This is a genomic window from Actinopolymorpha sp. NPDC004070 (genome assembly GCF_040610475.1).
Classification (GTDB): Bacteria; Actinomycetota; Actinomycetes; order Propionibacteriales; family Actinopolymorphaceae; genus Actinopolymorpha.
Map to the genome: position 1 here is coordinate 171,629 of NZ_JBEXMJ010000009.1, position 57,671 is coordinate 229,299.

A 57,671-nucleotide genomic window follows, 5' to 3' on the forward strand; every position below is an offset into this window, starting at 1 on the left:
CGACGAGCAGGTCCTTCACGCCGGCGGGGTCGGCGGCGCCCACGGCGTCGTCGCGATCGAGCCGGATCTCCACGTGGAGGCCATGGTGCACAAGCACCACAGCCTCCGGCTCCCGTACCTGTCCGCGGTAGCCGACGAACTGACCCGGCTCGGCCAGACGGAGGACGTCGTCCCCGGCCGTGACGGCGAGACCATCGCTGTCGACGAAATAGGACGTGGCGTCGGCATGGGACCCGCCGGCGAGTCCGAAGTGCTCGTCCAGGAACGCCCGGCCGCGGGAGATCACCTCGGCGCCGCGGACCTTGTTGTACTCCCGGCCGGGAGCGAGGTCGCCCTCGCGCGGAACCACGTCCGTGCCGTACAGGGCGTCGTACAGGGATCCCCAGCGCGCGTTGACGGCGTTGGTGGCGAATCGCGCGTTCAGCAACGGGACAACCAGCTGTGGGCCGGCGATCCGCGTCACCTCGTCGTCGACGCCACTGGTCACCACCTCGACAGTCTCCGGCTCCTCGAGGAGGTAGCCGATCTCGCGAAGAAAGCGCTCGTACGAGGTCGGGTCGTCCATGCCGGGGTTCCGGCGGTGCCACTGGTCGATCGTGGACTGGAGCTCTCTCCGTCGCGTCAGCAAGTCACCGTTGCGGGGCGCGAACTCCTCGATCAGGTCAGCAAGCCCTGTCCAGAAGGCTTCCGGATCTGTGTCTGTGCCCGGCAGCGCCTCCACCTCGACGAACCGGTGCAGGGTAGGGGCGACGGTCAGTCCTCCCGGAACCGCGTGCGCTTTCATGAGGGCTCCCCATTCCACAGTGCGAAATCAAGATTCCTTATCTTGAAGTTCGAACATACAGGGCTTCGACACCTGCCGTCGCTCGGAGGACGAAGACGGCCGACCGCTCACAAGCGGGGCGCGTGGGAGGTTCTGCGGTTCGCCGGCCACGGCCGCCGTCGGCTGCTGGCCGTTTGTGGTCCGCTACTGGAGCTGTCGGTCGTGGAATCGAGGTTTTACGATACGAAATCAGTCCTCTAGGTCCGGCGGCTCCGCCGAGCACCGCGGAGCTCCTGTCGGCTCTCGACATGCCAAGACGTGCACGCTGACGACCCAGGAATGAGGAACAGCTGATGAGTGCTTCGGCCGGTCATGACGCTTCGACGGTCCTCGTTGTCGTGGACCCGGCGAGTTCGGCGGCAGGCGAGTCTCCGGTGCAGTGGTCGGTCGGCTACCTGACCGACGTGCTGGAGGGGGCGGGGGTCGTCGTGCGGCGGGTCGACGCCCAGGACACGGACCGGGCCGATGTCGTGGTTCAGATTGGTGGCGGAAACAGCGAGGGCCCTGCCGAGTCGTTCGAAGTACGCCGCCCGGACGGTGCCGACGGACCGGTGAGGGTGAGCGGGGCGGATGCGCGCGGTGTGGCGTACGGCGTGCTCGAGCTCGCCGACCGGGTGCGCTACGCCGACGACCCGGTGGCCCTGCTTCGCGGCACCGAACCGGAGAGCAAGCAGCCGGCGACGCCGGTGCGCAGCATCCTGCGTACGTTCACCAGTGACGTCGAGGACAAGCCGTGGTTCAACGACCGTGAGTTCTGGTCGGAGTACCTCACCGAACTCGCAGTCAACCGCGTCAACCGTTTCCAGTTGGCGTTCGGCATGCAGTACAACTACGGCCATCACCCGGCGACGGAGAACTACTTCTGCTTCCCGTACCCCTTCCTGCTCGACGTTCCCGGCTTCGACGTCAGCGTGGGCAACGTGCCGGCCGAGGAGCGCGACGCCAACCTCGCCATGCTGCGGTTCATCAGTGACGAGGCGAAGAAGAGGGGGATCCACTTCCAGCTGGGGCTGTGGAACCACGCCGACGACCAGGGCGAGGGATCGGCGCCGCGCTACCCCGTCAGCGGCATCACCCCGGACAACCACGCGGACTACTGCGCTGCCGCACTCAATCTCCTGCTGCGGGAATGTCCGTCGATCGACGGGCTGACGATGCGGGTGCACTACGAGGGTGGCATCCCGGAGCCGGACCATGAGGCGTTCTGGCAGACGGTGATGGGAGGTGTGGCCTCGGTGGGACGCCCGCTCGAGATCGACATGCACGCCAAGGGTGTGGACGAGGCGCTGCTCGACATTGCCCGCGGCACCGGGTGCCGAGTGGTCGTGTCGGCGAAGTACTGGGCAGAGCACCAGGGCCTGCCCTACCACCAGACGACGATCAGGGAACGCGAACGCGCCACCAAGGAACGCGGGACCGGGCTGATGGCGATCACCGCGCACCAGCGCCGGTTCACCCGCTACGGCTACGGTGACTTCCTGCGTGAAGGCAGCGACGTGGGACTGATCTTCCGCATCTGGCCGGGCACTCAGAAGGTGCTGCTGTGGGGAGATCCGGTGCTGGCGGCCGGGTACGGGCGGCTGGGCACCCTCGGCGGCGCGCTGGGGATCGAGTGGTGTGAGCCCCTCAGTTTCAAGGGCCGGAAGAACACCGGACACCTCGACGGCAGGGATCCGTACGCCGATCCTGCGTTGCGACTGGACGGACAGGACTGGCGGAAGTACCGCTACTCGTACCGGCTGTGGGGGCGGCTGCTCTACGACCCGGACGCCGATCCCGAGCAGTGGAGGCGGTTCCTGAGGTCGGAATTCGGCGACGCGGCCGAGGCGGTCGAGAACGCCCTGGCGCCGGCGAGCCGGGTGCTCCCGTTGGTGACCGTCGTGCACGGCATCGGCGCTTCCAACAACGGCTACTGGCCGGAGATGTACCTCAACATGCCGATTGCCGGTGGGCCGAACGCCGACCACTACCGCGGTGACACGGCGGCCCCGCCCACCTTCGGTGGAGTGAGCTCGTTCGACCCGAGTCTGTTCTACAAGGTGGACGAGTACGCCGACGACGTGGTCGCCGGCCGTCGCGACGGTCGGTACTCCCCGATGGAGGTGGCCGACTGGCTGGACAGGCTCGCCGAGGAGGCCGAGCAGAGCCTCGCCGCTGCCCGGGACAAGTCGGCCCGTGCCGAGGACCCGGAGTTCCGGCGGGTGGCGATCGATGTGGCGGCCCAGGCCGGGCTGGGCAGGTTCTTCGCCGGTAAGTTCCGGGCGGGTGTGGCGTACGCACTGCACGAGCGGACGGGCGACGCCCGGCACCTGGGGGAGGCGGTGGCGGCCTACCGGGCGGCGCGGGACGCCTGGGCGAACGTGGCGGAGGTGACCACGGGCACCTACCGGCCGGACCTCACCTTCGGCGATCTGCGCTCCGAGCACGGGCACTGGGCCGACCGGCTACCGGCGATCGAGGAGGACCTGGCCGACCTCGAACGGCGATTCGAACAGGCGAGGACAGCCGAAGTCGCCGCGGAGGGGAAACTTCCGCAGGTCCCGTCGGCCGAACGGGTCCGGTTCGAGCACACTCCACCGCCGCCGTTCGTCAGGGGCGAAGAGGTACGGATCGAGCTCACACCGAGTGCGTCGTTCGGCGGAACGGTGGTCTGCCATTACCGGCATCTCAACCAGGGCGAGGACTTCAGGACCGTCGACATGAGCCCGGAGAGCGGCGACGTCCTCGGAACGACTGTCGGCGGTGACTACACCGATTCCGACTATGCCCTCGTCTACTACTTCACCGTGCACCACCCGGGTGGCGACGCGTGGATTCTCCCCGGACTGGACCAGACGCTGGCCAACCAGCCGTATCACGTGGTTCGCCAGAAGCTCGACTGAGAAGGATCCGAGTGAATGGGCCCGGCGCCCCGTGGGGCGCCGGGCCCGCGCTTCAGCTCTCCCGTTCCTGGTAGCTGAGCTCGGCCGCGAGTTCGGTCGCTGCCTGTTGCAGGAGGGGTACGGCATTGGCGACCACGTCGTCGGTGATGCGTGCCTCGGGGCCCGACACCGACAGTGCCGTGGGTGTGGGGGTCCCGGCGACCGTCAGGGCCACGCAGCGCACCCCGACCTCCTGCTCGCCGTCATCGATGGCGTACCCGCGCGCGCGGATCGAGGCGAGCTCCTCGAAGAACTTCCGTCGCCTGGTGATCGTGCGCGGTGTCCGGGCCGGCATGCCTGTTCGGTCCAGGATGGCCCTGACCTCCTCATCGCTCTTCAGTGCCAACAGCGCCTTGCCCACCCCGGTGGAGTGCAGCGAGACGTGCCGCCCCACCTCGGTGAAGATCCGCATGGCGTGCTGGGACTGGACCTGCGCGACGTACACCGCCTCGTCGCCGTCGAGCAGGGCGAGGTTGGCGGTTTCGCCGAGGGCCTTCATCAGACTGCGCAGGTGCGGGGCGGCCCAGGTGCCGAGCATGCGGTTGGCGGCTTCGCCGAGCCGGATCAGCCGCGGGCCCAGGGCGTACCTGCGCGACTCCTCCTGGCGTACGTATCCGGCGGCGGCGAGAGTCCGCAGCAGGCGGTGAATCGTCGGCGCCGGCAGACCGGAGGAGGCAGCCAGCTGGCTGAGGGTTACATCCCCGCCCGCGTCGGCGAGCAGTTCGAGCAACTCAAGCGAGCGTTCGACCGACTGCACGCCACCGGTTCGCCGGCCAGAAGGCCCTGTCATCAGTTGTACCTCCGCATGGTTGACAGGCCTCACCCCGTGGTGCCGGCCGATGTCGACGGTGCCCGTATCCGGTCACCGGAGGCCTCAGTATCTCGTTGACGACGCGTGGCACGCCTCGTAACCTCGGCGCTACCAGTAGTTCCACTATGTGGAGTGTTCATTCCATCACTGGAACGGACCTCCAGCAGGTCTCGTTGCAGTTTTCGCGCGGACCGTGTGGCTGTTGACGAGCGCTCTCCACAATCCGCGGCTGCAACGCGACTCCCGAAGGGGGTCTGGTTGATGACTGGGAACCTTGGTTCGAGACGCGACATCTCCCGCAAGGACTTTCTCGCGCTGGGTGGTGTGCTGGCCGGTGCCAGCCTGCTCCCTGGATGCAGTGCCTTCTCCATGGATCCGGACACGGCCGACCGGTCCAGGTCCGGCCGCAAGGCGGGAGCCGCCCCGGCCAAGGGCAAGGAGGCCCCCATGCTGGCGGCGCGGGTGAAGGCGGGAAGCCTGCCGCCGGTGGACAAACGCCTGCCGGCGAACCCGAGAGTCATCCAGCCGCTGGAGCGAGCCGGAGTCTACGGCGGCACCTGGCGTACGGTCGAGGCCAGCACCGACCCGAGCTGGCTGTGGATGACCGTGTGCCACGACCACCTGATCTCGTGGGACCCGACGTGGAGCAAGATCATTCCGAACGTCGCCGAGTCCTACGAGATCAGGGGCGACGGACGGGAGTACGTCTTCAAGCTGCGGGCAGGCATGAAGTGGTCCGACGGTCAGCTCTTCACCGCCGACGACCTGCTCTTCTGGTACGAGAAGATCTACCTGAACAAGGAGATCACGCCCGTCCTCCCCTCCACGCTGCAGATCAACGGCAAGCCGCTGGTGGTGGAGAAGCAGGACGACCACACGGTGACGTTCAGGTTCCCCGAACCCAACGCGGTCTTCCTGCAGAACCTCGCCATCCACGGCCCGCCATTCCGGTTGCTCCCGCGGCACTACCTCGAGCAGTTCCACAAGGACTCCAACCCCGGACTCGGCGACGACTGGGCACAGAAGTTCCTGGAGAAGATCGACGAACTCAACAACGTCGATCTTCCGGTGATCACCGGATGGGTGCCGAAGAACCCGCACGGGGACGGCGACCGACAGGTCTGGGAGCGAAACCCCTACTACTTCAAGGTCGACCCGGACGGCAGCCAGCTTCCCTACATCGACAAGGTTGTCTTCACGTTCTTCCAGGAGCAGGGACCACTAATCCTCCAGGCGGCCAATGGCGACGTGGACCTCTACATGCGAGCGGAGGTGACCACGCCCAAGAACCGCCCCGTGCTGGCCAGGGGCCAGAAGAACGGCGGCTACAAGCTGGTCAAGGTGAAGGACCCCACGCACAACACGATCGGGATCTGCCTCAACCTCACCCACGAGGACCCCGACAAGCGGAAGATGTTCCAGAACAAGGACTTCCGCATCGGTCTGTCCCACGCGATCAACCGGCCGCAGATCATCGACCTGGTCTTCCTGGGCCAGGGTGTGCCGTGGCAGACCGCGCCCAGGCCCGAGGTGCCGTTCTACAAGTCCGACGACATGGGCAAGCAGTACACCGAGTACGACCTGGGCCTGGCCCGGCAGCATCTGGAGAAGGCCGGTTACGCACGGACCGATGCGAGGGGCCGGCGGCTCGGTGCCGACGGCAGGCCGATCGTCATCAGTGTGCTGATCCAGAGCCGGTACCCGGTGATGATCGATGCGATGGAGTTCGTCAAGGGGACCTGGGCCAAGGTCGGAGTCGAACTGCGCATCGACACCGCGAGCCCGGAACTCGTGGGCACCCGGATGGACGCCAACAAGTACGACTGCACCCTCGATGTCGGCGAGATCGGCTACGTGGACATGCTCACCGACCCACGCTGGCTGTTCGCCACCGGAGGCTCGTCGTACGCACCCTTGTGGTCGAGGTGGTACGAGGGCGGAGCCCCCAAGGAGGAGCCGCCCGAGGCGATGCGGCGACAGGCCGCGATCTACCGCCAGAAGGTGGTCGGGACCAGCGACGTCGACACGCAGTACGCCGGCATCCGGGAGATCATCGAGATCGCACGGGACGAGTTCTGGACGATGGGCATCAGCAGGCCGGCGTCGTCGTACGCGATCGTCAGCGACCGGATCCACAACGTGCCCGGCGACGACAAGATGTGGCTCGCCTTCAAGTGCCCCTATCCGGCCGTGACGAACATCAGTCAGTACTACCTGGAAGGGGAGTGATGCTCACCTTCGTACTGCGCCGTGTGCTCTACATGGTCCCCACGGTGTTCCTGATCTCGGTGGTGACGTTCGCGATCATCTCCCTGCCGCCGGGTGACTACCTGACGACCCTGGTCGCGCAGATGCGGGCGCAGGGTGTGCAGGTCGACGCCGGCCAGCTCGCCACGCTCGAACAGCGGTACGGGCTTGGCCAGCCTCTCTACGTGCAGTACCTCAAGTGGATCTCCGCCATCGGCCTGCACCTGGACTTCGGTCAGTCGTTCCAGTACAACCGGCCCGTGGCGGACCTGCTCGCGCAGCGGTTGCCGCTCACCATCGTGATGGCGCTCACGACGTTGGTGTTCACCTGGGTGATCGCGTTTCCGGTCGGCCTCTACTCAGCCGTACGGCAGTACTCTCTCGGGGACTATCTCTTCACCACGATCGGGTTCCTCGGCCTGGCCGTGCCGAACTTCCTGATCGCCCTGGTCCTGATGTATCTCGGGTACCGCTTCTTCGGTCTCAGCGTGGGCGGGTTGTTCTCCCCGACGTTCGCCGACGCGCGGTGGAACCTCGGCAAGGTGGTCGACCTGCTGGGCCATCTGTGGGTGCCGGTGGTGGTGCTTGGTACGGCCGGAACCGCGGGACTGATCAGGATCCTGCGGAACAACCTGCTGGACGAGCTGCGCAAGCCCTACGTCGTAGCCGCCCGGGCTCGCGGAATTCGTGAACGCAAGATCGTGGTGAAGTATCCCCTGCGGATCGCCATGAACCCGTTCGTCTCGACCATCGGGTGGATCCTGCCGCTGCTGGTGTCCGGGGAGGTCATCGTCGCGCAGGTTCTGTCGCTGCCCACCACGGGGCCGTTGCTGCTGAGCGCTCTGCTCAGCCAGGACATGTACCTCGCCGGGTCGCTCATCCTCATCGTGAGCGTCCTCACCGTCATCGGCACGCTGCTGTCCGACATCGCGCTCGCCTGGCTTGATCCGCGCGTACGGCTGGGCGACCGGTAGCAGGGGAGCGATCATGACCACACTGCCGGAGAACCCGCAGTCCCCACGCGCCGGGACCGCCTCCGCCGACCCACCCCCGCGGGCCGGAGCACAGCCGAGCCCGCCGCCCGGGAGCAGGCAACAGCGCGGGTCGGCGAGCCAGTCCCGGCTCGTGTGGCGGGCGTTCAGGAAACACCGCCTGGCCATGATCGGGGCGGTGGTCACCCTCCTGCTCTACCTGGTGGCAGCCTTCGCCGAATTCCTGGCGCCGTTCTCGGTCGCGAAGTTCGACCAGGCCCATCCCTACGCGCCGCCACAGCGCCTGCACGTGATCGACACCAGCCGCGGCGGATGGGAGTTCGGCCTGTACGTGAACGGCTACGTGGCGGGGAGGGATCCGGACACGCTGGCACGCGTCTACCGGGTCGATCCGTCGAAGAAGGTCGAGGTGCGGTTGTTCGACCGGGGAGAGGAGTACCGGCTGTGGGGGCTGATCCCGAGCCGGACGCACCTGATCGGGCCGGTGGACGACCGTGAGCCGATGTATCTCCTCGGCTCCGACCAGAGTGGACGCGACCTGTTCTCCCGCCTCGTCTACGGCACCCGGGTCTCGATGACGATCGGCCTGATCGGGGTCACCATGGCGTTCGTCCTGGGCGTGGTGCTCGGCGGGATCTCCGGATACTTCGGCGGCCGGACGGACACCCTGATCCAGCGTGCGGTCGAGTTCTTCATGTCCGTACCCACCCTGCCCCTCTGGCTCGGGCTCGCCGCCGCCGTACCCAGCGGGTGGGGTCCACTGCGGCGTTACTTCGCAATCACGGTGATCCTCGCGACGTTCGCCTGGACCGACCTGGCGCGGGTCACCCGGGGACGCTTCGTCTCGCTGCGGATGGAGGACTTCATCAACTCGGCAAGGCTGGACGGCAACCGGCCGGCGCGGATGATCCTGCGGCACATGCTCCCGCTGTTCACCAGCCACCTGATCGCCTCGCTCACGCTGTCGATCCCGGGCATGATCCTGGCCGAGACCGCACTTTCCTTCCTGGGACTGGGACTGCAGGCTCCGGTGGTCAGTTGGGGAGTGCTGCTGCAGGCCGCGCAGGACGTGCAGGTCGTCGCCACCGCCCCATGGTTGATGTTGCCGGGCGTGGCCGTCGTCCTCGCCGTACTTTCACTCAACTTCGTCGGGGACGGCCTTCGTGACGCGGCCGATCCCTATCGACAGTAGGAGAAACCCGATGGCGCCCGACGCACTGCTGACCGTCGAGGGACTCAGGACGCACTTCTTCACCGACGAGGGTGTCGTACGAGCGGTCGATGGTGTCAACTTGAGCCTGCCGGCCGGACGAACCGTCTGTGTGGTCGGGGAGTCGGGTTGTGGCAAGAGCATCACCGCGCGTTCCATCCTGGGCCTGATCGATCCGCCGGGACGGATCGTCGACGGCCACATCTGGTGGAAGGAAGAGACAGACCTCGCGGCCCTGAATTCCCACGGCGAACGCATGCGGCAGGTACGGGGTGGTCAGATCGCGATGGTCTTCCAGGAGCCGATGGCCACCCTCTCCCCGGCGTACACGATCGCGAACCAGTTGACCGAGGCGATCCTCGCCCATCGCGACCTGACCCGGGACGAGGCGTGGCGGCGCGGGGTCCAGTTGCTGGAGCGGGTGGGGATCCCGCGGCCCACCCAGACCATGAACAGCTTCGCGTTCCAGTTGTCCGGTGGCATGTGCCAGCGGGTGATGATCGCCATGGCCCTGTCCTGCGAGCCGAGTCTGCTGATCGCCGACGAACCCACCACCGCCCTCGACGTCACCACCCAGGCCCGGATCATCGACCTGCTGGTCGACATCCAGTCCGACACCGGCATGTCGATGATGTTCATCACCCACGACCTCGGGGTGGTGGCCGAGATAGCCGACGAGGTCGTGGTGATGTATCTCGGGACAGTCGTCGAACAGGGCAGCGTCGACGACATCTTCCACGACCCGAAACACCCGTACACCAAGGCGCTTCTCGCCTCCATACCCACCATGGGCCGGGGTGCACGCCAGCCGTTGAACTCCATCCGTGGACAGGTTCCGCACCCGCTCGACCGGCCGGCTGGCTGCCCCTTCCACCCGCGGTGCGACTACGCCGTACCAGGGCTGTGCGAGACGGTCGATCCTCCGGTGGTGGAGCTCGACGGTGGTCGGCGGGTTCGGTGCGTACGACACGACCCGGACGTGATGGCCGGCCATCTCCCCATGGTCGGAGAGCTCGGAGAGGACCCTCGATGACCTCTGCGCCACAGGAGCCGCTACTGCGGGTGGAGAACCTCCGGATGCACTTCCCCATCCGGGGGCGAGGGTTGTTCGCTCGTACGAAGGGCCATGTCCACGCGGTCAACGACGTGAGCTTCTCCATCAGGCCCGGCGAGGTGCTCGGGCTGGTCGGTGAGTCGGGCTGCGGCAAGACGACCCTCGGCCGGTGCATCGTCCGGAGCGTTCAGCCCACCGCCGGCCACCTTCACTATCGGACCGGGAGCGGCGGCACAGTGGACCTGGCCGCCCTGGGCAACCGTGAGTTGCGCCCGTACCAGCAGCGTATACGGGTCGTGTTCCAGGATCCGTTCTCCTCCCTGAACCCCCGGATGACGATCCTGCAGATCGTCGGCGATCCCCTGGTCGCCAACGGGCTGGCACGGGGTGCGGAGGTGGAGGACCGGGTCGCGGAGATGCTCAGGCTGGTGGGGCTGTCCCCGGGCCACATGCGCCGTTATCCGCACGCATTCTCCGGGGGAGAGCGGCAGCGGGTCAACATCGCCCGCGCACTCATCCTGCAACCGGAGCTTGTCATCGCCGACGAGGCTGTCTCCGCCCTGGACGTGTCCGTACGGGCACAGATCCTCAACCTGCTCAGGGAACTGCAGGATCAGCTCAACCTGACGTACCTGTTCATCTCCCACGACATGTCCGTGGTGGAGAGCATCTGCAACCGCGTAGCCGTGATGTACCTCGGCAGGATCGTCGAACTCGCCGACACCGACCAGGTGTACCGCCGGCCCGAGCACCCCTACACCGAGGCACTGTTGTCGGCAGTGCCCCGGCCCGATCCGCGGCTGCGCGGAACCGGCCGACGAGTTCGGCTGCCGGACAACTTCCCGGACCCCGCGAACCCGCCCGACGGGTGCTACTTCCACACCAGGTGCCGGTACGCCGACGAGGATCGATGCGTGAACGAAGCGCCGGGGCTTCGCTCGGTCCTTCCAGCACACCTGGCGGCGTGCCACCATTCCGAAGAACTGCGACTCGTCGGCGTGACCTCCGAACACGCCGAGGAGGCACACTGACTGCCGCGATCTCGGGAGTGAAGCTACCTGGGAATCAGCCCTCGGGTAGCCGCGCGCGACATGGCGGCCCTCGTCCTCGGGTAAAACGTACGTCATGGCGGTGATCGAGGATGTTCGTGCACTGGGCTCGGAGCTCGAGCGCTCCTACCCGGTCTACGTGCGCGGCCGGCTGAAGTTCCGGGTCAAGCAGATCGTCTACGTCGCGTTCTCCCTCGACGAGACGGTGATGGAGTTCGCGTTCCCGAAGGAGGAGCGCGCCGCGCTCGTCGCCGGGGAGCCGGGGAAGTTCCGGCTGCCGTCGGATGCGGACATGCGGTTCAACTGGGTCCGCGCCGAACTCGCTGCGCTGGAACCGACCGAGGCCCGCGAGCTCGTCGTGGACGCGTGGCGGATGGTGGTCCCTCAGAAGGTCTCGCGCGCCTACGACCTCACCCATCCCGGCGGCCCGGGATGACACCCCGGGAGCCGTCCTCTCGGCACCACCTCAGGCTGTGGCGGCCACCCCGTAGTACGAGTCCCTCCAGCGGATGACCCGCTCCCTCTCTTCGGGGACGCAGGCAGGCGCCGACACGCTGAAGAGTCGACGCATGCACTCAGCTCCTCAGGTCGTGCAAACCCGGCAACGCCCCGCCGATGCACTCGTGGTCACCGATGCGCGGTCGGGCATCCTTCGGACGCTGTTCGAGCTGCCCCGTCCGTGGTTCTGGCCGGTGTCGATGGTGCCGGTGGTCATGGGGATGCTGTTCGCCCACCAGGTCCCGGGCGCACCCGCGGCCGCCCTGCAGCCCGGACGATCCGTGGTGGCGCTGCTCGCTGCCGGTCCGCTGCTGTGGTCGTCGGTTCTGGCTGTCAATGACGCCTTCGACTTCGAGACCGATCGCCTCAACGAACGCCGTCGGCACTCACCACACGTACGCGGCCGGCTCCGGAGGCGGCAACTCCTCGGGTGCGCGGCCTTCGCCGGGGCCGCAGCATGTCTGCTCGCGGCGTGGGGCGGGGGACCGATCTTCACCCTCGGGTTGGCCGCGGTTCTGGTCCTCGGCTGGATCTACAGCGCACCGCCGGTTCGGCTGAAGGGCCGCCCGGTCTGGGACGTGGGATGCAACGCGCTCGCGGTGGGGGTGCTGGGTCCGATGGGCGGATGGTGCCTGACGGGGTCGGTGTGGGAGTACCCGCTCTCGCTCGCGATCACTGGCCTTTTCACCGGCGCTGCTCTCTACCTGCCGACCCTCGCCATCGATGTCGACGCCGACCGCGCCGCCGGTGTCCGGACAACTGCGGTGAGGTTCGGACCGACCGTTGTGCGGACTGCCGGGACCCTCAGTTGGACGGTGGCCGTGCTGCTCACCGTGTATCTGACCACGCGCGGACAGGTACTGCCACGCCAGCTCCTTCCGGCACAGCTCACCCTGTCCCCCCTGCTGTGGTTGGCGTATGTGTTCCTCAGCCGCCGGCCGACGATCCGCAGACTGGCCGTGCTCTCCGCCGCGCTGGGGGTCGCGTTCGTCTTCTTGTGGATCCCGGTCTAGATGGCCGCCCGTCCAGCCTGCACTTTGTCTTCGCGCGTATCCGCCGGCCGACCACGAATGCACGCCGCGCTCGCGGCACTCGACTCAGGAGTGCCCAGATACCTGGAGACATGACCCGGCATCACCCTCGTCGACCGCACCTCGGCTGAGGTGGGTCCGGCGATTGTCACAATCACCACGACCTCGGCAAGAGCGCCGACTCACTGGCGGTTGGTGACCCGTCCGGCCTAGTGTCATGCGGCGAGACTCCGGACGTTGGAGCATGGACGCAGCTGTGGAATGGCTACTCGGGTCGCCGGAGCCGGCGGTCCGATTGGCAGTGAGCCGCGACCTCCTTGGTGAGCCGGCCGATGACGGTGCGGACAAGATCTGGGACGGCCCGACGGTGACCGCGTTGCTGGCCGGTCAACGACCCAACGGCGGGTTTGACGGGTACGGTCGCCGCGTGGATCGTCCGCCGGCGGCCGTACGGCGACAAGCCGGTCCAGGCCGACGGGCAGACCTACTTGTGCGGCTCCATCGGCGGGAACGCCCTCGCCGTCGCATCCGTACTCGGATCGGCCTCAGATCCGCGAGCACACACACTCGCCGGAACGCTGGTCGCCACACAGTGGACCGATGGTGGGTGGAACTGTGACGAGAACGGATTGGGGCGCCGCTCGTCGTTCCACGAGACACTCGCCACGGCGTGGGGGCTCCACGAGTACGCCAAGGCGACCGGAGACCACGCTGCACGGGCGTCCGCCGACCGAGCAGTCGAACTGTTCCTGGAGCACCGGCTGCTCTTCAGCCTGGGCTCCGGCTCCCGCCGCCGCGAGGCGGGCCGCGCGCACCGGCCCCTGTCAGGCGAGGTCATCAACCCGACCTGGCTCCAGCTGCGCTATCCGTCGTACTGGCACTACGACATCCTCCGGGTCCTGCAGATTCTGGCCCGGATGGGCAAGCTCGATGATCCACGTACCAACGACGCCCTCGACGAACTGGAACGCCGCCGGCTCCCCGACGGCCGCTGGGCCCCCGACGCGCGGTGGTGGAACACCCCCGGCAGCGCCACGTACCAGGAGGCCGTCGACTGGGGAGAGCCCGGCGAACCCAACGAGATGATCACGCTCCACGCTCTCCAGATCCTGCACGCGGCCGGTCGAGCCTGACCTGGCCCACCGCCACCTGAGCACCGGTCCGGCGACTGCGGGACCGGTCCGAGGAGTGTCAGTGGTCTCGTGCCAGGTACGGAATGGTCTGCGGCCCCTCCGGAAGAACGCACATCGTCGCGCCCGGCCCCGCTGCCGCCAGAGCCTCGGCGGCAGTTGCCGAGATGTCGTGGGTCTGCTCGAGTTGTACGGCGGCGAGATCCGCGTCGCTCAGGAATCCGGTGTGCATCACGACTCGATTCGCTGCCTGAATCTTGGCCTGGATCTGTATCTGCCATTGATCGGGAACAGTGACGGACCGGGAGGCAATCTCGGCCAGCAGGGCTTGCGGGGAACCGGCCGACTCCAGTGTCTTGCGGTACAGACCGTGGTCCGGGAAGCCGTCACGGCACTCGGCCGCACAGATGATCGTTCCGCCCGGCCGGACGACCTGATACGCGGCCGACATTCCCTTCACCGCCTGGTAGAGGTTCTGGTCAAGGGGAAATCCGGAGTTCGTGGTCACGACGACGTCGAACTGTCGCTCGACCGGGCGCATCGCGATCTGCTGCGCGAACGACGACGCGGCCGCGTGCATCGGCAGCAGATCTCCGCCGAATGCCGCGACGATCTCCTTGTCCCGATTCAGTACGACGTCCAGTGCGAACGTCACTCCGGCCGTCGCGGCGATGGCTCGGATGTCGTCATGGACCGGGTTGCCCTCCGTGACACCCCAGGTCGCTCTGGGGTCACCGATCCTCGCCGCATCGTGCAGGACGAGTACCGTCTCCAGGCCGGCGAGCCCTGGCGCCACCAGCTTCGGACCCCCGGAGAAGCCCGCGAAGAAGTGGGGTTCGACGAAACCGGTGGTGATCCTCACGTCCGCCTCGGTCCATTCCCGGTTCAGCCACACCGGTACGCCGTTGCCGTGCGTTCCGCACCAAGCCAGCTGGGACGCGTCTCGTGCGTCGTGGTTGACGATGCGTACGGTGTCGGCAACCTCGTGACCGAACATGTGACGGAGTTCGGCCTCGGTGTTTCCGCGATGGGTGCCGGTAGCGACCAGGACGACGATGTCGTCCAGGGCCACGATTCCGTCCAGCTCCTCGATGATCGCGGGGATCATCAGCTGCCGCGGCTGTGGTCGGGTTCCGTCGCATGCCGAGATGGCCACCGACTGCCCGGGGCGAACCCGGTCGCGCAACGGCAGGCCGGCCACGGGCTCCCGCAGAGCCTTGCGAAGGGAGCCCAGCTGGCTTGGAGCCGCCGCGCTGTGCACGGGCTCGACGACTGTCGTCACATCGGGATCCACCGCCAGCGACAGACCGGAATCGCCGTACGCCAGTCCAACGTGGGTACTCATCCGTCTCCGATCAGTTGACTTCTGGGCCCGCAGGCGGTGGGCCAGCGACGATACCTGCCCCGGCCGCGCCGGCTCTCTCCGATCCAGTAACCCACATGGTGCCCGGTACGTGCCGCCGGCTACAGCGCGCAGGTGCGCCTGGTGCTCGTACTCCAGAGCCGATGCCGGATCCTGGGTACGCTCAGGACGTGCCTCTGACTCCGAGCGACGTCGACCGGTTCGAGCGAGCGAGGCCCCGCCTGGAGGCCATCGCCTACCGTCTCCTCGGCTCCGCACACGAGGCACAGGACGTCGTGCAGGAGACGTTCCTGCGGTGGCACGCCGCCGACGTCGACCGCATCGAGGTCCCCGAGGCCTGGCTGACGAAGGTGCTCACCAACCTGTGCCTCAACCAGCTCACCTCCGCCCGGGCACGCCGCGAGACCTACGTGGGCCGATGGCTCCCGGAGCCGCTGCTCGCGGGCGACCCGATGCTCGGGCCGGCCGACACCGCCGAGCAGCGCGAATCGGTGTCGTACGCGGTCCTCACCCTCATGGAGCGCCTGTCTCCCGACGAACGGGCCGTGTACGTGTTGCGGGAGGCGTTCGGCTACCCGCACCGGGAGATCGCCGAGATCCTCGACATCACCGAGGCCGCCAGCCAGCAGATCCTCCACCGTGCCAGGAAGCATGTCGAGCTCGGCAAGGCCCGCAGCGAGATCGACCAGGCCGCTGCCCGGCGGATCGTCGAAGAGTTCCTCGCGGCCGCCACCAGCGGCCGGACCGATGAGCTCGTACGCCTGCTCACCAAGGACGCGATCGCGATCGGCGACGGCGGAGGGAAGGTTCCGGCACGCACCAAGGGGTTCGAGGGGGCCGTCGCGGTGGCGAAGTTCGTGTGGGGTCTGTTCAAGCCTGCCGAGTCCAAGCGCGCGATCGTCGGCGGCTTGCCCGAGATCCACGCCTGGGCCGCCAATGGCGAACCCGCGGTCGTGGCCGTCGTGGCGGGCCGGGTCGTCGCGGTCATGTGCCTGGAGGTCACCGCCGAGGGCATCACCGCCTGCCGGATGCAGGCGAACCCCGACAAGCTCGAACGCGCGACCGAGCAGTGGGCGGCGGCCAGCCATGGGGAGCCTCTGCTCGTGATGTGACGTGTATTACGTACGGCTCCTGTCAGGAAACGGCGGGCTGTCCGGTTCAGGTGACACATGCCGAACCGAACCGAAAAGGAGCTGAGGATGAGAGTGCTGGTGGCGGGAGCGACCGGAGCGTTGGGCAAGGAGCTGGTGCCGCGTCTGGTCGAGGCGGTACACGAGGTGTTCGCCATGATCCGCAGCGAATTCAGAAGGGCCAGGGCATCACAGCTCGGCGCGGTGCCGGTCATCGCCGATGCGCTCGATCGCGCCCAGGTCGAGGCAGCCGTGCGCCAGGTGGCACCGGAGGTGATCGTTCATCAGCTGACCGCCATCGGCCACGTCGACACCCGCCATTTCGAACGCAGCTTCGCCGCCACGAACCGGCTGCGGATCGAGGGCACCGACAACCTGCTCGCGGCTGCCCGCGCAGTGGGAGTACGACGGTTCGTCGCCCAGAGCAACGGCGCGTTCACCTACGCGCGGACCGGCGGGCAGGTCAAGACCGAACAGGACCCGCTGGAGAACTCCCCGATCGCCTCGATGGCTGCGATGATCGCCGCGATCAAGCACCTGGAGAAGGCGGTGCTGAGCGCGGACTGGACCGAGGGGATCGTGCTGCGCTACGGCGGGTTCTACGGACCCGGCACCTCCATGGCGCCGGGTTCCCAGCAGGTCGAGATGGTCCGCACGCGCAAGTTCCCGATCGTCGGCGACGGCGGCGGGGTGTGGTCGTTCATCCACATCGCCGACGCCGCCGAAGCCACGATCGCAGCGGTGGAGAACGGTGGCCGCGGTGTCTACAACATCGTCGACGACGATCCCGCCCCGGTCGCCGTGTGGTTGCCGGCGCTGGCGGAGATGCTCGGTGCCAGGAAGCCGATGCGCGTACCACGGTTCATCGGAAGGCTGGCAGCCGGACCAGCCGGCGTCGTGCTCATGACGGAGCTCCGTGGCGCGTCCAACGCCAAGGCCAAGCGCGAACTGGGCTGGCAGCCCGCACATCCCACCTGGCGACAGGCCCTCCTGGGGTGAGCACTGCGGAGATCGGTGTCCTCGTCCGGCGCGAAGCCGACTTCGCTCTGCCGTTCAGCTGACCGGGACGATCCTGCGGGGGGCCTTCCCCCGCGTCACACCTGCCGGAAGAGGTCCGTCTCCGCGTTGTCGAGAACCTGTTGCAGGTGAAGACCCCGGCGTACGTCGAGCTCGGGTGAAGCGTGGTTCTCGACCGCCGTTGCGAACTCGTCGTACATCGTCTTGAATGCGTCCTCGTCGACACTCGCCAGGCAGTCGACGTCGGCTGCCCCACCGGGGCCGAACACCTCGACCCCGGCACGGTTCGACGCCTGGGCGTGGCCGTCCGCGCGGTGTTCGATGTGCGCGTACAGCGACGCCTCGCTGAAGCGCCCGCCCTCGTGCTCGAGCATGATCCCGACCCAGCCGCCGGGATCGCCGTGTGCACGCACCGCGAGCACCCGGCCGAGTGCGGCGTCGAGGAGATCCACCAGATCGGTACCGTACGCCCTCAGCACACCGCGCTCTACCTGCCAGGGGCTTGCCCACCGCGGATCGGCGAGAACGCCGGAGATCACCCGTCCGCTCCCGCCCTGCGGCCTGGTACGTGGAGCGGCGAAGGTCAGAAACTCCCGCACCGCGACGGCGTAGCGCCAGGTCAACGCGAGTTGGGCGACAACGCGGGTGGTGGCCACCGCATCCGCCACCTGCTCGGCACCGGCGAGGTCGCCGCCCAGGGGCTTCTCCAGCAGAAGAGCCTTGCCGGCGCGTGCCGTGCTCGGGGCGAGGTCGGCCTGCACCGCCGGGGGCACGGCGAACGCGACCGCCTCGCAGTCTCGGAGGAAGTCTGCGTAACGGGTGTATGCCGACGTCCCGGTGCGCTCGGCGAGGTTCTGGATCAGTGCGGGGGAACGCCCCCAAATTCCAGCCAACCGCACCTTCGGACAGGCCGCGATCGCCGGGGCATGTATCCCGGCGGCTCGGCGCCCCGCACCCGCGAGGCCGACGGCCACGACCACCACTTCACTTTACGAGCGTGGGCGGGTTTCCAGGGTCTGTCCCAGGTGGCGGGTGTCTTTTGCCGCGTGGCGATGGACCGGCCTTCTTGATCACTTCGGGTGAAGTGCCGTGGTCGACTTCGCCATCGACCCGAAGAAGAACCGACGACTCAACTGAGGGTCAGGACTGCACTGCCGTACGGCGCGATGGGCAACTCCACGAGGTCGGCAGCGGAGGGGCTGACAGTGCCGACGTCGGTCGCGCTCGGCGAACGGAGCACTCCCGCAGTGATCGAGCGGGTGTGGGTGCGGACCACGACCGACGAGGCAGCGGTGGCGTTCACCAGCGTGACCTCGCCGGGAAGGTCGGGTCCGAGGTCGACCACGACCGGGGTGTAGACCCCGACCACTGCGCGATCGAGTGCGGCGTGAACGGCGCGCACGGTGGTGTAGCCACGTTCGGTTCCGGTGACCTCGATGGTGCCTTCCAGCACCACCGGGGCCAGGTCACGCCACCAGCCCACCAGACCGGTGAGCGCCTCGGCCTGGTCGGCCGGCAGGTCGGCGATCCGCATCGAGATCTGCGGTACGGAGAACAAGCCGGCGTAGATCTGCTGCGCCACCGCCTCCGGTCCAGCGTTCGGGCTCCACATCATCGGGTCGGCGTGGATGACCTGCCCGACGGACAGCAGCCGGCAGTCGATGGTGGAGCGAAGGTTGACCACCGCGTCTGCTGGGCAGTCACCGGCCCGCAGGATCTGTCCGAAGCGTGCGATGGCCGGACTCACGTACGGCTGACGGAACTCGAAGGCAACGTCGCCGTGACCTGCTTGGTCCAGCCTGGTCCGGAGCAGACCGAGCAGGGCCGCCATCGCCTCACCGACGTCGTGGATGTCGCCGACCGGTGGTGTGCCCTGATAGCGCATCGCGGTATCCAGGAAGTCGATCTTGAGGCCGTCGATCTCGTAGTCGGTGACCAGGCGCAGGCAGACGTCAGCGAGGTGCTCGCGAACCTCGCGGTGGCGCGGGTCGAGAACGAAGCAGTCGTCCGGCGTTCGTCTCTGGGTGGCGTACTTGGCCAGATCGGCGTACGCGTCGCTGTTCGTGCCCAGCAGCAACGGAGCGACCCAGAGCACGACACCGGCACCGAGTGCTCGAATGCGTCGAACGTGAGCCAGTAGGTCGGGGAACTTGTCGGGGTCCGGCACCCAGTCACCGCAGCCTTGGTAGCCGCGGCCGACGGCCAAGCGCTGCCAGCCGTCGTCGATGAACACCGTGCGGCACCCCATGGGCACCGCGAGAGCCGCCTCGGACTCGATCACCTCGGCGCTGATGTCCTGGGTGAAGGTGTACCAGGTCGAGTAGACGGGCTCGCGCGCCAGCTTTGGTGCCGGGAGAGCCGGCGCCTCGATCCGGGCGGACATCCAGTCGGCCAGCCGGGGGACAACCTCCGCCACGGACCCGCCGGCTGAACCCAGCACCAGCTGGAGTCGCTGCTCACCTGCGGCGGCTGCGTGGAACTCGACGGCGAAGGTCTTGTGCTCCTCCGACACGCCGTATCCTATCGTCAGCTCGTCGACCGGCCTATCGGCAGCCCAACCGAACAGCACCTGACCGTCGGCGTTGTAGAGCGCACCCATCGGTGCCGAGTTGACCAGACTGGTGACCACCTGACCGGCCCAGTCGGCAGGCAGCGTCCGCATCGACCCCTGACCCGGGTGCCAGTACCCGACGGCATCACCGAGCTCGGCCTCGATCCGCGCGCTCAGCTCGGTTCCTGCGGGGGCCGTCAGCGTCACCGGGACGCCGACCTGAGTGGCCGGTTCGGTGCTCAGGTTGGTGCCAGGTCCGAGACGCAGCAGACGGAGGTGAGGGAGGACGGCGGCGGCATCGACGAGCATCACCCGAGGATTCTAGGACCTTCGCCACAGAGCCCGTGGTGACCGCCGCGCAGGCCACGGTGACGCCTCGATCATCCTGCTAGCCTGGCAGCTCATGCTCAGCCGTTCGCCTGGCTTCTGATCCGGGCGTCTCGCCCCGGCGGACGGGCGCTCCAGCTCGAACGGCGACGCGATGGATGGGAGTTCTTCAGGTGCGAGTCGTCGTGACAGGCGGAACTGGTCGGGCCGGACAGTGGGTTGTTCGCCTCCTGGCCGAGGCCGGCCACCAAGTCGTGAACGTCGACGTCGTCAACCGACCAGAGCTGGAGCTGCCTGGAGAGTTCTGCAGGGTCGATCTCACCGATGCGGGCAAGGTGTACGACGCGCTGTGCCAGTTTCGCCCGGACGGGATCTGTCATCTCGCGGCGAACCCGGCTCCGAGCGGCCAGGCGCAGATCGACGTCTTCGACAACAATGTGCTCAGCGCTCACAACCTCATGCAGGCAGCTGGCGACCTCGGGGTCTCGCGAGTCGTCTACGCCTCGAGTGAGATGGCGACCGGCCTGCTGACCGAAGGCACAGTGCCGGCGCAGATCCCGTTCGACGAGACCGAGCGGCACCCGTCCCCGAATGCTTACGCGCTGAGCAAGTACATGAGCGAGGTGATCGCGGACTCGCTCGCGGTCCGCTATCCGGAGACGGCCTGGGTGGGGCTCCGGATCAACAACGTCATTCCGCCGGACAGCTACGATCGGTTCGCTGCCGAGTGGGAAGACCCGGGCCTCAGCAAGGGAAACTTCTGGAGCTACATCGACGCCCGGGACGTCGGCACCGCCTACCGCGCGGCGCTGGAAGGGACGAGCAGCGGTCACGAAGTCTGTCTGATCGCTGCGGCAGACACCCGGGCGAAGCGGGGATTGCGCGAGCTGATGGCTGAGTACTACGACGGCTACGACCGCTTCGCCGGTGATTACGAGGATCCGAGGTCGGCCTTCGACTGCGCCAAGATGAAGGCGCTGTTCGGTTGGACCCCCAGCTACAGCTGGCGTACCCAGTAGGAACGCAGATACCCACGCAAATCACCGCCCGGCGACCGGCCGTCGTGGCGGAGGAATGTTCCCAGAGCCCCCCCGGCGGCCGAGACGGCGGCGCGTGGACCTGGTTGATCCAAGCCGGCGAGGCAGCGTACGGGAAGATAAGCCCGACCCGGTTCTGTTGCAGTCGGTATGGCAATGACAGGTGAAGTCGAGCTGAGCCCCTCCGGATGGGTGCGAGAGCAGACCGAGAAGATCTTCGAGACGGGTACCACCGACAGCGTGGACATCAAGGGCCGGCAGGTCATCTTGCTGACCACGCGCGGCGCGAGGACCGGGAAGCTCCGCAAGGTGCCGTTGATGCGAGTCGAGCACGAGGGTGTGTACGCGATCGTCGCCTCGCTCGGCGGCGCTCCCAAGCACCCGGTCTGGTACTACAACGTGACGGCCGACCCGCACGTAGAACTGCAGGACGGCACCACCACCAAGGCCTACGTGGCGCGCGAAGTCACCGGCGAGGAGAAGGCGATCTGGTGGGACCGTGCGGTCGCGGCGTACCCGGACTACGCGGATTACCAGAAGAAGACCGACCGGCAGATCCCGGTCTTCGTCCTCGAGCCGGCCACGGACTGACCTCGATCACAACCCACCGGCGGCCCGCCAGGCCCCACCCCAAAATGGCCTCGAACCCAATGAGGGTTCGAGGCCATTCCGATCTCTTGAGAGATCACAGGGTGCGCCCGGGAGGATTGAGCCGGCTCTGGTGGTCCGGTAAGTCCTCGTGTGTCTCCCATCGTCCGGAATGATCGGGGCGTGCGGGTGGGATCGGTATGGCCTCCATCAGGCCGCCACTGGATGAAGGTAGGGCCTGATGTGGGGGGACGGGCCGGGTTCTGAGGGAGGCTCGAGTAGGCCGCCGACACCGGAGGTCACAGGGGCTGGGTGTATTTCCGCGTCGCGTTCAGCTTCCCGCCTTCGCGGGCTTGCGTACTGCGGGGGCCGGAACGACGCTGAGGTCCGGATCGCCGTTCGTGGTCGCCGTCAGAACAGGTTCGAGCCGGGCTCGATACCAGTCGACCTGGCTGGCCAGTCCGTCCACGAGTTCGACCGTGGGTGTCCAGCCGAGGAGCCGGCGAGCCTCGTCGCAGCTCGCCCAGGTCTCCTCGACATCGCCCGCTTGGTGATCGGTTCTCGTTACCCGCAGGGGCGTCAGCACAAGTCCGGCCAACAGCGTAAGGACGGTGTTGACGTCCGCCCGGCTTCCGCCGGCGATGTTGAGCACCTTCCCGGGCGGCAGATCGGCCTCGGTCGCGAGGACATTGGCGTGTACGACATCGTCCACGTGGGTGAAGTCGCGTACCTGTTCGCCGTTGCCGTACACGTAGATCTCCGCACCCCGGCACCCGGCCTCGACGAACCGATGGAACGCCATGTCGGGGCGTTGGCGCGGCCCGTACACGGTGAAGTACCGCAGGGCGACCGTGGACAGGCCGTAGTTGGCGCCGTAAGTGTTACAGAGATGTTCGCCCGCGAGCTTCGTCACACCATACGGACTGAACGGCCGCGGCAGCGTCTCCTCGGAGGTGGGATAGGTCGCGGCGTTGCCGTAGACGGACGAGCTCGACGCGTAGACGAACCTACGGACACCCGCGTTCCGGGCGGCCTCGAGCAGGCGCTGGGTTGCCACGACATTGTGAGCGACATATTCGGAGAACCCCCGCCCCCAGGAGGGCCGCACACCGGGAAGGCCGGCCTGGTGGACTACGACGTCGATGCCGGAAAGAAGCTCGGGCAGATCCGCAGCACAAAGATCGGCCTCCAGCAGGGAAAAATTAGGGTCTGATCGAAGTGTCCGAAGGTTTTCCTCCTTTATCGCGCGCGGATAATTTGCGGTGAAACAGTCGACGCCGATCAGCTCCGTCGCGCGTGGCAACAGGCGTTCGGCCACCTGACTTCCGATGAACCCGGCGACCCCTGTCACGAGATATCGCATATTCACTCCAGCTTTACTGCACTGCTGGTGCCCGAATTTGGTACAGCATTCATGCAGGTTGCGGCATGGCTCGAACGCCTGTTGTGTGATCCAGAATGTGGTGCTGGTGAGTCGTTCAGTCGACGCTAACCGACCCGGCGGGACCTCAGGTGGTGAATGCAAAGGCTTGGAAAAGGGCGTGACCAAACGCGGGGTCGAAGTGCAGTGCAGTGCAGTGCAGTGCAGTGCAGTGCAGTGCGTTCCGTTGGTCGACCACAACGTTTAGTGCGCGACTAGCCGGGCTTCTCGTCAGGCTCTCGCCGGACGCCCACCAGGTGAACTGGAGGTAAAGAGAGGACAAGCAACTGGCCTCCACGATATGACTATTCCTTGACGCTGCGAAGGTGGTGTCCGACAGATTTATGTGTGGCGGCCTTGTCACGTGACCGCACATACGAGGCGGGGAGCTGAAGCCATGGCAGAAAGCGCGGACGAGGCCAGATTGCTCATCTACTCTCAAGATGGCCTTGGGTTGGGTCACATGCGTCGTACTACGCTACTCGCAACCGAATTCCTTCGCGCTCGCGTGCCCGCAAGCACATTGACTATTTCCGACTCGCCGTTGGGCCAGTTCTTCACGCCCTCCGGCGGTCATGACTACCTGAAGCTTCCGTGCATCCGGAAAACTGGTCCCGGCCGCTGGCAACCGGTCGCCCTGTCGTCACCGTTCGACGACGTACTAGCCCTGCGCCGCGAACTGATCCGCAGCGCGGTGCTGAAGTTCCGGCCGGACGTCCTGCTGGTCGACCACATGCCGACCGGTGCGATGGGCGAGTTGGTGCCCGCCCTGGAGGCCGCCCGGGCGAGGCCGGTGCGGGTGGTGCTCGGCCTTCGCGACATCCTCGACGCACCCGAGACGGTGCAGCGGCGGTGGCGGCTCGAGGGCGCGTTCGAGACGATCGAACGCCACTACGACGACGTGCTCGTGTACGGCTCGCGCGAGGTGTACGACGTGGCCGCGGAGTACGACTGGCCGGCGGCCCCGGCCCAGCGCGTGCGCTACTGCGGATACGTGTGCGCGACGCAGTCGAGCCAGTATTCCGCGGAGGTGCGCGAGCGCTACCTCGATCGGGAGCCCGCCGACTCCGCCCTCGTCGTGGCGATGGCCGGTGGTGGTGCGGACGCCTATCCGTTGTTCGACTCCCTGCTGCGGTCGCTTCCGAAGCTGCTCACCGACAGACCGTGCGTCGTCGTCCTCGTCACCGGGCCCTTCTTACCCGAGGAGGAGCGGAGCCGGCTCGTGGCACGTGCCCGTGGGCTGCCGGTCCACATCCTCACCTCGGTCGCCGATTCACTGAGCTACATCGGCGCCGCCGATCTGGTCATCGCCATGGCCGGCTACAACACGACGGTCGAGATCCTCAGCCAGAACAAGCCCGCCCTCCTGGTGCCGCGCAGGGGCCCGAGCGCGGAACAGCAGCTGCGGGCGCGGTTGTTCGCCGAGCGAGGTTGGGTGCACTGGCTGCCGCCGGACCAGCTCGCGGGGGAGGCGCTCGGGGAGGCCGCCGCGAAGCTCCTGACCGGAGTATCCGGTACGCCGGACTATCCGCCGGACCTGCGTGGTCGCGAGGTGGCGGCCCAGCGGCTGCTGGCGGGCCTGGACCAGGTGAGGCCGACATCGAAGGCGCAGGTGCTGGCGCCCGCCCCGGCTGCGGTCGGGGACGCCCAACTGCTGGTCGACGGCTGACCGTGGTCGGCATCTCCTCGCCTGTGTCCGGGCAGATCACTCGGCTCGTCGCCGGCCACCTCGGGCCGGAAGGCGTCCGCCGGGCCGTCAGCGACCCGTTCGCCTACGGCCTCGGACCGTTGCTGGACCAGTGTCTGCCGGGTCGGTCGAGACTGGTCGTCCCGCACCTGCTGCGGTCGAAGTACAAGCCAGGCCACAAGCTCACCGCGTACTACACCCTCGATGCCGGGCAGGACTGCCGCGCTCCCCGCCATCTCGCCGTCACGTGGTCGATGGTCCCGGCCGACCTCGGCGGGACCTCGCCGCTGGAACGCGAGGCGGAGTCCCGCGGCCTGATGGAGCCCTTCACGCGGCTCGTGGCGGCCTCACCGGACGGGTGCCTCACGCTCGTGATCGCCCCGATCGATCCTGCCTTCCCACGGCTGGTCCGACTCTACGAGCCCGGCTACGTCACCTCGACGGCCGCGAGCCTCGCCGGCCGGCCCGCGACGGGTGGGCGTGAGGTTCGCCCGCAGGTGCACCCGGAGGTTCAGACCATCCGTTACCGCCCAGGCCAGCGGCACGTCCTCCGCGTCGTGACGGCCGAAACCGCCGGAGAGGCGGGGGAGTCGTCGCCGGCCTCGGGTGCGACCTTCGTCAAGGCGTACCGCGACGGGACCGGTGCTCGGGCGGTCGCGGTCGCGGCGGTGCTGGACACCGTGCTGACGGCGTCGGTGCCGGGAGTCCGGCCGGCACGGCCGATCGGGTACGTCGAGGCCGACCAGGCAGCGTGGTGGGCGGCGGAGGACGGCGAGCCGCTCTGGCGGCGGTTGACCGACCCGCGGGCGCCCGGCGTCCTTCGCCGGATCGGCCAGGCACTGCGGGTCGTGCACGACGCGGGGCCTGTGCCTGCCGACGCCGCGCGGCCGGGAGCGGCGCCGGCTCTGCCGCCGTTGCCGACGTACGACGCGTCTGCGGAGCTGGCCGTCACCGCCCGCGCCGCAGAACACATTCAGGGCCTGCTCCCAGAGGCCGGTGCCCGGATCCGGGAGGTCATCGGCCGCCTCGGTGACGGTCTGGCCGCCCGCCGGGCCGAACCGGCGACCCTGACCCACGGCGACCTGAAGTGCGACAACCTCCTTGCCACCAACGGCGAACTCCGGCTGCTCGACCTGGACCGGGTGGCGATCGCGGAGCCCGCCCTCGACCTGGGGAAGTTCGTCGCGGACCTGTCGTGGTGGTGCGCCTCGCTCGACGTGGTTGCGCGGCCGGCGATCTCGGCGTTCCTCGACGGGTACGGTCCCTGCGACCGCGTCCGGCAGGCCAGGGCGCACGACCTCGCGGTGCTCTTCCAGCTCAAGCTCGCCGCCCGGCGGATCCCGGTGCACCACCCCGAGTGGGCGGACTACGTCCTCCGCGCCGTCCAGCGGGCCGAGAACTCCGTGGACGGAGGTGCACGGTGAGCGTGGAGGTCTTCGCGACGACCGGCGATCTGCTCGCCGGGCTGGATCCCGCCCTGCCACACCTGGGCGAGGTGATGGCGGAAGCCTCCCGCACGCCGGGATTCATTCCGCACGACGCACGCTGGACGCCGGGCGAACGATGCGTCCTCGCCTACCGGGTGACGTCTCCCGTGGAGACCGACACGTTCGCAGCCTGGGAGGTGACACCGGACGGGTCGACGCGGCACGACTACCGGGCCGACCCGGCTCTGCCGGGCCTGGCCAGAGCCGCCGACGAGGCGACGGTGGGCGACCTGCTCGCGGCCCGGCTGGACACCGGGGTGGTTCGGGGTTGCGTCATCGAACCGGTGCGGTACCGCCCGGGGTCCCGCTGCGTCCTGCGGTACCAGCTCCGAACCGACGCCGGTGTGCACGTGATGTACGCCAAGGTGTTCCGGCCGACGGCGAAGACAGCCGCGGAGACCGCAGAGAAGACCGCAACCGGCGTGCCGGCCGTACTCACGGAGCTGGCGACGGCGGCCCCGCCCGGGCTGCTGGCTCAGCTGGTCGTCACCTGGCCGGAGCACGCCGTCCTCGTACACGAAGGGGTCGAGGGGCGCCGTCTCTCCGACCTGCTCCGTGATCCGGCTGTGCCGACGCGCGTGCGGGTGCGGCTGGCATACCGGCTCGGCACTCTGCTGACCCGCCTCCACGGCCAGCAGGTCGCGGCGCCCGACCGAACCGCGGCGGACGTACTCCAGGTCGTCTCCGAATCGCTCGCGGCCGCGCGGCAGGCCGATCCGCCGGTCGGCCGCCGGCTCACGGCAGCGCTCGACCGGCTCTCGTCGTGGCAGCCCGCGGGCAGCGAACAGGTCCTCGGACACGGGGGGTTTCGGCCCGGTCAGGTCGTCGCCGCCGGGAACCGGCTGACGATCCTGGACCTGGACGGCGTCTGCCGGTGCGACGCCGAGCGCGACCTCGGCGCCGCGCTCTCGCACCTGCTGTGGCAGGGAGTCCGGCACGCGGGTGAGCGCTCCACCCTCGAGGCGGCGGCGCGCGCGTTCGTCGCCGGCTACGAGCGGCGGGCCGGGCGTGTCGATCCGGACGCGCTGGCGTGGTGGCGGAGTCTCGCGCTGGTCTCGCTCGCAGCGCGGCGCTATCGCCGCCTCGAGGTGTCCGGTTGGCGCCGCGTACCAGTTCTGCTCGACGGTCTCGAACGGCTGGTCGCCGCCATCCCGACTCGTACCTCGGCGCCGCTGGCCGGGCACCTCCTGGACCGGCACGCGATGACGCGGGCGCTACGGCCCGACCTCGTCCCGGTCGCCGCCGAGCCGGCCGAGCTGGACGTCACGGCCGTGCGACTGATCAAGCACGCGCCCGGCCGGCGTACCGTCCTCAAGTACACCGTCCGCGGCCTGCGGCCCGGCGTTCCCACCCAGCTCGTCGGCAAGCTGTTCGTCCAGCCGCACCGCGCGGCGCTCGCCGACGCCAACCTGCGCGCGCTCGCCGACGGACCGTTCAAGGGCGAGGGCGCCCTGCGTGTACCCGAGCCGCTGCCCTCGCCACTGGAACGCGGGCTGATGCTCTATCGGCACTGCGCCGGCGTCCACCTCGACCGGCTGGACGGCATGGCCGCGATCGCAGGCGTACAGGCCGCGGCGCGCTGGCTGGCTCGGCTGCACGGCTGCGACGTCATCCTGCCCCGGCGTCTCGACCTGAGTGCGGAGTGCGCGGGCAGCCGCGGGTGGGCGAGCCTCGTCGCGGACCGGGAACCGGACCTGCTCGGCCTGGTCTGGCGGCTGGCCGACGGCTGGGCGCGGGCCGCGCAGCTGACTCCGCTCGGTGCCGACGTACCGATCCACAAGGACTTCCACGCGGGCCACGTCCTCGTCGACGTCGCCGTGACCGTCATCGACCTGGACGAGGTGCGGATGGGCGACCCCGCCCTGGACGTGGCGCATTTCTGCGCCTACCTCGACCTGCGGGCCGACCCGAAACACGCGGGCGCGCTGCGGGCGGCGTTCCTCGAGGAGTACGCCGCGACAGCGGGCCGGCCGGACCTCGGGCGCACCGCGCTGTTCAGTGCCTACACCTGGCTCAAGATCGCGAAGCAACTCGTCCTGGGCACCGGGCCACACCGGTGCCCGGAGGGGCCGGCACGCACCCGCGAGGTGGCCCGCGCACTCCAGAGGGGGCTGGAATGCCTGGACACGTGATCCTGATCGTGCGCAGCTGGCCGCGCCTGTCCCAGACGTTCATCCTCGACGAGGTGCTGGCGATGGAACGGCGCGGACGCGAGCTCACCATCGTCAGCCTCGCCCACTCCGGTGAACACCGACGCCAACCCCAGGTTGACAAGGTGCGCGCACCGGTGCATTTCCTCGACAGCGTTGGGTCATGGGCACGCTGGTCGCGGATCACCGACCATGCGCACGTCCTGACCGCGGCCCCGATGCGTTATGTCACAACGCTGTTGTACGTCCTGGCCAACCCGGGACTGAGCCGGGGGTACACCACCTGCTCGGCGATCCGTTGCTTCGGCCACGCCGTCGTGGTGGCGGCGCTGGCGTTGCGGCTGCGGCGTTCGGGTGCGCGGGCGCCGCATGTCCATGCCCACTTCGCCCATGACCCTGCCCTGGTCGGGATGTTCACCCGCCGCCTGACCGGAATGCCGTTCAGCTTCACCGCCCACGCGCGGGACCTGTACCAGATACCGTCGGCCGGCCTGGTCGCGCGGGCGGCCGCCGCCGACGCCGTGGTGACCTGCTGCCAGGTCAACGCCGACTACATCGCGAAGACCGTCCCGGACGCGGTTCGGCCGCCGGTGCGGGTCATTCACCACGGCGTCGAGCTCGACCGCTTCACTCCCACCCTCCGGGCTCCCGGCCGGTGTCTCACGCTCGTCTCGGTCGGCCGGCTGGTGGAGAAGAAGGGCTTCGCCGACCTGCTCCGCGCCTGCGCCGCCCTGGCCGAGTCCGGATCCCGCTTCCGCTGCGAGATCTACGGCGACGGCCCGCTGCGCCGCCAGCTGACCGAGCTCAGTGCCGAGCTCGGGCTGGGTGAGCTGGTCTCCTTCCGCGGTGAGCGGGATCGGGACGAGATCGCCCACGCCCTCGCCCGGACCGACGTGTTCGTGCTCACTCCGTGCGTCACCGACGACGGCGACCGCGACGGGATCCCGAACGTCCTCGTGGAGGCGATGGCCTGCGCGATCCCTGTCGTCACCACCGCGACCGGCGGGGTGCCCGAGCTGGTCCGGTCCGGCGAGAACGGCCTGATCGCCGAGCCCGGGGAGGTGGACGGGATCGCCGCACACCTCGCCGCACTGGCTGCCGACCCGGCGTTGCGGCGCCGGCTGGGGGAGAGCGGCCGGAAAACGGTCGAGTCGGAGTACGACGTCGAGGCCGCGGCGCTCGCCCTGGAGGCGATCTTCGACCCGCGGACCCCGATCGCGGCGGAGGTTGCCCCGTGACGCAGGTTCCGGACCGTACGAGGGCCCGCCCGATCCACTCCGGCGCCGGCCCGGACGGTCGGCTGTCCAGCGAGTCGGCCCGGTTCGCCGAGGCGCTGCAGCCTCGCGTGATGGGCCCGCGCCTGGCCGCCGCGCTGGGTGGTTCCGGCGGCCGGTCCGCGCGAGCGTGCCACGTGCTGGACGCGAAGTACGAGCCCGGCCATCGGGCGCTGGTGCTCTACCAGTACGGCGAACGCCTCGTCCGCGGCGACCTGCTCGGCGAGGACCTGCTTGGGGAGGACCTCCTCGGCGGTGACGGGGCCGTCAACGGAGGCGGGCCGCTGGTCGCTCCCGGCGTACGCCTGTCGGTCTTTCCGCACGACCCGGACCTGCCCTGGCTGCGGCACGTCCTGGACCCGGCGATCCTCGCCCGGCGGATGCGCGACGAGCTCGGGGGCCGGGCCGGCGCCCGCGTTTCCCGTTGCCGGGTTCGGCTTCTGCGCTACCGGCCCGGCAAGCGGGCGACCCTGTGGTTGGAGTTCGCTCCCGGTGACCCGTCGTACGTCGTGAAGGTCTACCACGACCCCGGCAAGGCGTCGGCGGTAGTGCGCGAGAGCCGCGCCCTGGCGGCGGCCCCGTCTCCGGCGGGCGTACTCGAGCTGGCACCGGTCGTCGCCCACCTCCCTGACCTGGCGACCGTCGTGCAGGCGGCGGTGCCCGGTGTGCCGCTCGAGCGGCAGTGGGCCGGGCGGAGGGTACGCTCGGCGGCGGCTGCGGTCGCCGCGGTACGCCAGGCAGCCCAGGCACTCGCCGAACTCCACGCGTACCCCGTGATCAGCACCCGGGAGCGGCCTGTCGAACGCGAGCTACGTCGCTTCGGGCTCCGCGCGGGCCGGATCGCCACCGTCGACGAGTCGCTGGGTACGACGCTGGCGGGACTGGCCGAGCGACTCGGCCAGCTGCGAGCCGCCGTTTGTCGTACGGATGCGGACGACAACAGCCTCGTGCACGGCGACTGCAAGCCGAGCCAGTTCCTGCTCGACGGTCACCGGGTGGCCATGCTCGACCTCGACCACTGCGGCGTCGCGCACCCCGCCGGTGACCTGGGCACGTTCCTCGCATCCCTTACCCAGCAGGCGGCTCGGTGCGGACTGGCCGGCGGCGAACCGGCGGACGTCGATCTTCTCGCGGTCCTTGGTGAGGAGTTCCTCACGGCGTACTTCCGCGCACGCGGTGGCTGGGACGATTCGACGGCGTGCCTGCAAGCCCGCTGGTACGAGGCGGTCGCACTCGAACGGAAGGCTCTCCGCGCCTTCGCCCGGGCACCGCGTTCACCGTTACCCGGTGCGCTCGCGGCGCACGCACATCGATGTCTCGACAAGCTGGAAAGAGCACGGCCGTGACTTCCACGATGACGCGGGAGACCTACACCCCGCCAAGCGAACGCAAGGTCAGCGATCTGCGCCGCAGCGTGCGGATCTTCCGGCGGTTCAAGGGTGGTAGACGTGCCTACGTGGGCGCGCTTGCCCTGTTGGCATTCGAGGCGCTGACCGCGATCGCCGAGCCGTACCCGATCGCCTATCTTGTCGACTTCCTGCAGTCCGGACGACCGACGCCGCGCGAGTGGGGGATCCCGGCGTTCATCCCGTCCGTGCGGATCGAGACGATCGCGGTGCTCACCATCGCGATCGTGCTCATCGCGGCGATCAACAGCGCGGCGGACTCACTCGCCGAGGTCTGCATGGCGCGAGCCGGCCGGGTGCTCGGCTTCAACCTGCGGGTCGCGATGTATTCGCACCTGCAGCGGTTGTCGCTGGCCTACCACGACAAGAAACGCACCGGTGACGTACTGACCAGGGTCACCGGGGACGTCCTCGTACTCGAGGAGTTCGTCGTCGCGTCGATCAGTAACATCGTCGGCAGCGCGATGGTTCTGGTCGGCACGTTCGCCGTTCTGTTGTGGCAGTCGTGGAACGTCGCCCTGGTGGCGCTCTGCGTCGTACCGCTGCTGGCCGGCATCTCGCAGTACTTCTCCCGGCGGATCAAGGCGGCGTCGAAGACGCAACGCACGCGGGAGGGTGAGCTGGCCTCCACCGCACAGGAGATGCTCACCTCCATCCGCCTCGTGCAGAGCTACGGGCGTGGCACCGTCGACCTTCAGCGCTTTTCCGGCCAGACCGAACAGAGCATGCGCGCGTCGCTGCGGACCGCGAACGTGCAGGCACAGTTCAGTTTCGTCATCGCCCTCGCCGAGGCGCTGGCCATCTCCGGAGTCGTCTGGATCGGCATCTTCCTGCTCGACCGGCGGGCGATCACAGTCGGCACGTTGGTGCTGTTCATCCTGCTGCTGCGGAACATGTTCAAACCTGCCCGCAAGATCGTCAGCGAGTGGTACAAGGTCGGCAAGGTCTTCGCGAGCGTGGAGCGCATCGACGACCTGCTCGACCGTAGCGTCGACGTCCGCGACGAGCCGGACGCGGTGGCGGCCCCACCGCTCAAGGGGCACGTCGCCTTCCGGCACGTGGGTTTCCACTACCCGGCCGAGCACGCGGACGGGTCACGCGCTGCCGCCAGGCCGACGGTCCTGCACGACGTCGACTTCGAGGTCTCACCCGGGGAGGTCGTCGCCCTCGTCGGGCCCAGTGGCGCGGGCAAGAGCACGATCGCGCAGTTGGTCCCCCGGCTCTACGACGCGACCAGCGGCGCGGTGCTGCTCGACGGGCACGACCTACGCGGCCTCACGCTCGCGTCCGTCCGCGCCCAGGTGAGCCTCGTCCTCCAGGACACGGTGCTGCTGAGCGGCACCGTCGCGGAGAACATCGGCTACGGCATCGAGAACGCCACCATCGAACGCATCCAGGCGGCGGCCCGTGCGGCCAACGCACACGGGTTCATCGAGGAGCTGCCGGACGGGTACGACACCCAGCTGGCCGAACGGGCGACGACGCTGTCCGGCGGACAGCGCCAGCGACTCTCGATCGCCCGGGCGTTCATCCGGGAGAGCCCGATCCTCATCCTCGACGAGCCCACGACCGGCCTGGACCGGGAGTCGACCCGCCTGGTGGTCGATGCGCTGCGCACCCTGATGCGGGGGAGGACGACCATCATCATCTCCCACGACCCGGACCTGATCCGGTTCGCCGACCGCATTCTGGAGGTCAAGGACGGCGTGATCGTCGAGGGGCCGAGGTCGTCGTACGCCACGCCGCAGCACCGGGCCGTGGACCACTCGGCCGGGAACGGCCTTCGGTCGACCGGCCGGAGTCAACGGTCATCGATGCTCGCCGAGCCGTTACACGACCGGCTGCCAGACCTCCGGCAGGCGACGCATCCGGGTTTCGCCGTACAGGCAGTAGAGCAGACACTTCTGGCGTCCGGGGCGGCGCACCCGGTGCTCGACGCGCGTGTGGAGAAGCTGTGGTATTTCCCTGACGGAAGCTGCGCTCTGCGGTACGTCGTGCGGGTCGCGGAGAACCTGCTCGGTGGGAGTTCGGACTGGACGCCCGAACGTACTGTGCTCGCCCGCGTCCATCCGGACCGCCAAGCGGCAAAGGCGTACGTCGAGCAGTGCCTGGAGCCACTGGTCGAGCGCGTCAAGAACACTGTTGCGGCCGGACCGTGGCGACGGTGGGCGGGCGTGGTCGGGGGGACCGGGATCGCCCTCCACCCGTTCCCCCTGGACCCCGCTTTGCCAACCCTGGCTCGTGCCGTCGACTCGGGCGCACTGGCCGAACTCGCCGGCGCCGGCCCCGCCGGCTGGTCGAGTCAGGTCGTGCACTACCCGCGCGAGGGTGCCTGCGTCCTGCGCTACGAGCGGCCACCTGGCGACGGCGCCGTCCCGACTTCCCTGTACGGCAAGGTGTATGACGACGGAGGTCGCGGTGTGGCGACCGCCGCGATCCTGGACGCGCTCAGCCCGGCCGGATCGTACGCCGCCGCGGCGGACGGCCTCCGGTTGCCCCGCCCGTTCGGCTACCTGCCCAGGCTACGTCTGCTCCTCACCGAGGCCGTGCCGGGCGAGCCGCTGATGCGCGCCGGTTCGTGGGCCTGGTCCGCTTCCGGCTCCGCGCCGGCGTCGCGGGCCCCCCTCGAGTCGATGGCGACGGCCGGCCGGGTGCTGGCGGCCCTGCACCGCCGCGAGATCCGCGACGTCCAGGCGTACTCCCGGGCCGACGAGCAGGCAGCCGTCAGGCGTGACCTCGACACCGTACGGAAGGTGTGGCCGGAGGTCGCGGACCACGTCCAGCAGCACCTTGCCGTGATCCTCGACGAGACGGCCGAGATACCCGACTCCGACCAGGTGTTGTGTCACGGCGACTTCACCCCGGCACAGCTTCTGGTCGGGTCGGGCGACATGGCGCTGGTCGACCTTGACACGGTTCGCCGCGGTGAGCGGGCCGTGGACCTCGGCCGGTTCCTGGCCCACCTGCAACTCGCGGGAACCAAGGCGGCCGGCGCCGCCGCCTGGCCCCTGCTGGACGAGCTGGGCCGGGTGTTCCTGCGGGCCTACGCCGAGGACTGCCTGCCGGGGGCGGCGCTTGATCCGGACCTGCTCGCCCGGGTCGTCGTACACCGCGACGCGAGCCTCGCCCGAACGGCCCTGCGGGCCTGCCGGCAGCTCAAGGACGACCGGCTGAGAACCGCGCTTGAACTGCTCGACGACAACGACGACTGGACACGGAGGATTACCCGATGATGCCGCTGAACGACGAAATGGTGGTCGACTCCCTGACGGCGTTCGCGTCGTTGCCGGACTGGCTCGCCGCCTGCATGATGCCCGACCGCGTGGAGGCAGCCCTGCGGCGCCACGTACCCGAGATCGCCGACGGGCGGGTCCGCCTGCTGTCCTGCACGCCGCAACGGTTGCGGGCAAAGGGCGCGCAGTGGCTGGCGCGCTACCGGCTCCGGGTCGACCCCGGCCCGGAGGGTGGCGAAGCCGACGTCGTCCTCGTCGGCAATCTGTGGCCGCCTTCCGCGGAGCCGCTGGACGCGGACGGGATGGCAGGCCCGCCCGTCGCGGCCGACGTGCCGTTCGGTGCGGCGGGCTGGAGCTGCCGGCTTCCCGAACTCCGGCTCGCACTCCACGTCGAGTTGGCCGACGAGGCGCTGCCCGCCGTACCGTCCCTGGTCGAGCCGGACCTGGCCGGTCGGCTCATCGAAAGAGTCCTGGGCGAGGCCGGCTACGGCGAGGTGAAGGTCGCGAGCTGCGCGCCGGACGTCGTTCGCTACAAGCCGGGAAGCCGGTGCACAGTGGTCGTCCGGATGAGGTACGCCGATGAGCACGCAGATCGCGCGCTGCCCGACCCCGTGGTGCTGAAGACCCACCAGGGCGACAAGGGGAACACCGCGTGGGAGGCGATGCGGTCCCTGTGGAACACCGAGTTGAGCGGCAGCAAGGCGGTGACGCTGGCCGAACCGCTGGCGTACCTGCCGGAGGAGCGGATCCTCGTGCAGGGGCCCGTACCGGGCGAGCAGACCCTGAAGGACCTCGCCCGGATGGCCATCGGTGACGGTGGTGACCGCGCGCTCGGGCGGCTGCGGGACGAACTCGCCCGGACGGCGGTGGCGCTCGCGGCACTCCACGGGTGCGGGGCGGAGTACGGTCGGACGGCGACCTTCGACGAGGAGGTCGACGAGGTCGACGAGGTGATCGCGAGGCTGGCGCAGTCGGTGCCGGCGCTGCGCCCCGCAGCGCGGCCGCTGATCACCCGGATGCGGCAGCACGCCGGCGCCCTGCCCGAGGATCCGGCGGTCTGCGTCCACCACGACTTTCGCCCGGCGCAAGTACTGCTTGACAACGGTTCCATCGGATTCATCGACTTCGACGGCTCCTGCATGGCGGAGCCCGCACTGGACCTCGGCAGGTTCCGGGCGAAGCTGCGTGACATCGGGATCAGCGTCCTCGCGGCGCGTGGTCAGCCGATGAGCGACACGCTGCTTGCTGACAACCTGGGGTTGCTCGACGACCTGTGCGAGGGATTCCTCGCGGCCTACCAGGAACAGTCGCCGGTCTCCCGTGACCGGGTGCTGCTGTGGGAGACGTGCGATCTGCTCACCGCGATGCTGCACGCGTGGACCAAGGTACGGCTCGCCCGGATTGGTCCGCGGCTGATCGTCCTCATCCACCAGCTGCGGTCGGTGCGGTTCGACGATCGGGGGAGCGGCGGGTAGCCGGAAGCAGACCGGCGCACCACCGCACACCGGTGGTGCTCTCACGGCCTGGGCGGTTGCCGGCTCCGGCCATCGCCTGGTGGAAATCGGCGGCGGCACGTCGGGCGGTGGAACACGGGTTCACCGGGATGGCAGCTTGATCCGAAGGTGGTCCAGGCTGTCCCGGATGTCGGCCAGGGCCGGTGTCCGGAGGAGACAGAGCACCCCGAGGTAGGAGACCAGGCAGACCGAGCTCGTCGCGCCGAGGGCCAGAAGGGCGTGAACGGCGTCGTGCACCGGCATCTCGTGGAGGACGAGCCAGCAACCGGCGGTTGACACGGTGGACGCGGCCAGGACGTGGAGGGTCGTTTTTCCTAGTGCCCCCAGGCCGATCGCCCCGTGTCGGCGGGCGGTCCACACGCTCAGCACCGTGGCGGCCAGCACCATCGACGCCGAGGTCGAGAACGCCAGACCCGTGACGCCGAAGCGCAGCCCGAGGGTGATGTCGCCGACCACGTTGACTCCCATCGCGCAGACGCCCGTCCAGACCGGGGTGCGGCTGTCGCCGACGGCGAGGCAGGTCCGCGCCACGACCTCGCGTACCGAGATCGCCGCGAGGGAGATCGAGTAGGTCGCGACGGCGACGGTGGTGAGTGAGACTGCGCGCTGGTCGAAGTTTCCCCTGGCGAAGAGCAGGACGACCACAGGTCTTGCGGCGACCGCGAGCAGGATCACGACTGGTCCGACGAGCACGATGGCCACGCCGAGGACACGGTCGGTTGCCCGGCGCAGGTGCTCCCTGCGCTCGGGTGTCCCGAGTGTGCTGAAGGCTGGGAACAACGTGGTGGTGAACGCGGTGACGACCACCACCTGGGCCAGGGTGACGACCCGCCAGCCGTAGCTGAGTGCCGCGATCGTCCCGGCGCCCTGGGTGGAACCGACCGCACGGTCGACGATCGTGTTGAAGTTCAACAAGGCGTTGCCCACCACGAGCGGTGGCATCAGCACCAACATCTCGCGGAACCCGGGGTCGCGGATGCGCAGGGACGGTCGCAGGCTCAGTCCTATGCCGCGCACAGCTGGTAGCTGGAACGCCAGCCGGACGGCCGAGCCGACCACGAAGCCGACGGCGAGTGCCGCACCTCCGTACCTGGCGCCGAACAGCGCGGCGGCGGCGATCATCACGACGTTGAACGGAACGCCCTGCAGGCCCGCCCAGAAGAACCGGCCATGCGCCTGGGCAGCCCCGGCGAGGAGGTTCGTGGCGGCGATGAAGAACGTGGCGAGAAGCACGATCCTGGTGAGCCGGACGCCTTCGTCCATGGTCGCCGCGTCGAATCCCGAGGCGAGAATCGTCAGCACGGGTCTCGTACCTGCGTACATGAGAACGGAGCCCACCAGCAGGACCAACGTGGTGACGGTCATGGCTACGCGAACGGTCTGCCGTGCACCGCGGGAGTCGCTGGCGTCCGCGGCCCGGGACACGGTGGGAATGATGGCTCGCGACATCGCCCCGGTGATCAGGCCGAGCACGAGGTTCATGAGCCCTTGCGCCACCAGGAACGCGTCGACCGACGATGACGTGCCGAACACTGCCGCCATCACGGCGTCGCGGGCGAAACCGAGCACCTGACTGAGGGCGGTCAGAACGACCAGAAGCGCGGTGGCACGGACCACGGCTCTGCGGGTGGTCGTCATCCCGGGTTGCCCAGCACGCCAACCAGGCTCGGTGGAAACGCGGGCGGGGGTGCTGGTGCCCGGGTCCGCAGTGCCGGCGCCATGGATGTCACCTCTATGCAGTTTCCGACAACAAGTGAGTCAAAACCGCTGACATTGAGGTGGGAGGTGAATAGTGCACCGCACATGTGGCTCCTCGCCAAAGCCCGATAAACGAGCACAGATTTGTGAAGGCTGTCGATTCTTCGGACTTCCGGTCCCCGAATGCTCGAGGAAATTACGGTTGTCGCTGAAGCGAGTCCTCCCTCAGCGAGGTGTGACAAATGGTGGCCGACCAAGAAGCAGGACAATCCAGCACCGTCACGGTGGACGGGCATCGGTACGTGCGGAATCTCGTTCGGACTCGCTGGCTGGACGAGCACGACGACCTGGCGGCCGTGCTCCTGGAGTACGGCTGCGACCGCCACCCAGGGGACACGGTGGTGGTGAGCGAGACGGTTTCCCTCCTCCTCACCGGCCGGTCGTTACCGGCGGGCGCCTTCCGGCCGCGGTCGGATGCCAGGCTGCTAGCCCGGTTCGTCCGACCTCACGACGACACACTCGGGCTGTCCGTCCCCACGAAGATGCAGTGGGTCCTGAACACAGTGGGCAGGCGCCGGATCTACGTGGCGGCGGCGGCCGCGGCGGTGACCAGAGTGTTCGGAGCGCGGGGCACCTTCTACCGGATCGCGGGTGATCCGGCACGACAGATCGACGGTGGGTGCCCACCGTACGAGGACCGACTGCTTCCGCCGTTCCAACCAGCAGAAGCGGTGGAACTGTGCAACGAGCTCCAAGGCAAGTTGGGTAACGGCGTTGCCATAGCCGACATCAACGACTTCGGCGGCTCGATCCGGGCCGTGTCCACCAAGGCGCTGCCGGCCGCAACGCTCAGACGCGTGCTCGCCGACAATCCCATGGGCCAGCTCCGGCGCGGAACACCGTTCGTCCTGGTTCGCAGGGTCGGCGACGATCATTCCCGCTGCGGCAGTGACGGTAGTGAGATGAGTGTTCACTCCGGCTGACCGATGGGCTGCGGCCACCCCAGTCGGACGGGATCGAGAGCGTCCGGCGGTCTTGTGCCGCGACGCGCGGCCGCCACGGTTCGCGCCCTTCGCCAGCAAGGGAAGATCGGCTCACCCCGGTGTGGTCCGTGAGCGAGGGCGGCAGGGCTCCTGCGCGTAGGGAGCAGGATTGCCGAGGTATCGACCTGCCCTCAGTGGTCGGGGTCGGGGTCCCCGCCTGACCCTGGGGTGGTCGGGTGGTGGCCATCGGCTGGCCGGCAGCGAGCACCGGCGCCTCAACCTGGCGCCGGCGGTTGACGAGGAACTCGTGAGTCGTGCTTCATCGTCCGGTACGTGGCGTGTCGAAGCGCGAAAACGGTGAGAGTGAAACAGAGGCCTGGAGCCCGTCGCACGGAAGCGGCGCAACAGTTGGACAGGCTCTGTGGGGGTGGGATCCGTGACACAAAACTCTCGGGTCACTGCGGAGGCGCCGGGGTGGTACCGGGTCGAGCTGATCCTGGTAACAGAGGTGTTCGACGGTTGGCAGTTGTTCGTCGATGGGACTGTCATCGCCAGTTGCGGCCGGCTGGAAGCGCATGCCGCGAAGGCATGGGCCGATGCGGCGTTGGGACGGCAGGCGGCCTGGGTCCCGGGATGGCCCCGGCAAGAGGACGCCTGCTGGTACTGGGTGGCCGAGCCGGCACCGGACCTGGCCGCGGCCGAGGCCGAGCTGGTGCTCGTTCAGCTCCTGCAGGCCCAGGCCGCCGGCGACCTCACGCGGATGGCGGCTATCCGGGCACGGTTGTATCCGCACCAGCTCGCCGCTGTCGTGACCGCTGCGGACCAGGAATTGGCCGAGCGGCTGATCCGCGAAACCGAGATTGCCCTCGACCTGGAGTCCGGCGGCGACCGATGAACAACCCACGACCTCAGGTCTCAGCGGAGGACCTCCGGAGGTTGCTTTCGGCCCGCCGCCGGGTGAGCCGGGGTCGGCGCTGCCCGTGAGACGACTGGACTCCTCCGGCGGCAGGGCCAACGGGTCCAGCGTGTGTGCGGTTCGTTGATGGCTCGGTCGCGCTCGCCAAGTCGAATCCGGCGGGTTTGGCCCGTGACTACCGTGCTACCCGTCGTACTTTCGCGTTTTGTTTACGTTCGTCCTGTTCGCTACACCTCAGGCATCCGGGGTTGGGGCTCTCGAGTGGGGGCTCGGGGGGCCGGTTGTTGGGGGATGGCGCGGTCGAGGCCCGGGGGGACCTCGACCCCGCTACTTGTAAATGGGCTCGCCGACCTGCTGGCACGCCAGGATTCGCTGTCACCAAGATCGCCATTCGTGAGTCCGACGCGACCACCTTCTGGCGGTGCATGCGCGCACGCACGGACCGCTGCCATGCGGGTAAGGTCACCTGCCGAGTTCACCGAAGCACATTACGGCGGGACAGCACACGGCTGTAAACACCGACAGGTTCGCAAACTACTGCCCACCACAATCTCGGCCGGCACTTGCAGCCACCGATCCGGGCGGCACAGCGCAACTACTGAGCAAATGCATCGCACAATGCGAGCCTGTGGAATCCGTACGGCATACGTGACTGCGCAAGAATGGTCCCGAGCAATCGGGCCTTGGGTGAGGAGACTGTCAGGTCGACCGGATTCGCGCGATGTGCTTTCGGCCGTCTCCTTGGACACCGCTCATACAGTCTGCTTGGGGCATGAGCGAACCGAGCAAGAACAGTCGGCGGATCCGGCCCACCCGCAGGGATCTCGTCAGCGCAGTCGTGTTGGGTGCTGTCGCCGGACCGTTGACCTACGCCGGCGCGAAGCACAAAGACAACGACCCGAACGCCCTGGTCGACAGCAAGGACCTGGACCTCGAGCTCGTCCAGTGGTCCCGCACGATGCCGCCCACTCCGTCGTTCCCGGCGACGATCGACGCATACGCGCGCTACGACGGCGGGACCAGCTGCGATACGGCGTCGAAGCCCGGCGTCGTCGACGTGAGGAACATTATCTTCGCTACGTACGGCAGCCGTGCCTGGAGTATCGGGCATCCCTGTACGGGCGTGGTCAGCGAGCACGCCGAGGGCCGTGCTCTGGACGTGGCGTTCAACGCGTACTCGCGCACGTCCCGCAAGGCTGCCAACGACTTCTTCTGGTGGCTGCTGCGACCGGACAGCCACGGCAACCGGCACGCCATGGCTCGCCGGTTGGGAATCATGTACGCGATCTGGAACCGCAAGATGTGGCGCGCCTACCGGCCCGACGAGGGATGGCTGCCATACACGGGAACGTCCAACCCGCACACAAACCACTTCCACCTCAGCTTCAGCTGGGCCGGCGCGCTCCGGCGTACAACCTGGTGGACCATGCGATAGCCCTCGGGGGGAAATTCCCCACCCCGTGTGGCTCCGCTGGATGCGGGGCCCCTTCGAGACTGGCGGTCTCTGACCACACGCCGGTGACTCGAAGGGGCCTTGCTGCTCATGCTGACACGGAAGGAAACGCGATCGCCCGGGTGGCCGAGCAGCCGCTGTGGCGATCGACGAACTGGCCGGCGAGCCGAGGCCGCATGGTTGCTATGTGCTGCCGGCGGGTTTGACAGCGACGCGGGCGCCACTGTCGTCGATCCGGATCAGGAACGGCATCGGAGGATGTTCCTCGAAGTACTCGTCTGTGGCTTCTGCCACACCGTTCCACCAGGCGTAGTCATCCAGGATGAGCACACCCCCGGGTGCCAGGCGCGGGTAGAGGTGCCGCAGTTCGTGGCGGCTGGATTCGTACCAGTCCGTGTCCAGGCGTAACACGGCGATGGTCTCGGGCGCCTGGCCGGGGACCGTGTCCTCGACCAGGCCGGCGACGATGTGGACGCGAGACGTCGGATAGGCCACGCCGCCCATGACGGCGCGTACGTCCTCAAGCGAAGCGCGTGCCTGCAGCAGGTCGGCCGCCCGGCCGGTCTCTGAGGCCAGGAGGTCGGCGGCCGACTCGCCAGTCCAGCGGACGTCCCTTTCCGTGGGGAGGGGCATGCCCTCGAAGGTGTCGAACAAGTAGATCTCGCGGTCGAGGACGCCGAGGTCCAGCAACGTCCTGGCCGCGGCCTGCATGCTGCCCCCGCGCCATACCCCGCATTCGACGATCGCTCCCGGCACGCCCGACCGGACCACGTAGCGGATGGCATCTGCCAAGGCGTGGACCGCCTCGGGCGAGGTCATCGTGAACGGCTCGACCGCCCGGAAGAGTTCGACCGAGGACGACGGCAGGTCGACAGGTTCGCGGGGCTGGATCTGGTTCAGTCGGTAACCCAGGCTGCGCAAGAGTCGGTTGCCGGCACGTTCGATCGTGGATCGAACCCAAGTCGACTGCCTTACGGAGCCTGACGTGGGGACGGCGTTGTCAACGATGGTGAGCTCCAGATGACGAGAGGCTCATCGTGTGAGCAGGAAGCCGGAACGAATGTCGTACGGGGTGGAAGGCGCGCCGTCCACCGGGTCGCTGCAACTCGGCGGTGATGGTCTCGTGCTGGATCGGAGTGGCGTTGGCGGCAAAATACCTGTCCTCGACCGGATCGTTCCAGCTGTGACGGAAGCCGGTGTCGACGAGAGGGAACCCCAGCGACTGCACGAGAAGAGGCAGCCGAAGCTCGTCGTGACAGGACTCAGGTGGATCGATCCGTGCGTACGCGTCCAGGAACGCACGCGAAAACGCCGGCCCGCAGCCGATACATCCGAGTGGCTCGTCCTGGTAGTCCCATGTCAGCCGAGCGTATGACAGCAGTGACTCCCATTCTCGGAGTCCTTCGGGCGTCCGCAGCCACTCCCAGGACCCGAGCAACTGCGTCAGCGGCGTCAGGCAGGTGAGCGCGACTGCGTCAGGTGGCACGTCGGCGTACACCCGATCCAGACTGTCGAGGAGCAGTAGGTCCCACTCGACGAGATGCGCGACGTCGAAGTCCAGATGCCGCCCCACCTCGCGGTACCACGCCGCCAGGGCGAGGTCGCCGTGTTTCCAGTTCCATCGGCCTGGGCGAGGAGAGACGTACAGGCTGTCAAGCCCGAGGAGAGGTACGGCTCCGTACCGAAGGAGAGCTTGACGACTTCCATGTCCTCCGCCATACAGGCCGTGCACCTGGAGCCCAGGGTTGAGGGAACGTAGTAGGGCCACACCTGAGCGGCAGATGAGCGGATTCCGGTCGAATCGGAAGACGACGATGCGGTTGACCAAGGTCATGCCACTTCCGGGTGTACGTCGTCGACTCGGCTGCCCCAGACTGCCCGCACCGAGGACAACGTCATGTCCACGGTCTCGGTAAAAAGGCGCCGGTTCAGAACGAGGACCAGGACGAGGTATGCAGCCGCTGCCAGGGTGCCGCCGAACAAGCCCGCGACGAGATCCGACCCCAGAGCCCGAGTCATGAACCAACCTGCCGCGCCCGCCGCTATGCCCGCGCTCACCGGGGCGGCGAGCTGACCGGCCAGCCGGACCTGCGTCCGGGCAGCCGTGGCTCGCCCCAGGACCACCGCCTCGACGAGGTTCGAGGCCAGCCAGCCCATCCCCACGGCGACGACGCCGATCCACGGCAACGCCACGAGGACGACCAGGAACTGCACGAGTGTCTGGAGGAGGGATGCGCGGAGAACGGCCGCCGCATCGCCGACCGCATACAGGTAGCCCTGGGTGGCGACCGACACCGACCCGCCTACGCAAAGGCCCAGGCAGGCGGCTGGGAGGACGGTGGCGGCGTCGCGCCACGGCACACCGAACAGGCCGGGGACCAGACCCGGTGCCGAGGCGGCCAACCCGGTGAGAACGAGCCCGCTGGCGACGGTGGTCACACCGACCGCGCGCTCGATGAGCGGCCCGGGATCGGTTTTCTGGGCGAGCAGTTGCGACATGGTCGGAAACGAGACACGGAAGGTGGCGCCGAGGAGGAGATACGGCACCTCGAGCAGCCTTCTCGCTATCGTCACCAAACCCAGGGTCGATACGGTCGTCAGCGCCACGATGGCGGTGTTGAGTCCCTGATCGCGCACGAGTTGGACAGCGGTCACCGCCTGGAAGCGGATCCCAAAGGCCATGAGGCCCCGTACCCGCTGCCATGCGAACCGAGGCGACGGGACTCCGACCGGACTCGCCCACGCCATCGCGGCCACGCCGACAGCGGCCCGTACCGGCGCGGCACTGGCCATTCCCCACACTCCGGCGCCGGCCAGGACCCAGACGATCGCCCACAGGTTGAACACGATCACCTGGGTCACCTCGACGATCGCCAGTCGGCGATAGGCCAGGGCGCGCTCGAGGACGATCCTGCCGGGTATCTGCAACGCCAGGAACGGCGTGGAGGCAACGACGACCGCGGTCACCCACCCAGTCCGTCCGAACAACGGCGCCACTCCGGCAACTCCGGCTGCGAGCACGATCGCCACGGAGACCTGCAGTCCGCTCAGGGCACGAAGGTCCGCACGGTCCGGTTGCTCCGGGCGCCGGATGAGTCCCGCGCCCAGCCCGCCGTCGGCGAACAGGTTCACGAACGTCACGAACGCCAGCCCGACGGCCACCGCGCCGAAATCCGTCGGCATCAGCAAACGGGCCAGCACCACCTGACCGATGAAGCCGACAAGCATGATCCCGAGTCCGCGGGAGCCAACCACGAACAGCCCGGCCAGCGCGCGCTGCCTCAACCCGTCGTGGGCGAGCCCATCTTCCGCGTCCTGGCCGTGTGACGTGTCCGGATGCTGCGCCGTGGTCACGGTCGCACCCCGAAGGCACGCCGTCGGTTGGCCAGCCGCGTGCGGATCCCGAACGTGCCGAGTCGCCGGCGGGCGGCCGCCTTCACCCGGGCTTGTATGTCCGCGCGACGCAGGTCGACCGACGCCAGACGCCCCGGTCGCAGGCGCAGCGGGACATGCCCAGGGTCGAGCCGGAGGGCGACGTCCGGTGCGAGCAACAGCCGCGACAGAAGAGTGGAATAGACCGTCAGCCTGGTGGCCTGCAGCCAGGGCTTGGCCATCGTGTGATGAAGGAAGTAGGGCTGGGTCCGATCGGGATACGTACACGTCAGTGCATGGATGTCGGTCAGCCGAAGCCCTGTGAACGGTGGATGCGGCGCGAGGCGATGCTCGCGAACCTCCAGCTCGTCGTCGTCCAGGGTGGCGCTCAGGACCGCGTTCACGACGTCCTGATCGGCGAAGTAGAAGGGGTCGGACAGGCGCGCCTTCGTGCCGTACCGCGTACCCCGCATGCCCACCGTCACCTGTCCGTCGATCCAGCGGTCCAGCACCCGGGCATTGAGCGTTCGAGGAATCACGAACTGTCCGGCGTTGAGGTAGGCGCGTCGCCGCATCGACCTGAGCCCGAGCACCTCCGCCCACTCCGGGAAGAACCTGTCGTGGTTAGGGGGGTCGTTCACGAACCCGACGAGGCGACCGGCCGCGGCGGCATCGATGAGGCGCGTCAGCGGCCGGACGGCGATGACGTCCGCGTCGAGTACGACCTGAACATCGGCGGGACGTAGCCGTGGCCCGTACGGCGCGAGGTGCACCGGCGGGACGTCAACCGGCGCGGGGAGCAGTTCGACGTGTCCGGAGAGGAGATCCCGCTGAGCATCGGCGAGGCCCGCATCGACCAACCTGAACGGCTCGCGGTGGCCGAGAAGTCGCAGCGAGTTCAACAGTGCGACGGCTCCTGGAAAGTGCCGCGCGTCGGCGACACAGTAGAACGCGCAGGAAGGCGCGGCAGGTCGCGATCTCGACCCGCTGGCATCGGCCGTCGCAGCGGGTCCGGCGGCGCCCTCGAGTCGTCGGGACGTAAACACCACGCTCTGGCTGTTTCCCGGTAAACGCCGGACCTATTCCAGGTGATCGACGTGATGGCGGGTCCACGTAGGCGTCAGGTAGCCAACGCGGTTCGGGTGGGGTGCGGAGGTGAGGGGATTCTCCCTGACCGCAATGGCCTCTTCCGTCCGTGCCGGCCGGTCGGTTTGCATGATCTTCCGGCGCGGTAAGACGATACGCGGATGTGGTCAAGGGGGGAAAGTGCGATATCTCGTCACAGGGGTGGCGGGCTTCCTCGGAAGTCACGTAGCAGAGGCGTTGCTGCCACATGCGACCGCTGTGACAGGAGTGGACTGCCTCACGGACTATTACCCGATTGCCATGAAGGAAAGAAATCTTCAGCGGCTGCTCGACAGCGAGAAGTTCGCGTTCGTCGAGGCCGACCTGCGCCATGCCGACCTGTCGAGTCTGGTCGCGATCACCGACGTGGTGCTGCACCAGGCGGGCCAACCCGGAGTGCGGACGTCCTGGGGGGAGGACTTCACCGCGTACGTGGAGCACAACATCGTCGCGACACACCGGCTGCTCGAATGGTCACGGCAGGCGCACATCAAGAGGTTCGTGTACGCGTCGAGTTCGTCTGTGTACGGCAACGCTGACTCCTATCCCACCACCGAAGCGAGCCTGCCACGCCCGTTCAGCCCTTATGGCACGACAAAACTTGCTGCGGAGCATCTCTGCGGCGCGTATGCCGAGAACTGGGGTCTCCCGACGGTGGCTCTGAGGTACTTCACCGTCTACGGTCCTCGGCAGCGTCCCGACATGGCGATACACCGGTTCATCCAGGCCGCGGCCGAAGGTCGCGACATCCACCTGTACGGCACGGGGGAGCAGGCGCGCGACTTCACCTACGTCGACGACGTGGTGCGTGCGAACGTCCTGGCTGCGTGGAAGCCGCTCCGACCGGGCACCGTCCTGAACATAGCGGGCGGCTCACACCTGTCGGTGAACATGCTCCTCGACAAGCTCGGTGACATCGTGGGGCGCCCGCTTACGGTAAGGCGAAGCGACACCTGTGCGGGGGACGTCGACAACACTCGCGCGGACTGCAGCAAGGCTGCTCTGTTGCTCGACTGGCGCCCGCTGATCGACATGACAACCGGACTCACCAGACAGGTCGAGTGGCAGTTGGCGGCATATGGTACGGCCAAGGGGAGAGCCCGCCACGGACGACAGTTGTCTGTGGCGCGGTCGGTGGCCGGGCCTCCGATGAGGGCCACCACGACATGACACGGGCACCAATCGTCCTCCACGTCGCCGCGGTCGAATACACGGCGACAAAACTTCTTGTGCCCCAACTGTGTGACCTACGCGCCCGCGGTTTCGACGCGAGGCTGGCCTGCGCACCCGACGGGCCGGAGTTCGATCGCAGTTTGGTGCCATTCCGGCCGATCTCCCTCTCCTTCCCACGTTCCCCACGTCCGGTGTCGATGGCAGCCGCCTGCGCCCGGCTGGTACGAATCCTTCGCGACCTGCAGCCCGATCTCCTGCACCTGCACGCACCCGCGGCGGCACTACCTACCCGGATGATGCCGCGATGGCTCATACCGAGACGCACCCGGGTTCTGTACACGGTGCATGGTTTCGCCCACGTCTGGGACGGGCGTGGATGGCGCGATCGCGCCCTCGAGCGGGTGGAGCGGATGCTCGCACCTCATACCGACATGCTGCTCTTCCAGTCGACAGAGGACCTTGACCAGACCCGCTCCCGCGGGTATCGAACTCAGCTGCGCTACCTCGGAAACGGAGTGGAGGACCAGTGGTTCGCCATCCCGTCTCGACAGGCGCCATCGCGGCCCTTCCGGTTGCTGTTCGTCGGGAGGCTGATCAAGGAAAAGGGCGTGCTCGACCTGTTCGACGCGCTCGTCGCGGTGCCGGATGTTCACCTCACGGTTGCCGGCGCCGAACTGCCCACGGATCGCGACGGCGTCGAGAAGGTGCTTCGGGAACGCGCTTCTGGCAATGCACTCTGCGGCCGCGTGAGCTTCGTGGGCATGGTCGCCAAGGCGCAGATGCAGAGTCTGGTGGCCGGCAGCGACGCGTTGGTCCTGCCCAGCTACCGCGAAGGCGTCCCCCGCTCTCTCATCGAGGGCTTCGCCGCCGGTCGTCCGGCCGTGGCGACAGCTGTACGCGGTTGCCGCGAGCTGGTCGAGGACGGGCTCACCGGGTTCCTGGTGCCGCCTGGTCGCCCGGATCGGCTGGCGCAGGCGCTACGTGCGATGAGTAACCTGCCTGATCGTCGGTACCGCGAGATGTCTGCGGCTGCCCGAGCACTTGCCGAGGCCAGGTATCGGGAGTCGCTTGTGTTCCATCGGCTGGTCGACGCCTACGCCGAGTTGCTGGGACGGCGGAGTGACTCAGCCGCGCTGCGCACCGGGGTAGTAGTCGACGATGTCACGAGGCGTGAGCTGGATCTCGGAACGCCGGCCCAGGAAGTACACCCCGGATGCGCAGTCGTTGGCGTACCTGCGCGGCACCATCCGGTCCAGGAAACGCAGCCAGAAGAACAGCGCCCGCACGACGCGGCCGGCATACTGCGATCGAGCCAGGCCCCGGGCGAGGTGATCGACGCTCCAGAGCAACTGGGTCCCCGGTCCGGCGACCGGTCCGGCATCGATCTGCTCGAATCGCCGGAAGAGATACCTGTGGCCGCTGGCGGTGAAGCGGGTGAAGTCGTACGCGCCGGCATGCACGTGCTGGAGGAAGGGCGTCTCGGCATAGACGAGGCCGCCGTCGACCAACACGCGGTGAATCTCGGCCACCACCTGACCGGGGTCGAGGACGTGCTCGAGGACGGCCTGGATGACGACGGCGTCGATGCACCCGTCGGCGAGGGGCAAGGCGTGCCCGTCAGCTATGGCGACCGTGAGATCGCTCGCGTAGAGGTCCATTCCGATGACCTCGACATCCGCTCCGGATCGGTAGAGGGCATCCACCCCGTTACCAAGGGTGCCCCCGCCGATGACTAGGACCCGGCCGCAACGTTTCGGCATGAGTCCCACCAGCCTTGCGATGTTCTTCTCGGCGACGTGGTTGACGGGCTTCAGGACGCGTCGTAGGGGCGGCGGGATCATGTCAACGCGTGACCGGTGCAGTTCGCGGTGGGCGCGGCCGGAGGTGCGCACCCAGGCTGAAACCTCGTCGAGGGACAGCACGCTGCGCTCGAAATCGACCAGGACCGGCCAGTCGCTGACGACCGGGAAACTGCCCGCTGCGGAGTACGGACAACCGTCGGCCGTACACCGGAACGCCGCACCATCGGCGGCAACAGCGGATCGACATCGCGGGCAGACCAACAGCGGTAGGACGCGGTTCAGCGTCGCCAGCGCCATGTGTACTCCTCCCTACCAGTCAATGCGTCCTACTCCTGACTGGCTCATACCCTTTGCAGCGGTCTGTTCCCCACGAATGCGCGCCCTGGCCACCGCGTTGATCCCTCGTGGCAGGGGTGCTTGGACAGAACACCACCGGAACCCGGTTTCTCGTCGGCCTGATCGACGGCCCCGCGTGATGGTCATGTTGGTGCTGTTGGCCGCTGCCATGCCCTTCCGATTCCCGGTCTGGTACCCGGCCTCGTTTCCGGTCATCAGGTCGGCGTCCATTCTCGACGTGATGCTCGTGGTCGGTCTGATCATTCTTGTGGTGGACCTGAAGCACCGTTGTCTCAACCTGGGCTATCGACCCCTGGCCCTCCTCCTCGCCGTTCCGGTGCTGATCTCCGCGCTCTCCCTGATGTGGAGCGACGATCGGATCGCGACACTGCGTACGACCGTGAACTTCCTGGAGGCATTCGTTGGCTACCTGTTCGCGACGCGGGAGCTGGCGGGCCTTGCCACCGAGCGGGTCGTGGCATTCCTCCGCCGATACGTCTGGCTCGTGACCTTGCCGGCCGTGTTTCTCCTGCTGCATGTGCCAGGATTCGCGCCGTACGAGCCCGGGCTTTCTCACACCTCCGGTGACTATCTCTCCTACTACTCCCGGCTCTCCCACCCGCTACTAGGCCGGTCGAACAACCTCGCCGCCGTTCTTGTCATCCTCGTACCCGTATTGTTGCATTTCGGGCACACCCGGCGAGATCGTCGCACAACGCTCACCGGCCTGGTCGCGGCAACAGCGGTGATCTGCACCTTCTCCCGCGGAGTCATGGTGGCATTCGTGATCGCGGGCATCGGCTGTCTTCTCTTGTTTCGCCGTCCGTTCGGCAGTCCTCGGAAGCACTTGATCGGCAACGTGGTAGCAGGTGCGCTGGGTCTGGCCGCTGCCCCCATCGCGCTCTACGCGTTGAACCCGGCCACCCACGAGTTCTTCGCCGGTCGCCTGTCAGCGGCGAACATCCTGTTGAGAGCAGAGTTGTACCGTGCCGCATTCGAGAAGATCGCGGAGCGGCCACTTCTGGGCTACGGCGCAGGTGTCGTGCCCAGGGGCGACGCGGTGCTGGTTGTCGACGTGCACAACACCTACGTTCAGCAGGTCCTGTACTACGGAGTGCCGCTCGGGGTACTTGTCGGGCTGGTCGTTCTCAGCCTGCCGATCTTCTTTCTCCTGCGCCGCGGTCTGCATCCACTCGCGGGGGCGGTCGGTTTCGGCGTCCTGGTCGAAGTCATCAGTTTCGCGTTCGAGTCCAGCCTCGAGGGCACTGTGCTGCGAGTGATCTTCTACCTTCTTCTCGGGATGCTCGCCGGATTCCTGCGGTCGCCTGTTCCCGGGCAACGCCGGGAAGCGCCGCAGGGCGCCGCGGAGGTGATGTCGTAGATGCGGCATGCCGTGACGCCGTACGGTCGCACCGGAGGGAGTTCACGGGTGCGTGTCCTTTCCTGGCTGGATCGACTTGTCGGACCGGTCGAGGTGCACAGCTACGTCGGACACCACAGCGCGGCTCCACGCCACCTTCTGCGCCATCCGGGCCGTGTGCTCTCTGCGGAGCACGCTCTGCGACGGCTGGCGACGCTGCATCCAGATCGCCTCCTGTTGCATCGCGAGGCATCACCACTGAGCCGAGGCGGTTTGGAGGCTGCACTACTGACGAGCGCGGCCGTCGGTGTCTACGACTTCGATGACGCGCTCCACTGTGACTTTGGGGGGAGTGCTCCTTGGCGCAGGCTGGCCCCCAAGGCTCCCAAGGCTCTCGCGGCCGCGCGATGTGCGGATCGCGTCATCGCTGGTAACGACATTCTCGCCGAGTGGGCGGTCCGGCACGCCACGGACGTCGTGGTGATACCAAGCTGCGTCGCTGTCGAGGACTACGCCACCAAGCAGTCTTACGGGCTGTCCGATCCGCCTCGTCTGGGGTGGATCGGCTCAGCGGACAACGAGCCATTGCTGATGGCGATCGCTCCGGCGCTCTGGGAAGTTCACCGCCGCTCCGGCGCGAGGCTCACTCTCATCGGAACGAGTCGCTCGACGCTGGGCTCGCTCGAGCAGATCGTCGACCGCGTGCCCTGGACCGAGCACACTCAACATTCCGTACTGGCAGAGATCGACATCGGGCTCATGCCCCTACACGACGATCCGTACAGCCGGGGCAAGTGTGGTTACAAGTTGCTCCAGTACGCGGCTGCCGGCGTCCCAGCGGTGGGCAGTCCGGTTGGTGCCAACGGGGCAGTTCTGGCCTCGCTCGGCTTCGTCGCTGCGAGATCGTTGCAGGATTGGACCGACGCTCTCGGCTCCCTCGTGGAGGGCCCGGACAGTGATCGGGCGACGGTGGGATGGCATGCGCTCGACCAGGTGGCGAAGAGGTATTCGTACGACGCCTGGCTCGGTCGGTGGCAGCAGGCGACCGGATTCGGAGGAGATCGCGCGCCCGCCCGGGCGGGGGATGACCGGTGAGCGAACGCCATGTCGATGTCGTCGTCGTGAACTGGAACAGCGGCGATTGCCTTCGCGCGTGCATCGACTCACTCGCCGGGCCGACCGGACGGGGGCAGGTCGGAGACGTGGTCGTCGTCGACAATGCTTCGACCGACGGCTCGGCAGAGTGCCTTCCGAACTGGGTCAAGCTGGTGGAGAACCCGGGGAACGTCGGCTTCGCCGCGGCCTGTAATCAAGGAGCCGACCACTGTGCGTCTGACTACCTGCTCTTCCTCAACCCGGACACCGTGGTCGGCGACGACACGATCCAGAGGGCAGTCGCCTTCCTCGACAGCCGTGAAAACCTCGTGTATGGCATCTGTGGCGCGCTCGCGGTGAACCGTGACGGCACTCCCGGAGTCTGCGCCTCCCGATTCCCGACGCTCACGAACGTGATGGCCGGTGTCCTCAAGCTCGACCTTGTCGTGCGCCGGTGGGCGCGCCATCTGCCGCCGGAGGCCCTTCGCCGCGGCGGCCCCGTGGACCAGGTCATCGGCGCCTTCTTCGTCATCCGACGAGCCCTGTTCGGCGAACTGGGCGGCTTCGACGAACGTTACTTCCTCTACTACGAGGAGGTGGACCTGAGCAAGAGGGCAAAGCTGCTGGGCTTCGGCTCGTACCTACTCGTCGACGCCACCTTCGAGCACATCGGGAACGTCAGTGCGAAGCGTTCCGGCGATCTGGCGCTGTATCACTCGCTGCGCAGTCGATCGCTGTACGCATTTCAGCACTGGCCGGCCTGGCAGGCGTACCTGCTGATCTTCTTCACGCTTGCTGTGGATTTACCGGCGAGGCTGGTTCGAGCTGTGGCGACGAAGGAGTTCGGGGATCTTCCGCGTCTGGTCCGCGCGAGCAGCTCATACCTGCGCTTCGTTCTCGGCCCCGACCGATCAGCCGGCACGTCATGACGACGGGAGGACGCAAGCGTGTCGTCATCGTGTGCCAGCTCGATGGCTTCGGCAACAGTGTGAAACCGATCGAGATCCACCGGTACCTCACGTCCCGTGGCCACGAGGTCCGCCTGGTCGACACGTATCGACTCAGCCGCTCCTCTGCCCGGCCGGCCACACTCGCAGGGTGGCTGCCACGTCCACGGCCGTACCATGTCGCGCTCTATGCGGTTGAGGCGATCGGCAAGCTCACCAGACCGGTGGGAACCGCGCGCCGTCGGCTGTCGTACCACCTGTTGCGGGCTGACTTCTGGTTGCGTCGCCGCATCCTCCGGTCGGGGCTGGCGTTGAACGACGTCGACCTGGTGATCTGTGAGACGCCCTACGACAGTGGCCTTCTCCTTGATGTCGCGAGTGCCCAGACGATGTACGACTGCCCGACGCCCTGGGCGGACGAGCTCCTCTACGAGGGTCGACTGACTCGCCGTCAGCACGCTCGTTTGCGCCAACTCGAGATCGACGTGCTCGAGAGTGTGGACCACCTCAGCTTTCATTGGGAGTCCTACGCGGACTATGCGCGGGAACACTACCGAATCCCTGGGAGCAATCTTGTCACGCTCAACTGGGGCTGTTCGCCCGCAGCGATCCGCGCACGATCCGCCAGCCCGGCACGGGTCGTCTACTTCGGCTCCCTCAGCTCGAGGTTCGTCAATCTACCCTTGCTGTCGAGGTTGTCCCGAAGCTATCCATACATCGACGTCTATGGAGGACCGCCGCCGGACCCTGCTCTCGGGATCCGATACCGGGGATACGCGTCTCCGGGTGTGCTCCGGGACTACCAGTTCGGGCTCATCACCTGCGTCGACGACCCGCTGCGCCGCGACGGGTTCTCCGCGAAGCATCTGGACTATCTGGCTGCCGGCCTTCCTGTCCTGGTGCCGGTTTGGCGGCGAAGCGCCGAGGCACTCGCCGGCTCGCTGCTCTATGACGAGAAGTCCTTTGCCGACATCGTGACTCGGCACGCGGATCCTGTTGCGTGGCAGCGAGTCAGTGACGAGGCCTATGCACAGGCGGAGCGACTCAGGTGGGAACACACGCTTCGACCACTGGATGCGCTCCTCGAAACTACTGCGTCTGCCGTAGGACCCTGAACCGTGCTCAGACCCTTCCGAAAGTGACCAAGATGAATCTTCGCCATGTCCTGAAGCAGTCCGATGCGATGGTCGGACTGGTTCATGACTCGAGAAGGATCCTGAGGATCCCGGCCCTGGCCCGGCGGAGGCGGATCATCGACAACTATCTGGCCACCCACGGAATCAGGAGGCTCCAGATCGGCGCGGGCCGAACGTCCCTCGACGGCTGGTTGAGCACTGACATCTCTCCGGGCCAAGACGGCAGCGTCCTTCTCGATGCGAGCAAAGCCTTTCCGTTTGATGACGCGGTGTTCGACGCTGTCTACAGTGAGCACATGATCGAACACATCTCCTGGGATGATGGTTCGTTCATGCTGAGTGAGATCCGACGCGTCCTCAAGCCTGGCGGAGTGGTTCGGATCGCCACGCCGGACCTTGCGGTTCTCCTGGGCCTCTACGGCCGCGATCAAAGTGCATTGGGTGAGAAATACGTCCGGTGGATCACTGACGAGTTTCTTCCACAGGTCGACGTGTACGACGCTTCGTTTGTGATCAACAACGCGTTCCGCAACTGGGGTCATCAGTTCCTCTACGATGGCAATTTGATGGAAATGGCGATGTCGAAGGCAGGATTCGCGGACATCAGGCGATGTTCTCCAGGTGAATCGAGCCATGCGGATCTGCGGGCACTCGAGTCGCATGGCAAGCACGTTGCGGACGAGGAAATGGCAGCGTTCGAGACCATGGTCTACGAGGGGAACCGCCCGCGTTGAGGACGGCGTCGTCCCCCGGCGTGCGGACCGACAGTCGAGCGGCTCTCTCCTACTGGCGACACGCCAGCCCGCCAGGCCAACCGAGGTGACCGACGGCCCGGTGGCCGGTCACGGGAACCAGGAGCTGCCGACGCTGACCGAAGTCGGCGGACCTACGCCCGACGGCCTGCTCAACCGACTGTCCACGTCGCAGGCGCAAGGGGCTTCTCCGGACAGGAATCCCAGGAGATCGGACAGTAGTACGTCGCGCCGGTCTTGGCAGGCGCATCAGGCACGAGGGGCGATGCTTCCAGCGCCTGCGGGATTCATCAAGCGATTTCAAGAGTCCTGCAGCTTGCGACCTGGTCCCAGAGAAGGTCGCGATGCCACCCCTGCGTGACAGGTCAGCGCCATCCCGCGAGCCTGCGACGTGGAGGTCAGCCGTTATGCCGGCTCCTGCGAATGCCATTCGGCATTGTTAGAGGGCAGGGGACGGGAACTCGAGCGGCAGTGGGGGTTTTAGTGCTGTTGATACAGAGCAGCCTGACTATTGTCTCGCCACGACAGTTAACAGCAGGGGCGTAGGTTGGTGTGTCATGGAGCGCCAGCTCGCGCTCCGGCGATTCTTCATCGTTGGGTCGCAGAATCTGGTCGTTGCGGGCGTCCTGCTCGGGACGTCACGACCGGGTCTTGTCGTATTCGTGGAACCGGGAAAAATCAGTCCATTCTGGCCCCCGACCGGAGTGGCGGTCGCGGCCCTGCTCCTCTGGGGGTGGCGGATGTGGCCGGGGATCCTCCTCGGCTCGGTTGCGATCGACATCTTCACCACTCCTGCGCCCGTCATAGTTCCCACCGCAGCGGCGTCAACTGCCGCCTGCATGTACGCGTACTGGGCCCTGCGCAGGGTCGGCTTCCGAATCCAGCTTGACCGGCTGAAGGACGCGCTCGCGCTGGTCTTCCTCGCCGCTCTCGGCGCGATGCTGATCAGTTCCACGATCGGAACGATCATGCGCCTGGTCGGGGGAGTTGTGACGGCCGGAACCTTCCTGACGGCATGGTTCACCTGGTGGACCGGCGACGCGATGGGCGTGCTGTTCGTGACACCCCTGCTACTGCTGCTCTACAAGGTTCCGTGGCGACAGTACCGCTACGTCTACGCGGTCAGACTCGCCGAGATCAGTGCACTGCTCGCCGGTTCCTTCGGCCTGATCCTGATGGGCGAACTGCTGTGGGGCGTCCTCTTCCTGGCGTTCCCACTCATCGTCCTGGCCGCCTGGCGCTACCAGTTGGCCGGCGCCGCGCCCCTCGCAGTGATCGCGTCGGCGGTCACCATCGACGCCAGCGTGGCGGCATACGGCACCTTTGCCGGCAAAGACCTGCTCGGCAGGATGCTGCTTCTCCAACTCTTCAACGGCTCGATCGTCCTGACCGGACTAGTGCTTTCCGCTGCGATCAGTGAACGCAACCGAACGCGGGAAGAACTCGAACACGCCTGCGGGCAACTGCAGCAGACGGTCGGAAAACTCGACGAGATGATGCGACCCGGCACGCAGTCCGACCATCGGCAATGGACAGACCACCAGCGAGGCCAGTGATCCAGGTGAGACGGGGGAGAAGGTGCCTGGCGGCGCACCACCGCTGGTTCCGACCTCGTCAGGAGCTCATGCTCATGCGGGCTGGGCCTGGGTGAACGAGACGGCCCGGCCGCGAAGAGTCGGAGCCGAACCACGGGGACTCCGCGGTGCTTTCAGCCACACGTCGACCTGGTCGTCGGCCCACCAGCGCTTCCGGGCGGGCTTGGCCTTCTCGTGCGGCACGGACCGCGGCGTGCCGTTGGCCTTCTTGATCTGGTACTGGGCGATCGCGAGCGGATCTTCCAGGTCCTCGCCATCGAGGGGTACATCGGGGCAACGAGGGCTACGCCCGGGTACCGCAGGAACTCTGGCCTGACCCGAGCGGGCGTATCGGTCTGGCCCCATGCATGCACCGGCGCTTGGAGATCAACCAGGTGGCAGTTGCTCATGACAAGTCGCGTGGCTGGCGTCGCTTGCCTGAGTTCGTCCGGCGGGGACGAAGCCGACCCGACATCGCCGGTCGAAGAAGCCTTCTACTAGCCACGTACCTGGTAACCGTGGTTACATTCCCTACATGACTGATCGGGATTCGGGTTCGGGTGAGTGGGTCATGCTCACCTACCGGCTGCCTCGGGAGCCGTCGGCGCCGCGGTTGGCGTTGTGGCGGAAGCTGAAGCGGCTGGGGGTGGCACAGCTGGCGGACGGGCTGGTGGCTTTGCCGGCCGACGCCCGCACGCGGGAGCAGTTGGAGTGGGCGGCGGAGGAGGTCGAGGAGGCCGGCGGTGCGGCGGGGGTATGGCTGGCCCGGCCTTCCACGAGCGCTCTGGAGCGGGACGTGGCCGCACGCATGAACGAGGCCCGCGCCCAGGAGTTCGCCGAGATCGCCGACCAGGCTCGCGGGGCACTGGACGCCCCATCGGGAGACCGTGTGGCGGCGTTGCGGCGGCTGAGGGCGCAGATGCGGCGGATGGAACGCCGTGACTACTTCCGGCCGCCGGAGCGCGAGCAGGCTCGTCAGGCGCTGCGGGAGCTCGCACAACACGAGGTCGCTCAGCACGACCAGACGCAGGTGGCCACGTGGCCCGGCCACGGGGTGCGGGCATGAGGTGGGCAACCCGTGCCGGTGTGCACATCGACCGGAGCGCGTGTGCGTGGCTGATCCAACGCCATGTGGACACCGCTGCGGAGTTCGTGTTCGTCACCGACCCCGACCAGGTGCCCGAGGACGCGACCCCGTTCGACATGCGTGGGGTGGACCTGGGCCATCACGGCAGCGACTGCACGTTCGAAACGATCCTGCGCCGCTATCACCTCGCCGACCCGGTGCTGTGGCGCATCGCCGGGATCGTGCACGAGGCAGACCTCGAGGACGACCACTACGACGCCCCCGAGGCGCCCGGCTTCGACGTCATCCTTCGCGCCCTGTCACTCGCCAATGACGACGCCACCGTCCTGGCCATGACCGCACCCATTTTCGACGCCGTATATGAGTATCTGCGCCGGGAAGTCCTCACGCCCGGAAGAACCCCCGGAAGGACCCCGGATGAGCCTGATCAGCCGTGACCAGGACCTGGTGCCCCTGCGGGAGGCCACCAAGGCGTGGTTCAAGATCTCCCTGCAAACCTTCGGCGGACCCGCCGGACAGATCGCGGTGATGCAGCGAAGCCTGGTCGACGAGCACCGCTGGATCGGTGAACGACGGTTCCTGCACGCACTGTCGTACTGCATGCTGCTGCCCGGCCCGGAGGCCCAGCAACTCGCCGTCTACGTCGGCTGGCTGCTCAACGGGACCGCCGGCGGGCTGATCGCCGGAGTCCTGTTCGTGCTCCCCGGCCTGCTGGCGCTACTGGGGCTGTCCGCGCTCTACGTCGGGCTGGGCGACACAGCGCTCATCACAGCGCTGTTCGCCGGGCTAGCCCCAGCGGTGCTGGCGATCGTGACCCAGGCCGTGATCAAAGTCGCCGGGCGGGCGCTGCACCATCGAGTCCTGATCGGCCTGGCGGTCGCCGCGTTCATCGCACTCGCCGCGTTCGCGGTG

At 67.8% G+C, this 57,671-nt stretch carries 46 protein-coding genes and 1 pseudogene (2 of these 47 running past the window's edge); 34 read left to right on the forward strand and 13 right to left on the reverse strand.

Going from position 1 to position 57,671, the window contains the following annotated elements; all coding sequences use genetic code 11:
- Positions 1-784, reverse strand: the 5' portion of a protein-coding gene (locus tag ABZV93_RS17920; RefSeq protein WP_354937010.1) for a malate synthase G. The gene continues 1,385 nt to the left of window position 1, outside the view; only the first 784 of its 2,169 coding nucleotides appear in the window; it begins with the start codon at positions 782-784; its stop codon lies beyond the left edge, outside the window.
- 332 nt (positions 785-1,116) lie between these two features.
- On the opposite strand from ABZV93_RS17920, the gene ABZV93_RS17925 reads away from it, so the two are divergent.
- A complete protein-coding gene (locus tag ABZV93_RS17925) occupies positions 1,117-3,705 on the forward strand; it encodes a hypothetical protein (RefSeq protein ID WP_354937013.1) in 2,589 nt (862 codons plus the stop codon).
- A 52-nt stretch (positions 3,706-3,757) separates the two neighbouring features.
- Here ABZV93_RS17925 and ABZV93_RS17930 read toward each other — a convergent pair whose 3' ends face one another.
- Positions 3,758-4,534, reverse strand: a complete 777-nt coding sequence (locus ABZV93_RS17930) for an IclR family transcriptional regulator (protein WP_354937016.1) — start codon at positions 4,532-4,534, stop codon at positions 3,758-3,760.
- A gap of 282 nt (positions 4,535-4,816) precedes the next feature.
- Between ABZV93_RS17930 and ABZV93_RS17935 the strand changes: the two genes are divergently transcribed.
- The 8 genes from ABZV93_RS17935 (at position 4,817) to ABZV93_RS17970 (ending at position 13,769) form a co-directional block, all read left to right on the forward strand.
- Positions 4,817-6,784, forward strand: coding sequence for an ABC transporter substrate-binding protein (locus ABZV93_RS17935; protein ID WP_354937019.1), 1,968 nt, complete (start codon positions 4,817-4,819; stop codon positions 6,782-6,784).
- Positions 6,784-7,776 carry an ABC transporter permease gene (locus tag ABZV93_RS17940; RefSeq protein ID WP_354937021.1) on the forward strand — a complete coding sequence of 331 codons (993 nt, stop codon included), beginning with the start codon at positions 6,784-6,786 and terminating at the stop codon, positions 7,774-7,776. The genes ABZV93_RS17935 and ABZV93_RS17940 overlap by 1 nt, the downstream gene beginning before the upstream one ends.
- Before the next feature lie 13 nt (positions 7,777-7,789).
- Positions 7,790-8,986, forward strand: a complete 1,197-nt coding sequence (locus tag ABZV93_RS17945) for an ABC transporter permease (RefSeq protein ID WP_354937023.1) — start codon at positions 7,790-7,792, stop codon at positions 8,984-8,986.
- 10 nt (positions 8,987-8,996) lie between these two features.
- Positions 8,997-10,037 (forward strand): ABC transporter ATP-binding protein, encoded by a 1,041-nt coding sequence (locus tag ABZV93_RS17950; protein ID WP_354937026.1) that lies wholly within the window; start codon positions 8,997-8,999, stop codon positions 10,035-10,037.
- Positions 10,034-11,089, forward strand: coding sequence for an oligopeptide/dipeptide ABC transporter ATP-binding protein (locus tag ABZV93_RS17955; protein ID WP_354937029.1), 1,056 nt, complete (start codon positions 10,034-10,036; stop codon positions 11,087-11,089). The genes ABZV93_RS17950 and ABZV93_RS17955 overlap by 4 nt, the downstream gene beginning before the upstream one ends.
- Before the next feature lie 94 nt (positions 11,090-11,183).
- Positions 11,184-11,543: a hypothetical protein gene (locus ABZV93_RS17960; protein WP_354937031.1), complete on the forward strand. Its 360-nt coding sequence runs from the start codon at positions 11,184-11,186 to the stop codon at positions 11,541-11,543.
- Positions 11,544-11,676: 133 nt separating this feature from the next.
- Positions 11,677-12,618, forward strand: a complete 942-nt coding sequence (locus ABZV93_RS17965; RefSeq protein WP_354937034.1) for a prenyltransferase — start codon at positions 11,677-11,679, stop codon at positions 12,616-12,618.
- Between the two features lie 425 nt (positions 12,619-13,043).
- Positions 13,044-13,769, forward strand: a complete 726-nt coding sequence (locus ABZV93_RS17970) for a hypothetical protein (protein ID WP_354937037.1) — start codon at positions 13,044-13,046, stop codon at positions 13,767-13,769.
- 58 nt (positions 13,770-13,827) lie between these two features.
- On the opposite strand, the gene larA is transcribed toward ABZV93_RS17970, so the two are convergent.
- A complete protein-coding gene (larA, locus tag ABZV93_RS17975; protein WP_354937040.1) occupies positions 13,828-15,111 on the reverse strand; it encodes a nickel-dependent lactate racemase in 1,284 nt (427 codons plus the stop codon).
- Positions 15,112-15,299: 188 nt separating this feature from the next.
- Between larA and ABZV93_RS17980 the strand changes: the two genes are divergently transcribed.
- Positions 15,300-16,241: an RNA polymerase sigma-70 factor gene (locus tag ABZV93_RS17980; protein ID WP_354937043.1), complete on the forward strand. Its 942-nt coding sequence runs from the start codon at positions 15,300-15,302 to the stop codon at positions 16,239-16,241.
- A gap of 87 nt (positions 16,242-16,328) precedes the next feature.
- Positions 16,329-17,258: an NAD(P)-dependent oxidoreductase gene (locus ABZV93_RS17985; protein WP_354937046.1), complete on the forward strand. Its 930-nt coding sequence runs from the start codon at positions 16,329-16,331 to the stop codon at positions 17,256-17,258.
- A gap of 95 nt (positions 17,259-17,353) precedes the next feature.
- Here the strand turns inward: ABZV93_RS17985 and ABZV93_RS17990 are convergent, their stop codons facing one another.
- Positions 17,354-18,256: a Gfo/Idh/MocA family oxidoreductase gene (locus ABZV93_RS17990; RefSeq protein ID WP_354937049.1), complete on the reverse strand. Its 903-nt coding sequence runs from the start codon at positions 18,254-18,256 to the stop codon at positions 17,354-17,356.
- A gap of 149 nt (positions 18,257-18,405) precedes the next feature.
- The gene (locus ABZV93_RS17995) at positions 18,406-20,136 is read right to left on the reverse strand and encodes a glycoside hydrolase family 36 protein (RefSeq protein ID WP_354937355.1); all 1,731 of its coding nucleotides are present in this window, start codon (positions 20,134-20,136) and stop codon (positions 18,406-18,408) included.
- 176 nt (positions 20,137-20,312) lie between these two features.
- On the opposite strand from ABZV93_RS17995, the gene ABZV93_RS18000 reads away from it, so the two are divergent.
- Both ABZV93_RS18000 and ABZV93_RS18005 read left to right on the forward strand, forming a co-directional pair.
- Positions 20,313-21,173, forward strand: a complete 861-nt coding sequence (locus ABZV93_RS18000) for an NAD(P)-dependent oxidoreductase (protein ID WP_354937052.1) — start codon at positions 20,313-20,315, stop codon at positions 21,171-21,173.
- Between the two features lie 174 nt (positions 21,174-21,347).
- Complete coding sequence (locus tag ABZV93_RS18005; protein WP_354937055.1) at positions 21,348-21,782, forward strand: nitroreductase family deazaflavin-dependent oxidoreductase; 435 nt, start codon at positions 21,348-21,350, stop codon at positions 21,780-21,782.
- Between the two features lie 328 nt (positions 21,783-22,110).
- Here the strand turns inward: ABZV93_RS18005 and ABZV93_RS18010 are convergent, their stop codons facing one another.
- A complete protein-coding gene (locus ABZV93_RS18010; protein WP_354937058.1) occupies positions 22,111-23,142 on the reverse strand; it encodes an NAD-dependent epimerase/dehydratase family protein in 1,032 nt (343 codons plus the stop codon).
- A 565-nt stretch (positions 23,143-23,707) separates the two neighbouring features.
- Between ABZV93_RS18010 and ABZV93_RS18015 the strand changes: the two genes are divergently transcribed.
- The 7 genes from ABZV93_RS18015 to ABZV93_RS18045 are packed head-to-tail and all read left to right on the forward strand — an operon-like array spanning position 23,708 to position 35,911.
- The gene (locus tag ABZV93_RS18015) at positions 23,708-24,868 is read left to right on the forward strand and encodes a glycosyltransferase (RefSeq protein ID WP_354937061.1); all 1,161 of its coding nucleotides are present in this window, start codon (positions 23,708-23,710) and stop codon (positions 24,866-24,868) included.
- A gap of 23 nt (positions 24,869-24,891) precedes the next feature.
- Positions 24,892-26,310 (forward strand): aminoglycoside phosphotransferase family protein, encoded by a 1,419-nt coding sequence (locus ABZV93_RS18020; RefSeq protein WP_354937064.1) that lies wholly within the window; start codon positions 24,892-24,894, stop codon positions 26,308-26,310.
- Positions 26,307-28,505, forward strand: a complete 2,199-nt coding sequence (locus ABZV93_RS18025; RefSeq protein WP_354937067.1) for an aminoglycoside phosphotransferase family protein — start codon at positions 26,307-26,309, stop codon at positions 28,503-28,505. The genes ABZV93_RS18020 and ABZV93_RS18025 overlap by 4 nt, the downstream gene beginning before the upstream one ends.
- Positions 28,490-29,761 (forward strand): glycosyltransferase, encoded by a 1,272-nt coding sequence (locus ABZV93_RS18030; RefSeq protein WP_354937070.1) that lies wholly within the window; start codon positions 28,490-28,492, stop codon positions 29,759-29,761. Before ABZV93_RS18025 ends, ABZV93_RS18030 begins: the two co-directional genes overlap by 16 nt.
- Positions 29,758-31,143, forward strand: a complete 1,386-nt coding sequence (locus ABZV93_RS18035) for a phosphotransferase (RefSeq protein ID WP_354937073.1) — start codon at positions 29,758-29,760, stop codon at positions 31,141-31,143. The genes ABZV93_RS18030 and ABZV93_RS18035 overlap by 4 nt, the downstream gene beginning before the upstream one ends.
- On the forward strand, positions 31,140-34,436 hold the full coding sequence (locus ABZV93_RS18040; RefSeq protein ID WP_354937076.1) for an ABC transporter transmembrane domain-containing protein: 3,297 nt from the start codon (positions 31,140-31,142) through the stop codon (positions 34,434-34,436). The genes ABZV93_RS18035 and ABZV93_RS18040 overlap by 4 nt, the downstream gene beginning before the upstream one ends.
- Positions 34,433-35,911, forward strand: a complete 1,479-nt coding sequence (locus ABZV93_RS18045; protein WP_354937079.1) for a phosphotransferase — start codon at positions 34,433-34,435, stop codon at positions 35,909-35,911. Before ABZV93_RS18040 ends, ABZV93_RS18045 begins: the two co-directional genes overlap by 4 nt.
- A gap of 120 nt (positions 35,912-36,031) precedes the next feature.
- Here the strand turns inward: ABZV93_RS18045 and murJ are convergent, their stop codons facing one another.
- Entirely contained in the window at positions 36,032-37,588 is a 1,557-nt protein-coding gene (gene murJ / locus ABZV93_RS18050; protein ID WP_354937082.1) for a murein biosynthesis integral membrane protein MurJ, read from the reverse strand.
- Positions 37,589-38,004: 416 nt separating this feature from the next.
- Between murJ and ABZV93_RS18055 the strand changes: the two genes are divergently transcribed.
- The 3 genes from ABZV93_RS18055 (at position 38,005) to ABZV93_RS18065 (ending at position 40,982) form a co-directional block, all read left to right on the forward strand.
- The gene (locus ABZV93_RS18055; RefSeq protein WP_354937085.1) at positions 38,005-38,631 is read left to right on the forward strand and encodes a hypothetical protein; all 627 of its coding nucleotides are present in this window, start codon (positions 38,005-38,007) and stop codon (positions 38,629-38,631) included.
- A 508-nt stretch (positions 38,632-39,139) separates the two neighbouring features.
- Entirely contained in the window at positions 39,140-39,526 is a 387-nt protein-coding gene (locus tag ABZV93_RS18060; RefSeq protein ID WP_354937088.1) for a hypothetical protein, read from the forward strand.
- 793 nt (positions 39,527-40,319) lie between these two features.
- The gene (locus ABZV93_RS18065) at positions 40,320-40,982 is read left to right on the forward strand and encodes a hypothetical protein (protein WP_354937090.1); all 663 of its coding nucleotides are present in this window, start codon (positions 40,320-40,322) and stop codon (positions 40,980-40,982) included.
- 201 nt (positions 40,983-41,183) lie between these two features.
- On the opposite strand, the gene ABZV93_RS18070 is transcribed toward ABZV93_RS18065, so the two are convergent.
- The 4 genes from ABZV93_RS18070 to ABZV93_RS18085 all read right to left on the reverse strand — a co-directional run bounded on the left by ABZV93_RS18070 (position 41,184) and on the right by ABZV93_RS18085 (position 45,274).
- The gene (locus ABZV93_RS18070) at positions 41,184-41,819 is read right to left on the reverse strand and encodes a TylF/MycF/NovP-related O-methyltransferase (protein ID WP_354937093.1); all 636 of its coding nucleotides are present in this window, start codon (positions 41,817-41,819) and stop codon (positions 41,184-41,186) included.
- A gap of 181 nt (positions 41,820-42,000) precedes the next feature.
- Positions 42,001-42,573: a hypothetical protein gene (locus tag ABZV93_RS18075; protein ID WP_354937096.1), complete on the reverse strand. Its 573-nt coding sequence runs from the start codon at positions 42,571-42,573 to the stop codon at positions 42,001-42,003.
- Between the two features lie 257 nt (positions 42,574-42,830).
- Positions 42,831-44,228: an oligosaccharide flippase family protein gene (locus tag ABZV93_RS18080; RefSeq protein WP_354937358.1), complete on the reverse strand. Its 1,398-nt coding sequence runs from the start codon at positions 44,226-44,228 to the stop codon at positions 42,831-42,833.
- Positions 44,229-44,350: 122 nt separating this feature from the next.
- On the reverse strand, positions 44,351-45,274 hold the full coding sequence (locus tag ABZV93_RS18085) for a hypothetical protein (protein ID WP_354937099.1): 924 nt from the start codon (positions 45,272-45,274) through the stop codon (positions 44,351-44,353).
- A gap of 385 nt (positions 45,275-45,659) precedes the next feature.
- On the opposite strand from ABZV93_RS18085, the gene ABZV93_RS18090 reads away from it, so the two are divergent.
- Both ABZV93_RS18090 and ABZV93_RS18095 read left to right on the forward strand, forming a co-directional pair.
- The gene (locus ABZV93_RS18090) at positions 45,660-46,667 is read left to right on the forward strand and encodes an NAD-dependent epimerase/dehydratase family protein (RefSeq protein WP_354937102.1); all 1,008 of its coding nucleotides are present in this window, start codon (positions 45,660-45,662) and stop codon (positions 46,665-46,667) included.
- Positions 46,664-47,695 (forward strand): annotated as a pseudogene (locus ABZV93_RS18095) (glycosyltransferase); the annotation flags it as partial. The gene ABZV93_RS18090 and the pseudogene ABZV93_RS18095, both read left to right, overlap by 4 nt.
- A gap of 99 nt (positions 47,696-47,794) precedes the next feature.
- Here the strand turns inward: ABZV93_RS18095 and ABZV93_RS18100 are convergent.
- Complete coding sequence (locus ABZV93_RS18100) at positions 47,795-48,769, reverse strand: class I SAM-dependent methyltransferase (RefSeq protein WP_354937361.1); 975 nt, start codon at positions 48,767-48,769, stop codon at positions 47,795-47,797.
- Positions 48,770-48,953: 184 nt separating this feature from the next.
- On the opposite strand from ABZV93_RS18100, the gene ABZV93_RS18105 reads away from it, so the two are divergent.
- The 6 genes from ABZV93_RS18105 to ABZV93_RS18130 all read left to right on the forward strand — a co-directional run bounded on the left by ABZV93_RS18105 (position 48,954) and on the right by ABZV93_RS18130 (position 55,654).
- Entirely contained in the window at positions 48,954-50,189 is a 1,236-nt protein-coding gene (locus tag ABZV93_RS18105) for an O-antigen ligase family protein (RefSeq protein WP_354937105.1), read from the forward strand.
- 48 nt (positions 50,190-50,237) lie between these two features.
- On the forward strand, positions 50,238-51,263 hold the full coding sequence (locus ABZV93_RS18110; RefSeq protein ID WP_354937108.1) for a glycosyltransferase: 1,026 nt from the start codon (positions 50,238-50,240) through the stop codon (positions 51,261-51,263).
- Complete coding sequence (locus ABZV93_RS18115; protein ID WP_354937111.1) at positions 51,260-52,192, forward strand: glycosyltransferase family 2 protein; 933 nt, start codon at positions 51,260-51,262, stop codon at positions 52,190-52,192. The genes ABZV93_RS18110 and ABZV93_RS18115 overlap by 4 nt, the downstream gene beginning before the upstream one ends.
- Positions 52,189-53,325, forward strand: coding sequence for a hypothetical protein (locus ABZV93_RS18120; protein ID WP_354937114.1), 1,137 nt, complete (start codon positions 52,189-52,191; stop codon positions 53,323-53,325). The genes ABZV93_RS18115 and ABZV93_RS18120 overlap by 4 nt, the downstream gene beginning before the upstream one ends.
- A gap of 32 nt (positions 53,326-53,357) precedes the next feature.
- On the forward strand, positions 53,358-54,080 hold the full coding sequence (locus tag ABZV93_RS18125) for a methyltransferase domain-containing protein (RefSeq protein ID WP_354937363.1): 723 nt from the start codon (positions 53,358-53,360) through the stop codon (positions 54,078-54,080).
- Between the two features lie 575 nt (positions 54,081-54,655).
- On the forward strand, positions 54,656-55,654 hold the full coding sequence (locus tag ABZV93_RS18130) for an MASE1 domain-containing protein (protein ID WP_354937117.1): 999 nt from the start codon (positions 54,656-54,658) through the stop codon (positions 55,652-55,654).
- A gap of 72 nt (positions 55,655-55,726) precedes the next feature.
- Here the strand turns inward: ABZV93_RS18130 and ABZV93_RS18135 are convergent, their stop codons facing one another.
- On the reverse strand, positions 55,727-56,038 hold the full coding sequence (locus ABZV93_RS18135) for a hypothetical protein (protein ID WP_354937120.1): 312 nt from the start codon (positions 56,036-56,038) through the stop codon (positions 55,727-55,729).
- Between the two features lie 169 nt (positions 56,039-56,207).
- On the opposite strand from ABZV93_RS18135, the gene ABZV93_RS18140 reads away from it, so the two are divergent.
- The 3 genes in view from ABZV93_RS18140 to chrA are tightly spaced (each overlapping or abutting the next) and all read left to right on the forward strand, a layout consistent with a single transcriptional unit that may run on beyond the window.
- Positions 56,208-56,738, forward strand: a complete 531-nt coding sequence (locus ABZV93_RS18140) for a Chromate resistance protein ChrB (protein ID WP_354937123.1) — start codon at positions 56,208-56,210, stop codon at positions 56,736-56,738.
- Complete coding sequence (locus tag ABZV93_RS18145) at positions 56,735-57,196, forward strand: chromate resistance protein ChrB domain-containing protein (RefSeq protein WP_354937126.1); 462 nt, start codon at positions 56,735-56,737, stop codon at positions 57,194-57,196. The genes ABZV93_RS18140 and ABZV93_RS18145 overlap by 4 nt, the downstream gene beginning before the upstream one ends.
- On the forward strand, positions 57,177-57,671 hold the start of the coding sequence (gene chrA, locus ABZV93_RS18150) for a chromate efflux transporter (protein WP_354937129.1). 864 nt of this gene lie beyond the right edge of the window; only the first 495 of its 1,359 coding nucleotides appear in the window; it begins with the start codon at positions 57,177-57,179; its stop codon lies off the right edge, out of view. The genes ABZV93_RS18145 and chrA overlap by 20 nt, the downstream gene beginning before the upstream one ends.

What these genes read in the sequence shown, in the direction of transcription:
- ABZV93_RS17925 (WP_354937013.1), top strand. Translation starts at nt 1,117, where the DNA reads ATGAGTGCTTCGGCCGGTCATGACGCTTCGACGGTCCTCGTTGTCGTG.
- ABZV93_RS17930 (WP_354937016.1), bottom strand. Translation starts at nt 4,534, where the DNA reads ATGACAGGGCCTTCTGGCCGGCGAACCGGTGGCGTGCAGTCGGTCGAA.
- ABZV93_RS17935 (WP_354937019.1), top strand. Translation starts at nt 4,817, where the DNA reads ATGACTGGGAACCTTGGTTCGAGACGCGACATCTCCCGCAAGGACTTT.
- ABZV93_RS17940 (WP_354937021.1), top strand. Translation starts at nt 6,784, where the DNA reads ATGCTCACCTTCGTACTGCGCCGTGTGCTCTACATGGTCCCCACGGTG.
- ABZV93_RS17945 (WP_354937023.1), top strand. Translation starts at nt 7,790, where the DNA reads ATGACCACACTGCCGGAGAACCCGCAGTCCCCACGCGCCGGGACCGCC.
- ABZV93_RS17950 (WP_354937026.1), top strand. Translation starts at nt 8,997, where the DNA reads ATGGCGCCCGACGCACTGCTGACCGTCGAGGGACTCAGGACGCACTTC.
- ABZV93_RS17955 (WP_354937029.1), top strand. Translation starts at nt 10,034, where the DNA reads ATGACCTCTGCGCCACAGGAGCCGCTACTGCGGGTGGAGAACCTCCGG.
- ABZV93_RS17960 (WP_354937031.1), top strand. Translation starts at nt 11,184, where the DNA reads ATGGCGGTGATCGAGGATGTTCGTGCACTGGGCTCGGAGCTCGAGCGC.
- ABZV93_RS17965 (WP_354937034.1), top strand. Translation starts at nt 11,677, where the DNA reads ATGCACTCAGCTCCTCAGGTCGTGCAAACCCGGCAACGCCCCGCCGAT.
- larA (WP_354937040.1), bottom strand. Translation starts at nt 15,111, where the DNA reads ATGAGTACCCACGTTGGACTGGCGTACGGCGATTCCGGTCTGTCGCTG.
- ABZV93_RS17985 (WP_354937046.1), top strand. Translation starts at nt 16,329, where the DNA reads ATGAGAGTGCTGGTGGCGGGAGCGACCGGAGCGTTGGGCAAGGAGCTG.
- ABZV93_RS17995 (WP_354937355.1), bottom strand. Translation starts at nt 20,136, where the DNA reads ATGCTCGTCGATGCCGCCGCCGTCCTCCCTCACCTCCGTCTGCTGCGT.
- ABZV93_RS18000 (WP_354937052.1), top strand. Translation starts at nt 20,313, where the DNA reads ATGGGAGTTCTTCAGGTGCGAGTCGTCGTGACAGGCGGAACTGGTCGG.
- ABZV93_RS18005 (WP_354937055.1), top strand. Translation starts at nt 21,348, where the DNA reads ATGACAGGTGAAGTCGAGCTGAGCCCCTCCGGATGGGTGCGAGAGCAG.
- ABZV93_RS18010 (WP_354937058.1), bottom strand. Translation starts at nt 23,142, where the DNA reads ATGCGATATCTCGTGACAGGGGTCGCCGGGTTCATCGGAAGTCAGGTG.
- ABZV93_RS18030 (WP_354937070.1), top strand. Translation starts at nt 28,490, where the DNA reads ATGCCTGGACACGTGATCCTGATCGTGCGCAGCTGGCCGCGCCTGTCC.
- ABZV93_RS18045 (WP_354937079.1), top strand. Translation starts at nt 34,433, where the DNA reads ATGATGCCGCTGAACGACGAAATGGTGGTCGACTCCCTGACGGCGTTC.
- murJ (WP_354937082.1), bottom strand. Translation starts at nt 37,588, where the DNA reads ATGACGACCACCCGCAGAGCCGTGGTCCGTGCCACCGCGCTTCTGGTC.
- ABZV93_RS18065 (WP_354937090.1), top strand. Translation starts at nt 40,320, where the DNA reads ATGAGCGAACCGAGCAAGAACAGTCGGCGGATCCGGCCCACCCGCAGG.
- ABZV93_RS18070 (WP_354937093.1), bottom strand. Translation starts at nt 41,819, where the DNA reads ATGACCTCGCCCGAGGCGGTCCACGCCTTGGCAGATGCCATCCGCTAC.
- ABZV93_RS18080 (WP_354937358.1), bottom strand. Translation starts at nt 44,228, where the DNA reads ATGCTTGTCGGCTTCATCGGTCAGGTGGTGCTGGCCCGTTTGCTGATG.
- ABZV93_RS18100 (WP_354937361.1), bottom strand. Translation starts at nt 48,769, where the DNA reads ATGGCGCTGGCGACGCTGAACCGCGTCCTACCGCTGTTGGTCTGCCCG.
- ABZV93_RS18105 (WP_354937105.1), top strand. Translation starts at nt 48,954, where the DNA reads ATGTTGGTGCTGTTGGCCGCTGCCATGCCCTTCCGATTCCCGGTCTGG.
- ABZV93_RS18120 (WP_354937114.1), top strand. Translation starts at nt 52,189, where the DNA reads ATGACGACGGGAGGACGCAAGCGTGTCGTCATCGTGTGCCAGCTCGAT.
- ABZV93_RS18125 (WP_354937363.1), top strand. Translation starts at nt 53,358, where the DNA reads ATGAATCTTCGCCATGTCCTGAAGCAGTCCGATGCGATGGTCGGACTG.
- ABZV93_RS18130 (WP_354937117.1), top strand. Translation starts at nt 54,656, where the DNA reads ATGGAGCGCCAGCTCGCGCTCCGGCGATTCTTCATCGTTGGGTCGCAG.
- ABZV93_RS18135 (WP_354937120.1), bottom strand. Translation starts at nt 56,038, where the DNA reads ATGGGGCCAGACCGATACGCCCGCTCGGGTCAGGCCAGAGTTCCTGCG.
- ABZV93_RS18140 (WP_354937123.1), top strand. Translation starts at nt 56,208, where the DNA reads ATGACTGATCGGGATTCGGGTTCGGGTGAGTGGGTCATGCTCACCTAC.
- ABZV93_RS18145 (WP_354937126.1), top strand. Translation starts at nt 56,735, where the DNA reads ATGAGGTGGGCAACCCGTGCCGGTGTGCACATCGACCGGAGCGCGTGT.